Genomic DNA, 56100 nt, shown 5'->3' on the forward strand with positions numbered 1-56100 from the left:
CCCCCCCCCCCCCCCCCCCCCCCCCCCCCCCCCCCCCCCCCCCCCCCCCCCCCCCCCCCCCCCCCCCCCCCCCCCCCTCCCCCCCCCCCCCCCCCCCCCCCCCCCCGCGGGGGGGGGGGCGGGGGGGGGGCCCGGGGGGGCCCCCCCCCCCCCCCCGCGCCCAACTCGGGGGCGTGCCCGGGTCGGCCATCGTCGGTCCCCTTGCGGGAGGGAGGAACCGCATGTTCGCCGAAGGGCCGAATTCGGGCCGATCCCTCCTTTCGAACGTCGATACCTGGTAGTGGCCCGCCGGGGTGAGGACGGCGGTCCGCGGCCGTTGCCTTGACAGGTCAGTTGCGATGGTGCGAGCTTCTAGTCCTGGATCACAGAATTTCAGTCCTGATTATTGGATGGTTCATGTGGGTGGGAACAGGAAGCTTACGGTGGCCATCGGCCCCTATGACCACGTTGCGGACCTGACCGCGGACCGGGTCCGCGCCGAGGGACTTGACCTGACCTTCGTCCAGTTGCCGGTGGAACAGATCCTGCAGCGGTTCGCCCGGTACCGGGAATGGGAGGTATCGGAGTTCTCGCTGGCCCAGTACGTTGCCCTGCGCTCGCGGGGCGACGAGTCGCTGATCGCGATCCCGGTGTTCCCGTCGAGGGTCTTCCGGCACGGTTCGGTCTACGTCCGCGCGGGAGGCATCGACGACATGTCCGCGTTGGCTGGACGACGTGTGGGAATCCCGGAATGGGCGCAGACCGCCGGGGTGTGGGCGCGCGGCATCCTGGCGAGCGAGTACGACGTCGCGCTCGACTCGGTCGAATGGGTGCAGGCAGGACTCGACGAACCCGGACGCGCGGAGAGCGTGGAGACGACCCTGCCCGACGGGGTCCGACTGGAGCGGCGACCGGACACCAGCCTGGGCGCGTTGCTTCGGGCCGGCGAGATCGATGCCGTGATCAGCGCGCGGCCTCCCCGGAATGCCGACGGTCGGATCGTCCGATTGCTCGCCGACCACGTCGCGGCCGAGAAGGACTGGTGGCGACGCACCCACATTCATCCGATCATGCACGTGGTGGTGCTGCGGGCGGACGTCTACGCCGAGATTCCGTGGTGCGCGGCGAACCTGCTGGCGGCGTTCGACGAGGCGCGCAGGAGCAGCCTTCGCAGGCTCCTCGACACCGCTATGAGCCACGTGGCGCTGCCGTGGGCTGCCGAGCTGCTCGCGGACGCAAGCGATGGCGACCCGCTCGATTGGTGGGCATACGGCACCGAAGCGAACCGGCGAACGCTGCAGGCGTTCGTGGACTTCGCGGTGGCGCAGGGCGTTGCGGCGGCACCGGTCGCGGCCGAAAGGCTCTTCGCGCGGGAGACACTCTTCAGCACCAGGATCTGACTTCGGCTGGCCAGTCCCGCACGTCCACGTCGTGGAACAGCTCTGTCCAATCACGACGGTTTACCTCCGCGGCACCTGGTCAACGTGTTGACCACGCGAACACGGACGAGTAATGTCCTGAGATACAGATTCAATGTCCCGCTTAATAGGACATCGAGACTCTTCAGTTCGCGCCAGTCGAGCATCGTGGCGATTTCCTCAGCGGACGCCAGAACTCCATGACTCGCACCATGGAAAGGAATCGAATGGACCGGACTGGCAGTCAGGTCGTGGTCGTCGGGGCCGGACCCGTTGGCATGACGGCGGCCGCTCTGCTCGCGGCGCGCGGTGTTCCGGTGACGGTGTTGGAGCGCAACACGGCGACGAGCGACGAACCGAAGGCCATCTCCCTCGATGACGAAGCGCTGCGCGTGTACCAGTCCGCGGGCTTGGCGAACAGGATCCTCCGCGTCATCGTGCCGGGCACCGGAACCCGTTACTACAACTCGTCCGGGACTCCGGTCTTCCAGGCGCGGTCTCCACGGCCGTTCCGGTTCGGCTACCCGTTCAAGAACCCCTTCGCGCAGCCGGACCTCGAATGCGAACTGTTCGCCCACCTGGCGGACCACCCGCTGGTGACGCTCCGGATGGGAACCGAGGTTCTCGATGTTCGGCCGGGTCCGGAAAACGTTGAGGTGTCGTACCGGTCCGCGTCAGAACCGGAGTCCACCGGTCAGATCATCCGGGCCCGGTACGTGCTGGGCTGCGACGGCGGCCGGTCGACAGTTCGCCGGGCGCTCGGCATCGACATGTCGGGACGCAGTTATCCGGAACCGTGGCTGGTGGTCGATGTCCTCGGCGACCACCACGACGAGCGCTACGGCATGCACCATGCCGATCCGGCCCGCCCGCACGTACTCATCCCGGGCCTTCGCGGACGGTGTCGTTACGAGTTCCTGCTGCATCCCGGCGAGGGAGACCCGGAGACGGGACCAGACTTCGCACTGATCCGGCGCCTGCTCGAACCCTTCCGCGACATCACCCCGGACCAGGTCGAACGCGCCGTGATCTACCGGTTCCACGCGCTCGTCGCCGACCGGTGGCAGCACGGCCGGGTCTTCCTGATGGGCGACGCCGCACACATGATGCCCCCATTCGCCGGGCAGGGCCTCAACTCCGGCATTCGGGACGCGGCGAACCTGTGCTGGAAGCTGGCGGAGGTGCTCGACGGCCGCCTCGCGCCGGCAGCGCTGGACACCTACGAGGCCGAACGGCGAGCACACGCGGAAGCGACTGTTCGTCTCTCCGAGCGGCTGCGCCGCATCGTCATGTCGACCGACGAGCGCTTCGCCCGCCGCCGAGACGCGTATCTCGTTGACACGCTCCGCAATCCCGAAATCCGCGCGTTCTACGAGGAGATGCGGTACCGGCCACCGCACGTCTACCGGGCCGGACTCCTCGTGCCGGCCGAGGACCAAGCCTGCGGACCGGTCGGCGCGATGATCGGGCAACCACGGGCGTTCGACACCTCCACCGGTCGCACGGTCCTCCTGGACGAGTTCACCGGAACCGGCTGGGCCCTGTTCGGGGTCGGTGTCGCACCGCAGGACCTCACCGCAGCGGCCGGCCTCCTCGGGGCTCTGTCTCCAAGAGCGGCACTGATCGCCATCGACGACCGGATGCCTCGCAATGGTGCGCAATGCCTCGTCGACGTCGACGGACAGCTCGATGCCGAGTTCGCGCCGTACCGCGGTCAACTGCTCCTCGTCCGCCCCGACCACTCCGTCGCGGCCGTCTGGATGCCGGGCCGGGCACCCGCGCTCGACGCATTGCGGTTGGCCGCCTCCGACGATCGGCAACCCACATCGACCACCGGGGATCACCCGAGCCACACCGTCCCGCTGGCGCTGACCGGCGCCGGCCACCGGAAGGAGATTTCCCCTATGTCACGCCCCGATCGCACCGCACTGCCCCAGCCGGAAGGCGCGGGGGCACTGCGCCGCACCGGGACATCCCACATCGGGCTCCGCGTACCGGACGTGGGCCTGGCAGCCGAGTTCTACGGCAGGATCCTGGGCCTGCACGTCCACTCCGAACTCGACGGCGGTGGCCTGCGGCTCGGCTGGGGGTCTGGGCACCACGTGCTCGACCTGACGGCGGGCCACGCCAGCCTGGACCACATCGGTTTCGAGGTCCGCGACCCAGGCGGCATGGCGGATCTGGAGAAACGGTTCCGCGACGCCGGCCACGATCTTGCCGAGCTCGCCCCTTCCTACCTCGACTGCCCCTTCGGCGGGAAGCCAGCCAAAGGCATGGTCGTCACCGATCCGGACGGGAACACCGTGCACTTCCACGGTCCCGTCCACCGCGAAGGCGAGCACGCCGCGGACACGGCCCGGCGCCCGGTCCGGTACCAGCACGTCACGCTGTCCACCGCGGATGTGCCGGCCATGGTCGCGTTCTACACCGGTGTCGCGGGATTCCGGCTTTCCGACCAGCTCGCCGACGGCAGTTTCGCGTGGATGCGCAGCGACCGCGACCACCACTCCCTGGCGGTCGTGGAGACCGGCCAGCGCGGTGGGATCGACCACTACTCCTTCGACCTCGCACGGTGGGACGACTTCAAGTCCTGGTGCGACCGGTTGACCGACGAAGGTGTGAATGTCACGTGGGGTCCGGGAAGGCACGGCCCTGGGAACAACCTGTTCGTCTTCTTCGACGATCCAGCCGGCAACCACGTCGAACTCTCGGCCGAGATGGAGAAGTTCCACGACGACCGGGTGACCTACGTGCCACGAAGCTGGGAACCGGTTCCGGTGAGCGTCAACCTCTGGGGCGGACAGCTCGCCACCTGGCGCAAGACGTCCGAGGGGAACGACTGAGCCATGGCCTACGCGACTTTCGAGCTGAACGGGCAACGCAGGGTCGGCCGGGTCGACGGTGATCGGCTGATCCCGCTGGCGGGGATCAGCGAACTCGGACGGCTCACCGACATCGACGCCCTCATGACGGCGGTCGAGTTGCCGTCCGAAGCCGTCTCCGCCGGCGACGTGCACCTGTGCCCCGTCGTCCCCGCGCCGGACAAGATCATCTGCGTCGGACTCAACTACCTGACCCACGTCGGCGAGACGGGCCGTGACCTTCCCACCTATCCCGTTCTCTTCACCAAATTCGCGTCCAGTCTGGCCGGTCCGCGCGACGACATCGTCCTGCCGCGCGAGTCGTCGCAAGTGGACTACGAGGCCGAGCTGGCCGTGGTCATCGGACGCGCGGGGCGGCGCATCCCATCTCGGGAAGCCGGGGACCACGTGCTCGGCTACACCGTCGCCAACGACGTCACCATGCGCGACTACCAGTACAAGACCCATCAGTGGCTACAGGGAAAGACCTGGGACCAGTCGACGCCGCTCGGCCCCTACCTGATCACCCCGGAGGAGGCCGACATTTCGGCCGCCGGGATCCGCACCGTGATCGGCGGCGAGACACTGCAGGAGTCCGACACCTCGAAGCTGATCTTCGACGTGCCTACCCTGATTTCGACGGTCTCGGAGTTCACGACCGTCCTGCCCGGTGACCTCATCCTCACCGGAACGCCCGGCGGGGTGGGATACCGGCGCGATCCCCAGCGGTTCCTCACCGACGGCGACGTGATCACCGTCGAGGTCGACGGTATCGGGTCGTTGACGAACCGGGTCCGGCGCGACGACGGCCGCGCCCGTGACGAGCGGCAAGGGTAGATCCCCGGTGCAGGCACTCACCGCCTGGGCCCGGTTCGACGACCTGCGGGCCGGGGTCGCCTGTCGGTTCCAGGACGTGGCCTACGACCTGGTCGCCACGAGGCCAGAACACGTGCCGGAGGTACTGGCGGAAGTCGGGTACGCGACCCGGAGTGGCTGGTGGGCGTTCGGATTCGTCTGCTACGAGGCGGCTGCGGGGCTCGATCCCTCGCTGGCCGTCCACCAGCCGGTGGAAGGTCTCCCGCTCGCCTGGTTCGGGATCTCCGCCGGACCGGACCGCGTCCCCGTGGTGCAGCCATCCGAACGACGGGAATACCGCGTCGGCGAGTGGCAGTACGAATGGGGACCAGGTGAGCACCGTCGTGCCGTTGACGCCGTTCGCCGACACATCGCCGCCGGCGATACCTACCAGTGCAACCTCACGACGCGGATGAGCGCCGAGGTCAGCGGTGATCTGCTCCAGCTGTACGCAGACCTCGCGCACGCGCAGGGCGGCGCCTACAACGCCTACCTCGACACCGGCCAGTTCGTCATCGCCAGTGCCAGCCCCGAACTGTTCTTCGAGACGCGGGGCGACAGCTTGCTCATGCGGCCCATGAAGGGCACGTCGCGGCGTGGACGGTCCGCAGCCGAGGATCGCGAGATCGTCGCGCGCCTGCGGTCCAGCGAGAAGGAACGGGCCGAGAACATCATGATCGTCGATCTCGTGCGCAACGACCTCGCACGGCTCGCGACCACCGGTGGCGTGTCCGTCAGGGCACTGTGCCGCGCCGAACGGTACAAGACGGTTCACCAACTCACCTCCGAAGTCACGGCGCGCCTGCGACCGGACGTCGATCTCGTCGACGTCTTCCGGGCGCTGTTTCCCTGTGGCTCGGTGACCGGTGCGCCCAAACCGAGCGCCATGGAGATCATCCGCGCGCTCGAGCCGACCCCGCGGGGTGTCTACTGCGGCTCCGCCGGTGTGGTCTCCCCGGTGGGGACTGGTGTTCGTGCCCGGTTCAACGTCGGAATCCGGACCCTGCTCGTCGACCGCGACCGGGGTACGGCCGGTTACGGAACGGGTGGCGGCATCACCTGGGACTCCACCGCGGAGGCGGAATACGCCGAATTGCGGGCGAAAGCCGCCGTACTCGCCGCTGCGCGAGGGGCCGCTGGCCCGTCCCAGTCCTCCGTCGAAGTCGAGTCCTTCGCGGCACCCGAGGTGATCGGCGCGACGGGACGCGCGGCACCTCTGGCAAGTCGTGATCCGTCCGTACTCACATCCGGGATCGAGGAATCATGATCAATCTCAGCGGGGATGCGGCCGGTGGCCGCGCCCGACGATCCACTGTGGCCGATCTCGTGCGCAGCATGAGCTACGAGGTGGTGCCGTTCAACAACGCCGAGCGGGATGTGGTCGAGCACGTGCCGACCACGGTTCCGCTCACGGTGACGGTGACCGAGGCGAAGGGGATCGACCACACCCTGGACCTGACCGAGAAGCTGTTGGGGCACGGGTACCGGGTCGCACCGCACCTGCCGGCTCGCCAGTTCACCGACGACCAGCACGTCGCCGACGTCGTGGTTCGGCTCAGCGACTCCGGCGTGAAGTCGGTGTTCGTCATCGGCGGCGACGCCCCACAACCGGCTGGGAAGTTCGCCGACGCGTTCTCGCTGCTGCGGTCGATGGAGGCCGCGGGCCACCCGTTCCAGGACGTGGGTATCGGCGGCTATCCGGAGGGGCACGGATCGATCCCACGGGAGGCGATCGATCTGGCGCTGAAGCAGAAGGCGTCGATGGCGACCCGGATCCTCACCCAGATCTGTTTCGACGCCGACACCACGAGCCGGTGGGCGGCCGGGGTGGCGGCCTCGGGGATCGACCTGCCGATCTTCGTCGGCATGCCCGGCCCGGTTAACCGGCAGAAGCTCGTGCGGATCTCCGCGGGCATCGGCCTCGGGCAGTCAGCGCGCTTCCTGCAGAAGCAGCAAAACCTGTTCTGGCGGTTCCTGCTTCCCGGCGGCTACAACCCGACCAAGCTCGTCAAGCGGCTCGGTACCGCGGTGCCCAAGACCTTGAACAACATCGCGGGCCTGCACATCTTCACCTTCAACGAACTCCGCGGAACCGAACAGTGGCGCCAGCGGCTACTGGCCTCGCTGGAGACCGAGGACGGACGGTCATGATCGGAAACATCGTCGCCGAGGACTACGGCCGCCTCATCGTGCAGGGCGCCGACCAACCCGGAATCGTCTCACGCGTCTCGACGGTGCTGGCCGAACACGGCGCCAACGTCGTCGCACTCGACCAGTCCACCAGCGATCCCGCTGGCGGCCGGTTCTTCCAGCGCACCGTCTTCCACCTGCCCGACCTCTCGGTCAAGCTCGACGAACTCAACCACGCCCTGGAACGGAAACTGATCAACGATCTGGGACTGTCCTACCGGCTCGTGGAGGCCAAACGCCGGAAACGCGTCGCCATCATGGTGTCCAAAACCGACCACTGCATGCTCGACCTGCTTTGGCGGCAACGACGCGGCGAGCTGCACATGAACATCCCGATGGTCATCTCCAACCACCCCGACCTCGGCGACGACGTCCGCCAGTTCGGCATCCCGTTCTTCCACGTGCCAGTGCAGAAGGACCGCAAAGCGGTCGCCGAGAAGGAACACCTCAATCTGCTCAAGGGCAACGTCGACCTGGTCGTGCTCGCCCGCTACATGCAGATCATCTCCGGCGACTTCCTGGACGAGATCGGCGTGCCGGTCATCAACATCCACCACTCGTTCCTCCCCGCGTTCATGGGTGCCGGCCCCTACCAGCGGGCCAAGGAACGCGGCGTCAAGCTCGTCGGCGCCACGGCGCACTACGTGACCGAGGATCTCGACGAGGGCCCGATCATCGAACAGGACGTCATCCGGGTCTCGCACCGGGAATCGACGCGAGACCTGCAACGCAAGGGCGCTGACGTGGAACGGCTCGTGCTCTCCCGCGCGGTCTCCTGGCACTGCGACGACCGCGTCATCCGCGACGGCAACACCACCGTCGTGTTCTAGGAGGCCGGGCCCGAGATCGAGTCACAGCCACAGCCGACACTCCAGAGGAGTCGAAATGAACAACGAGATCAAGAAGATCGGCACGGCGGACTTCGATGCCGCGATCGGTGAACCCGGGCGCACGCTCGTGCTGTTCACCGCGCCGTGGTGCGTCGTCTGCCGCGGCATCGAACCAGACGTCCGGCGGCTGGCCGAAGAGAATCCGTGGGACATGGCGGTTCGCCGCGTTGTGGTCGACGACGATCCCGACGTGGCCGCCCGGTTCGACGTTCGCTCGGTCCCGTCAGCGCTCGTCTTCGCCGACGGAGAGCTGGTCGCGCGGATACAACCACGGCAACCGGGTGAGCTGCGAGCGGCTGTGGAAACGGCCCTGGCCGAGTAGTGGAGGAGGAAGCTGTGGCCGGACATCCGCACCAGGTCGCGCAACGCTTCGACGAGCTCGACGACGACCAGCTCCGCCGACAACTCGTGCAGGCCAACCGGGTCCTCGCCGTGTACGGAGTCGTCGATGGCTGGGGGCACGTCAGCGTGCGATCCAACAGCCGCCCCGACCGGTTCTACCTCGCGCGTTCGATCGCCCCCGCCACCGTCGACCTCGCCGACCTCCGCGAACTCGACGTCGCGACGGGCGAGACCGTCGGCGTCGGCGGCAGTTATCTGGAACGCCACATCCACGCGGGGATCTATCGGGCACGGGCGGACGTGCGGGCGGTGGTGCACAATCACGCCGCCGCACTCATCCCGTTCGGTGTCACCGATGTCCGCCTGCGCCCGGTGTCCCACGTCGCCGGGTTCCTCGGCGGCGATGTCCCCGTCTTCGAGATCAGGGACGAAGTTGGGCCGGCCAGCGCGATGCTCGTGGACACCCCGGAACTGGGTGACGCTCTGGCGCGATCGCTCCGGGACAGGCCTGTCGTTCTGATGCGGGGCCACGGATCCTCCATCGCCGGGCCTTCCCTGCCGCACGCCGTCTACCGGTCGATCTACGCGGTTCAGAACGCTCGCCTGCAAGCTGAGGCGATCCGGTTGGGACCGGTGACGTACCTGAGTGACGAGGAGGCGCGGCTGGCCTCCGCGACGATCGACCGTTCCGTCGAGCGGACCTGGAACCTCTGGATCAGCTCGGTCCCCCCAGTGGCGAGCTAGTCGCGGGTTCGGCGCCTCCCGCGCGCTGTCCCGTCGCCGTCTCCTCCGCTACCCCTGCCCGTCCAAAGGAGGACGCAGTGGTATTCCACCTGGTAGCAGTCGCGATCCTGGTTGTCGTGCTCCTCGTGGGCACGCTGACGTCGATCAACATCGGTGTCCTCGCACTCGTCGCGGCCCTGCTCGTCGGTGGCCTGATGCGCGGCGAAAGCACGGCCGAAGTCCTCTCCGGCTTTCCCGGTGATCTCTTCCTCCTGATCTTCGGCGTGACGTACCTGTTCGGCATCGCGACGGTCAACGGCACCATGGAACAGATCATCCAGCGCCTTGTGCGGATGGTGGGAGGCCGGCGCCGGGCGGTTCCCCCGGTGCTGTTCGTCGTCACGTTCGCTGCCGTGTCGATGGGAGCAGCCCTGCCCGCGCTCGCAGCTGTCATCGGAGGCCTTTCGCTCGGGCTGGCGCACCGACTCGGCATCCCGCCTGTGCTGAACGCGCTGATGGTCCTGCTGGGCGGTATCGCGGGGAGCTTCTCGCCCATCACCCTCTTGGGCGTGATCGTCAACTCGACACTGGCCCGCAACGGGATCGCCGTCTCCGCCCTCGGCCTCTACCTCACGACTTGCGTGTTCTTCTGCGTCCTCGCCCTGGTTGTGTTTGTGCTCCACGACGTCCTGGGACCGCGGCACACGACGACCGTCCTGGCAAACGGCGGCCCGGGCGCGGCAGCACGACCGGGGCCGTCCGTTGGCAATGCAGCGCCGGACGACACGGTTTCCCCCACCTTCACCCCGGCCCAGCGGACGACGTTGCTTGGCATGGCTGCTCTCGCGGTCGGGTTGCTGGTGTTCGGGCTTGACGTGGGGATGCTGTCCACGATCATCGCGGTGGCTTTGCAACTCGCCTATCCGTCGGCCAACAAGGCCGCCTTCGGGCAGATCAGCTGGCCGGTCGTCGTGATGATCTGCGGTGTGGTGACCTACCTCGACCTGCTCGGCCGGGCAGGAACGATCAAGGCGACGGGCGAACTCCTCAGCTCGCTTGGTTCGCCGGTGCTCGTGGTATTCCTGCTGTGCCTGATCTGTGCCGCGTTCTCGGCCGTGGGTTCCAGCGCGGGCATCATCACCGCCGCGCTCTCCCTGGCCCTCCCGCTGCTCGCCAGCGGGTCGGTCGGCACGCTCGCGGTCGTGGCGGCGATCGCGATTTCGGCGACGGCGGTGGATGTTTGTCCTATCTCGTCGTCGAGTGCGCTGGTCGTGTCGAGTGCTCCGGTGGAGGTTCGAGGTTTGGTTTATCGCGGGCTGATGCGGTGGTCCTTGGCTTTGGTGGTGCTTTCCCCGGTGGTTTCAGTGGTAGTGCTTGTGGTACCGGGTTGGTTTTGAGGACGTTGTTCTTACGCCAGGCTCTCAAGCAATGCTTTGCTGATCGCCCGATCAGCCAACGTCATTTCTTGGTGCTGACCTGACTGGGCTGTCCTGAGGTAGACGAGGATCCCGCCTTCGTCGTGGAGGCGGGCCACGGCCGCGTCCAAATCCGCGCGGCAACGGCAGCAACTGCTACCGAAGATCGTGCCCGGGATGCATTCCAGATGAGCCGATACCGGGCCCGGCGAGGACCCGAATATCACGAGGTGCTGGACGCCGCTTGAGGTATCCAGGTAAGCATCAGCTCGTAGCGAACCAAGTCGGCCGGACAACTCGATGCTCGCCACTTTCCGCAGGGTCGGCACGAACCGCGACGCGGCGATCGACTCGCAGTCGACCAATCCAACGCCATATTCCGCGCCGAGAGAACGCAGTTGGTCCGGGCTGGCGACCGTTCCGCTGTCGTCCACGACGACCGCGAGCAGCGCGACCGCTGGCAGACCGGCCCGGCGGCACAGATCGGTCGCCGCCTCCGCGAAGCCGTATTCTGCGGGGGTGGGGTTGCTGGGCACGCGGATGGGGAGCACGTGGCCTGGGCGCCGCAGATCTTCAGGCCGGGTGGACGGATCGGCTAGAAGACGTGCGCAGTGGGCGCGGTCGGAAGCACTGATCCCGGTGGTGGCCCCGCTGGCAGCATCGACCGATACCGCGAAGGTGGGTTTGCCGCTGGTCCCATCCGATTCCATCGGTGGCAAGCGGAGCTCGTCGGCTCGTGCGCTGTCCAGCGCGACGCACAACAAGCCCGAGCTGTGCCTGACCACCCAAGCCGTCCACGTCGTCGATGCACGAGACGCGGCGAGTGCCACAACGCCCTGGTCCCGCCCGACGATGAGGACAGGTTTACCAGCCTTGATCGCGTTGACGTGATCAATCGCCGCATGCTGGCCAGCCATGCTTCCGGTCACCGTCGATCAGCCGGCGGAACGCCGAGCGATGTGGGAAGGGTGGGGCGTTGTCTGCGCCGGTCGGGGAACATGCCGCAAGACGGTCTCCCGCAGGCCGGGTTCGATCACTGGCCCTCACCGCCCACCCGGTTCAAGGCCTGGTGCTGAGCCTCCGCAGCCGTGACCGTGTTCGCGAGCAGCATGGCGATCGTCATCGGCCCGACACCGCCCGGAACCGGGGTGAGCCGCCTCGCGACCTGCCGCACGTCGTCAGCTCGCACGTCGCCCACCAACCCCGACTCGCCGCGGTGAATACCCACGTCCACGACCGTTGCGCCGGCCTTCACGTGCTCGGAGCCGATCAGCCCGGGCACGCCTGCCGCCGCGATCAGAACGTCCGCGCGCCGGGTGACCTCAGCCAGGTTCCGAGTGCGAGAATGCGCCATCGTCACCGTGGCGTCCTCCTGGAGCAGCAACTGCGCCATCGGGCGGCCAACCAACTCCGATCGGCCCACGACCACCGCCTCAGCACCCGCAAGCGGGACCTCGGCGTCCTGGAGCAGCCGGATCACCCCCGAGGGAGTGCAGGGCCTCAGCCCGGGCCGGTTTCGGGCCAGCAGGCCTTGGCTCGCCGTGGTCAGGCCGTCAACATCCTTCGCCACCGGGATCAGTTCGATGAGGTCGCTCGGGTCGATTCCACCGGGCAGCGGAAGTTGCAGCAGAATTCCTGACACGTCAGGATCGTCGGCCAGTTCCGCCAGCACAGCGGCAACCTCCACGCGGCTGGAGGCCTCATCGAGATGCCGGTGGAAGTCGGCGATCCCCACGGCGGCAGCGCTTCTCCGCTTGTTCGCCACGTACACCCGGCTGGCCGGGTCCTCGCCAACCAGCACGGTCGCCAGCCCGGGAGCTCGTCCAGTCCGCTCCCGGAAAGCGGCCGCCCGTCGCGCCGTCTCGTTGCGCACAGTGTCGGCGACGCGTCGTCCGTCTATCACATCGGCGGTCATCCGTAGAACACCACCGTCTGGTCGCCGTGCCGGATCACCCTGCCCGCGCAATGCCATTCGACGGCACGGGCAAGGCGCAGCTGACCAGGCTTGCGGGGATGATCCACTTGCGCTGTTGCACTCATCAGTCCTCCTCGACCTCAGCGCTGCGGTAGCGGTCGCGTGTGGACGGTGGCACGCAGCTCGGTCTGAACGTGGCTCTCGACGCTCCGCTTCGCGGTGCCGCCGTTCTCCTCACCCCAGACGATGGTCACCTCCGCACCGTCGATGGCCGCGTCCTCCTCGATGAACCCGACCGACAGCCAGCAGCCGACATTGACGGTGTAAGCACGCAGGGTGGACACGCCGACATGCCGGCCGCCAGCCAGGATCGAATCGAGCTCCACGCGTGCATAGCGGGCCAGCGGCGTTTCGAGGTATTTCGCGCGGTTGTCACCGTCGAACAAACTGCTCGCGTAGATCCTCTTCACGTCCTCGTCGTGCCACCGCAGCCACACCTTCTTGCGGCGTGGCTGCTGGGCCAGCTTCTTGAGCGCGTCCCGGCCGATGAAGTCGTGATCGAACTTGACCAGATGGTCGTAGCCGAACTGGAACGGTGACACGTAGAAGTCCTCGATGTCGTCCGACGTGTAGCTGCCGCCGATCGACAGCTTTCCCTCGTATCCGTTACCGGGAAGCCACTCCCGGTAGGACTTCAGCTGAGGCGCGGAGTAGATCGCCGGAGTGGGCTGGGCCGCGTAACCCGCCTCGACACCGGCGGTGTAGTAGGCGAGAGCGCCTCCCAGCACCAGGCCGAACTCTTCGCCTGCCTCCAGAAGCGCGTTCCAGCAGACTTCGCTGTCCTCGACCGGACCCCAGATCTCGTAGCCCGTCGATTGCGAGCCGGGCACTGCGGCCATCGTGTGCGCGAGGGCGCGGACGGGACGACCCGCGATCGAGAAGCGGGTCATCCCGAAGAACCGCACCGGCTCCAGGGGGCCGCTGTTGACCTTCTCAAGGATCTTCGGCGTGTGCGGACCCTCGATCTCGAAACGGAACATCCGGCGCCGCCCACCCGCCGGCTGGTCCGCGGTGCGTTCGTCGCGCACGACCTCGACGTCGTAATCGCCCGTCTCGACGTGGTATTGCAGCCAGTTGGCAGTCGCCGTCGGACCGACGATGTTCACCCTGTTCGACTCCAGTCCGAACAGGACGGCCGTGCCGATCATCTTGCCCTCGTCGGTGCAGGCGACGAAGTGTTTGGCTTTGTCCGGCGCCCAGGTCTTGAAGCTGTTGGTACCCGTCTCCGCAAGCAGCCGGTTGACGTCCGGCCCTTCGAAGTACACGTCGGTCATGTGGTGCGACTGGTCGAACAACGTCGCCGTCTGCGTCCAGCCCCGCTGTTCGTCCTGCCAGTTGGTGTACATCTCCGGGTAGTCGAACTTGAACCGGTTCGATGGGGAATCACGCAGCATTCGCACCGCGTCGCCGACCCTGGCGAGCTTGGCTTCGAGGCTCTCGGATGGCATCAATGGAGTCCTTGTTCTGTCTCGGTGGTTGATCGGCCGCTAGCGCAAGCGACCTCGACCAGCAGGGATGGGTCTCCTACTGGAATAGCTGCATGTCCGGGACGTAACGGGGCCAGAGAGCAGGATTGCGTCGAGTCCAGTCTTCGACAGGGCCGCGAGGGTATCGACCACCCGCTCCTTCAAGCCGATCATCAGAAAAGAGTACAGTACGTATCGTTCACTTGTCGACCTGCCGCGAGAGGCGGATGGGGACGGGGGAAGCTGAACGCTATGACGTCCGGAGAGAACAACATGCGGTCGCGAGTGCACGGCCCTCGCGACCGCGTTCGTCGCCAGGTCCTCGACGCGACCAGGGAGCTTTTGGAGACCGGCGGGTACTCGGCGTGCACGGTCGATGCCCTCGTTTCCGTGTCGGGTGTCAGCAAAACCACGATCTACCGCTGGTGGGACAACCGGGCCGAGGTGGTGCTCGACATGCTGGAAGACGCCTTCGGCCTGCCCGACGCACCGGACGATCGGGGATCGGCGCTGAACCGGGTTGAGCAATACCTCGCGGCGGAGATGAGGTTTCACGATGGACCAGCGGGACCGGTCCTGCGGGGACTGTTGGCGGATGCCCAACATCGGCCATCGCTGGCGGCGACAATCGAGAGCCGCTTCCTCGGGCCCAGGCGTGCGGCACTCGTAGATCTGCTCCGACTCGGGATCGCGGAGGGTGCCCTTCGCTCGGAAACGAACCTATCCCTCACGGCGTCGCTTCTTCTGGCGCCGCTCCTCCAGTCGTTGCTGACGGGCGAGCCGCCACACGGGCCGGATCTCCCCTCGCAGCTCGTCGAAGCGGTAGTTCAAGGTGCCGGTGCACGTGACGTCCCGCAGCGGGGGAACCGCGGTCGAGGTCGGCGGACCACAAAGGACGGAGCGTAGATGAACCTCCGACAACGCAAGTCCGAGTCCAAAGCCAAGTTGCTTTTGGCTTGAGCGAGATATGGAAACCCCTCCCCGAACCTGGCTAGTCCGCGCCAGCAGGCACCTACGACACGGAGAGGGGCCTGGACCCGTGCGCTCATAACATGAGCTTGTCCTGGGTGAACGGAACTTCTCGCAGGCGGCGGCCGGTGGCGTGGAAGATGGCGTTGCCGATTGCGGCGGGCACTCCGGTCATCGGGGTCTCGCCGAAGCCCCGCGCGCCAAGCGCTGTGCTGGCCGGGTCCGGCCGGTCCACGAAGAACGTCTCCACCGAGGGCACGTCCGGGCACACCGGCATCAGGTAGGTGGACAGGTTCGGGTTGACCACCCGTGCCGAGGTCGGGTCCACCATCGTGTGCTCCATCAGCGCGAAGCCGATTCCCCAGGTCACACCGCCGAGCACCTGTGAACGTGCGGTCCGGCGGTTGAGCACCCGTCCAGGGTCGTGGGCGGTCACCACCCGGCTCACGCGCACGGTGCCGAGCCTCGGCTGGACCCGGACCTCCACGAACACGGCACCGAACGAGTGGCCGGGCGTGTTCAGCAGGTTTCCCGTCGCTTCGACCGGACGGCCACCGCGGGCCACGACATCGCGATAGCTGTCCCTGCGCTGGCGATCCGCGCGGGCGATGAGGTAGCCGCCCTCGGTCACGATGTCCTCGGCGCGCAGGCCGTGCAGCGGGGAGCGCGGATCGGCGATGGCGAGCTTGACCACGGCGTCTCGTGCGCTCTGCGCCGCGCGGGACACCGGTCCAACCACGCTGGCCATCGTGGCCGACGCCGCCGACAGAGACCCGGGAGGGAACGCCGTGTCGCCGAGCAGCGACGTGACCTGATCCAGCGGCATACCGAGTCCGTCGGCGACGACCTGGGTGAGCACCGTGTAGGTGCCGGTGCCGATCTCCTGGGTGGCGATCCGCAGCGTCGCCCGCCCGTCGAGGCCGATGGTGATGGCCGCGGTCGACGGTATCGCGCCGTGGCTGTGGGCCTCGGTGGCCATACCCCAGCCGATGTACTCGTCGCCGTCCTTTGTCGACCCCGGTTTGGCGTTGCGCCGCTGCCAGCCGAACGCCTTTGCCGCCGTCTGGTAGCACTCCAGCAGGTGCTTGCTGGAGTAGAGCTGGCCGTTGCGCGGGTCGACGTTGCTGTGGTTGCGTACCCGCAGCTCCAGCGGATCGATGCCGATGGCGTAGCTCAGCTCGTCCATGGCCGTCTCAAGGCCGAAGTGCGCGGTCGTCTCCGGCGATCGCATGTAGCTCGAAGTCGGCAGGTCCAGCCGCACGCCCTGCTGTCGCACGTGGACGTTCGGGCAGGCGTACAGCGCGAGCACGGACTCGCTGGGGTTCCAGATTCCCTCGTCGGTGCGGGTCATCTGCGCCGTGCTGGTGTCGACGATGGCGGTCAGCGCGCCCTGCCGCGTGGCACCGAGCTGCACGCGGTGGCGGAACTCGGAACGGTGGCCTGCGGAGGTATACATCTGCGCGCGGGCCAGCACGAGCTTCACCGGCCGGCGAGCGAGCCTGGCTGCGGCCGCCGTGAGGAGCGTGTGCGACCACACGGGGCCCTTCGCTCCGAAACCACCGCCCAGGTAGGGCGAGACAACACGGACGTTCTCCGGCGACAAGTCGAATGCGGTCGACACGACTGTGCGGCTGAATATGACGCCCTGTGCGCTCTCGTACAGCGTCAGCGCGTCGCCGTCCCAGACAGCGGTGGAGGTGTGCGGTTCGATCGGGTTGTGGTGGTGCATCGGGCTGGCGTAGTCCTGCTCGATCCGCACCTCGGCTCGTTCGAGCGCCCCGGCGGCATCGCCGCGGGTGATCTCGTTCGGCTCCTCGCGGAACGGGGGCGGCAGGTACACCTCGTCGAGCGCGTCAGCGATCCGCACGGTCGGACGCTCGGCGCGATAGCTGACGCGCACCAGGTTCGCGGCCTCCTGCGCCTGTTCGAGGGTCTCCGCCACGACGTAAGCGACCGGCTGCCCGTTGTGGTGCACCCGCGCGTCCTGCATCGGGACGAAACCCTTGGGGTAGGGGAAGGGCGGCACCGTCAGCCGCGGCATGTCCCGGTGGGTGTACACCGCGACGACGCCGGGATGCGCCAACGCCGCGCTCGTGTCGATAGCCGTGATCTCACCGCGGGCGATCGTGCTCATCACCAGAAAACCGTGCAGCACGCCGGGAATCTGGTTGTCCGCGGCGTAGCGGGCCGCACCGGTTACCTTCGCAGGGCCGTCCACCCGCTCGACGCCCCGCCCAACCAGCTCGATCAACGAATGCCTCCCAGATCGCTGAGGATGCTCACCAGCGCACGCTGGACGAGCTCGATCTTGAACCTGTTTCCCTCGTGCGCAACGGCGTCGCTGACCAAGACGCGACCCGCGTCGGCCATCGTCGCCGCTGTCAGCTCTCGGCCACGCAGCGCGGCTTCGACGCGGGGGTCGCGCCACGGGCGCGTGCCCACGCCGCCGAATGCCAGCCGCACGTCCCGCACGGTGCGGCCGTTCATCTGGAGCGCGGCCGCCACCGACACGACCGCGAACTCGAAGCTGGCCCGGTCGCGCAGCTTCAGGTATTGCGAGTGCGCGGCCACAGGTGCATGCGGAACGCTCACTCCCGTGATGAGTTCTCCTGGACGCAGCGCGTTCTCCCGCTCCGGTGTGGCCTCGGGAAGGAGGTAGAAGTCTGCGACGGGGACGGCTCTGTCGCCCCCCGGGCCGAGCACGTGCACGGTCGCGTCCAGCGCAACCAGCGCCACTGCCAGGTCCGAGGGATGTGTGGCGATGCAGTGGTCGCTGCCGCCCAGGATCGAGTGTCCCCGGTTGTGCCCGTTGATCGCCGGGCAACCAGTGCCGGGGACGCGCTTGTTGCACGCCGAGCCGGAGTCGCGGAAGTAACCGCATCTGGTGCGCTGCAACAGGTTTCCGCCGATCGCAGCCATGTTGCGGACCTGTGGGGACGCCGAGGCGAGCAAAGCCTGCGAAAGCACCGGGAACTCCCGCCGCACCACTGGGTGGTCGGCGACCTGCCGCATCCTGGCCAGCCCGCCGATGCGCACCGCCTCGCCGTCCACGGTGACTCCGGCGATGTCCAGGTGGTTGACGTCCACCAGGTGGTCGTGGGCCTGCACCCCGTCCTTCATCAGGTTCAGCAGGTCCGTCCCGCCCGCGACGAACGTCGAGTTCGGGGTTTCGGCGGCGATGCGCACGGCATCGGCCGGGTTTTCCGCGACGGTGTAGCCGAAGGACCTCATCCTCGCAGCTCCTTCGCGGCGTCGGCGACGGCTGCCGTGATGTTCTGGTAGCAGGCGCAGCGGCACAGGTTGCCGCTCATCCACTCGCGGATCTCCGCCTCGGAACCGGTGTGCCCCTCGTCGATGCAGGCCACGGCGGACATGATCTGACCAGGAGTGCAGCCACCGCACTGGAAGGCGTCGTGCCGGATGAACGCGGCCTGCACCGGGTGCAGGTGCTCGTCGCGCGCCAAACCTTCCACGGTGGTGACCTCAGCGCCCTGGCGCATGACGGCCAGGGTCAGACAGGACTTGATCCGTTCACCGTCGACCAGCACCGTGCACGCGCCGCACTCGCCCCGGTCGCAGCCCTTCTTGGTACCGGTCAAGCCGAGGCGCTCGCGGAGCGCGTCGAGCAGGGTCACCCTCGGCTCGACGACCACGCTGCGCCGCTGCCCGTTGACCGTTAAGTCAATCCCCACCGATGCCCCGGCAGCAATGGCCTGCGCCGGACCCTCGGCGGCCGGGGCGGCTGAGGCGATGTTGGGGACCGCGACCACCCCAGCTGCGGTGACAGCGGTGGACTTCAGGACGGTACGTCGCGTGTGCACGCGTTTCTCGGGTACGGGGTCGTCCGACACCAGCCCAGTAGAATCCTTTAAAGAATCTGGCATAGCGCCGTTATATCCGTATAACCCTGTTCAAGTCAAGCTCGCCTAATCGTATATCCTTGCTATATGGTTGACGGTCACCGCAACACGCGGACGAAGATCCTCGAAAGCACTGCGACGCTGCTGGAGCGCCTGGGCGCGGAGGCGATATCGATCCGCGACGTGTGCCAGGCAGCCGGAGTTACCGCGCCGACCGTCTACCACCACTTCGGCGACAAACAGGGACTGCTCGAAGCGGTAGCCGTGGAAGGCTTCGAACGCTATCTCAGCGCCAAGCGCGGCCGGAAACCCTCTGCCGCCCCCCTTGACGACATGCGCCGCAGCTGGGACATCCACATCGGCTTCGGCCTCGCCCACCCGGCCTTCTACCGGCTGATGTACGGCACCCCCCGCGCCGAAGACAAACCACCAGCGCGCGAGGGCCGCCGAATACTGCTGGGCCTGCTGGAAAATCTGGCTGAGGCGGGGCGGCTGCGGCTGCCGTTGGAGGAGGCAGCCGCGATGATCCACACGGCAGCCGTGGGCACTACTCTCACCCTGCTCTCATCCCGGGATGAGCCCGGGGCGACGGGATTGGCCGAACGGATGCGCGAAGCCGTCTTCGCCGCCGTGTTTCACCTGGATGAACCGCCACGCGAAAAGTCGGCCATGCGGGAGTTGGCGCGCACGCTCCTGGCGTCCCTGTCCGCGCGCCCCGCGCCAGAACTGACTCCGGGAGAACGCGGCATCCTGCTGGAACTGCTGCGGAAACTCTCCACCTGAAAGCCCGAGAGCCTCCTGCGGATCCCTCCTCGGAACCATCTACGGCACGCGGCGGAGGCGACCGTGGAGACAGGCCATCATCGTGCAGGAGCCGTGTGTGGTTCAGAGACTTCGGAGGCCCTTGCGGAGTGTCTCGTGTGTGGCGCGGATGTGTTCGGCCAGGCGCGCCACGGCGGTGTCGGTATCGCGGGCCAATACGGCGTCGAGCAGCACTTGGTGTTCGTGTTCGAGATCCCGGCCGTCGTGCGGGTGGACCTCGACCGACCAGCGGCGGTAGAGCTCCCCGCGGTCGCGTAGCCGGAGTGCGGTGGCAAGGATGTAGCCGTTCCGGCAGCCCTCCAGGAGCGCGGTGTGGAACGCCCCGTGGGCCTTGCCCCACTCCGCGGTGAACCGTGCGGCACGCTCGTCCGACTCGTGGCGTGGCGTGGCGGTCAGCAAGTAATGAGCCCCGACGAGGCGCGATTCCCAGGCCGTGTCGCCCTGCTGAATCGAGTAACGCAACGCCAGGGTTTCGATGTCGATCCGTGCTTCGGTGAGGTCGTCGAGATCCTCGTTCGACAGTGTGCTCACCCGGAAGCCCTGCATCGGCCGCACATCGACCAGGCCGCGGTCGGCCAGCCGCAGGAGGCTTTCTCGAACCACGCCGACGCTGCTGTCGAACTGCTCGCACAGCTCCGCGATCCGCAGGGGCTGACCTGGCTTCCAGCGGCCGCCCAGGATATCGGCGCGCATGCCCGTGTACACCCGCTCGTTGCGGGTCTCCTTCTCGGCCATGTCGCCATCCTACAAATCTTCGATTGTCCGTTCTGCCAGGTCAGATGCAACGAATTGAGTTATCTTCGAATATCCTTGAATACTCGAAAATCCGCCGCTACGCTGCGGACAGCGCCTCGCGAATCCGGGCCTGCCCCGGCCTGGACGTTGCGGGCGGGGACAGGAGCCCGCCGCCGACCGCCCCGCGAGAACTACCGAGCACAGAGGAGAGCAGCGCATGAGTTCCCCAGCCGACCTCGATCTCACCGGTCCCGCCTTCGACTTCGACCAGAGCGTGGCCATACCGGTCCTCGGTATTTCCTCCTTGAGCGTGCCGACGTTCGACCCGCCTGAGCTGACCGCGCTGACCAAGCCGCTCGCGCAGGCCACGGTGGGCCTTCTCGTCACGTGCGGCGCGTACTACCCGGACCAGCCACGGCTGGGCCAGCGCGGCGACCTGTCCTACCGGCTGCTGCCTCGCGAACGCGACCTGTCCGAGGTCCTCATCGCGCACATGACGCCGATCCGCGCGTTCGCCCTGGCGGACCCGAACGTGGCCTACCCGCGCGACACCCTGCTGGACCTCGAATCCGACGGCGTGATCGGGCGCTATGCCGACAACGCGATCTCGATGGTCGGCTCGATCAGCCAGTACGAGGCGCTGGCCACCGAGACCGCGCCCAGGATCGTCGAAGAGTTCCACGCCATGAACGTCGACCTCGTGCTGGTGGTGCCGTTCTGCCCGCAGTGCCATGTGTCCGCGGGTGTGCTCGCGCGGGCGATCGAGCGGCGCGGGCTGCCCACGACCAGCCTGACCACGCTGCGGCACCAAGCGCGGTCGGTGAAGCCACCGCGCGCGACTTTCCTGGATTTTCCACTCGGCTGTCCCGGTGGGAAGCCGCGCGAACATGGCTTGCAGCGGCAGGTGGTGCGCGCAGCGCTGGAGACTGGCGCCGCGGTCGAACCTGGCGACGAGTGGACCCTGCACCGGTTGCCCTTCCAGTGGGACGCCGACGGTAAGCGCGACTGGGAGTCGCTGGTCGTCGATCTCTACCGGATCGACAACGAGATTCGGGGCACGGTGAAGGCCAACGCCGCCGCCCACGAGGAGTCGATCGAAGGCCGCGAGAGGGAGTTCACGAACCGGTGCGCCTGCTGACCGACGTTTCCCGGCAGTCCGGGAAGGCGCGATGAGTGCCGAGGACGTGCACGAGTTGATCGTCATCGGCTCCGGTCCGCTGGCTACACCGCAGCGATCTATGCCGCACGGGCCCAGCTCGCGCAGTTCGTCTTCGAGGGCAGCCAATTCGGCCGCGCTCTCATGACCAACACCGGGGTCGCTGGCGCGGCTATCGAGGCCGAACGCTGGCTCGCCGAATCGGCGCCCGCACCGAAGAGGAGGACGGCCAGCCGTGCCTGAAGAATCCCTCGAAGCCAAGATCCGGCGAATCGGCGACCCGGTCACGATGCTGCGCAACGCGCCCGCCGGGGCCTACCCATTCCCCATGCGCCCGGAGTTCAGCAACTGGCGTGACGAGCAGGCGGCCTGGAAGCAGACCGCGGCCCTGTTCGACCAGTCGTTCCACATGACCGACTACACCTTCGAAGGTCCGGACGTGGTACGCCTGCTGTCGGACACCGGCGTCAACAGCTTCCGCACCTTCGGTGCGAACAAGGCGAAACAGTTCGTCGCCTGCAACGCCGACGGAAAGCTGGTCGGCGACGTGATCCTGCTCGGTCTGGAGGACGACAAAGCGAGCCTGCTGGGTTCGGCCATCGTCGCGCAGTGGGTTGCCTTCCACGCCGAGAAGTGCGGCTACGACGTCCAGCTCACTCGCGACGAGCGCACGGGCGTGAACAAGGGATCCCGCTTGCAGTACCGCTATCAGCTGCAAGGACCGGAAGCGCTCGCCATTGTGGAGAAGGCGCACGGCGGTCGAGTCGAGCGGCTCAAGTTCTTCGCCATGGGCGAGTTCACGATCGCGGAGCGTCCGGTCCGGGTCCTGAACCACACCATGACCGGCATTCCCGGCGAGGAGATGACCGGGCTCGAATTGTTCGGCCCGGCCGCGGACGGGCCTGCTGTTTGGGAGGCGCTCCGCACAGCCGGCGAGGAGTTTGGCATGCGAGAAGCCGGCGCGATCGCCTACTCGACCACCGCGCTGGAGTCGGGCTGGCTCGGGCTTCCAGTGCCCGCCATCTACTCCGGAGAGTCCACGAAGGACTTCCGAGAGTGGGTCGGCGGGCATACCTTCCCAGGCGTCGCGTCGCTGGGCGGGAGCCTCGTGCTGCCCGAGATCGACGACTACTACGTCACGCCGTACGACCTGAACTACGACCGGATCGTGAAGTTCGATCATGACTTCATCGGCCGTGACGCGCTGAACGCCGCCGCCGACAACGGGCCGCGGCGCAGGAAGGTGTGGCTGCGGTGGAACGACGAGGACGTCAAGCGGATCTTCGCCGACAGCCTTTTCACCGGGCAGCGCCAGCCCAAGTTCCTCCAGGTGCCGTACGCGGTCTACTCGACCTACCAGTACGACACGATCCTGAAGGGGGACCGGATCGTCGGCTTCTCCAACCGGACCGGCTACACCGTCAACGCCGGCTGCTGGTTCTCGCTGTGCGTGGTCGAGGAAGCCGAGGCGGTGGACGGGAACGAACTGACCGTCATGTGGGGTGAGCCAGACGGCGGCTCGGCCAAGCCCAACGTCGAACGGCACGTGCAGACCGAGGTCCGCGCGACCGTGCACACCCAACCGCTTGTGTGAACGTGCCCGGAGAAAAGGGGCGAATCTCGGTCGTCGGTCACGTCTCGGGCAGCTCTTTGTCCGGGTGGCGCGGGAGGACCGCGTGCACGCGGTAGTCGCCGTCGTCAGTTCGGCCGGTGTGGAGCTTTCCGCCGGTCAGGGCAACGCGTTCCCGCATGCGCGATGAGCGCGCCGAAGACCCAGACGACCGAGAGCGTCTTGTCGAACGTGATGTCCCCCGTTGTCCGGCGGGTTGTGCGCCACCACCGTGAGCAGGATCTGGACCACCAGCGCCGACCACATCAGCACCCAGTTGGAAAGCAGGGTCCGGAAGGAGGTCCACTCGTAGCCGAGGGCGCGCCGGAAACCGGGCGCGCGGTCCGCGGGCGGCAGCGCCACCCGGCTCGTACCGATCGTTTCCGTGCTCATGCTGCTTCTCCTCGGTAGGTCGTGGCGTTGGCGGTGGCGTGCAGGAACGCGTCTTCGAGGCTGCTGCGGCGGGTGTGCAGCTCCCGGATCGGCACGTTCGCGTGCCGGGCGGCCGCGCTGACCGCGTCCGGGTCGGCGCTGTCGACGACGAGCACGTCGGCCTCCTCGTGCTGCACCCGGAAACCCTCCTGGCGCAGCCACTCCCGGAATCGCTCGGCCTGCGCGGTGCGAACGACCACGTGCGTGCGGGTGTGCGCCTCAACGAAGTTCCGCACCGGTTCGGCCGCGATCAACCTGACTTCGCCGATGACCACCAGATCGTCGGCCAGCTGCGCCATCTCGGACAGCAGGTGCGAGGAGACGAACACCGTCTGTCCCTCGTCCGCCAGGTCGCGCAGCAGCGAGCGGATCCAGCGCACGCCCTCGGGGTCGAGCCCATTGGTCGGCTCGTCGAGGATCACGTACGGAGTCGTGGGGGGTTAACCTGCGCCGCGGCCTCGCCGCCGTGCCGGTGCCGGACGCGCCGATGGTGACGACGGTGATCGCGTGGCCGCCCCACAGCCGCGCGCGGGGCGTCGCTGGGCTGGTCCGGGCCGCGACCCACCTCTAGCCGTGTCTGGAAAGTGCTGGGCTGCTGACATCCGAGACGTGCTGGATCTCTGCCGAGTGGGAAGAGAAATACCCGGCGATGATCCGGCTCTGGTGAAATAGCACGGAGCAGTTCATCCCGTTCCTGGACCGTCGGGAAGGGCGGCTGCCCGACGTCAGCGGCGGGTCAGTCCTTCCACGATCAGGTTTGTGACGGCCTGGAACACGGCGTCGATGCCGGGTTCGCTCCACTCCCAACGGAACAGGGGATTGTGGAAGGTTGTCGTGGCCGTGAAGACGGCGATCGCTGCCGGTGCGGAGTCGGTCTCGGCGAACTCACCGCGTTCAACGCCTGCGGCGATGATGGTCTGGAGTTGGTCGACGAGGTCGCGCGTGTGCTCGACGGCGGCGTCACCGTGCTCGGCGACCAGCGTGGTGAAGGTGTCGAAGAGCTCCGGATCGTCGCGGGAGTGCTGCTTCTTGGCCTCGAACAGGCGGGTTAGCCAGTGACGTAGGCGTTCGGGTGCTGGTGTCGGGCTCGTGGCGATCTCGTCGAGACCGGCGTGCACTCGGTGGAGCCACTCGTGGATGACCGCTTCGCGCAAAGCAACTTTGGTGGGGAAATGACGGTAGATGCTGCCGGGGCTGACCCCGAGTGCGCGAGCGACGTCGGCGACCGTCGCTTTGGCGGGGCCATACCGCCGCAGCACGTCCTCCGTTGTGTCGAGGATCTGCTGCCGCGTGAGAGTGGTGTCGGCCACGTGGTCTCCTCAAGCATGGGTTCGTGCGGCCGGTCGACGAGCGCCCAAGGGGCGAGACCGGCTCGTGGCTGGTCCCGCCCCTTCTTCCCGGAGGGATGTTTGCCGCACCGGATGGAGCTTAGGTAACGTCGGTGCGATCGATCCCGCGCCCGTCGATGACGGCGGGCCCGGTAGGCAGTAGGTCGCCGAAGCCCAACCGCGCGATGAACTGATGGCGGCTGCGAGCCGCGGCCTCGTTGACAGGGATGTCCCCGACGCCGGTGAAGTCGACCGTGGTCCGGAACGGGCGGGTGCCGGCGGGCAGGTCGACGACGCGGACGATCTCGTCGGCGACGCTCTGCACGTCCGGGGTCAGACCGGGCAGGGTCATTCCCCGCGAGGCCACTTCGTTGCGATCGAGGTAGGGCTGGTAGATCTCCAGGTACTGCTGCTGAACCTCGGTGTCGGACGCTGACTCAGCCTTGGGGAAGTGGGCGGTGCCGTCAACGAAGATGCCGGGCATGACGATGGTGGTGTCGATGCCGAACTTGATCGTCTCGTAGCTGACCGACTCGGCGAAGGAGTCGAACGCGGCTTTCGCTGCCGTGTACGGCCCCAGGAATGGCGGAACCACCCTCGTCGACCCACTGCCGACCCAGAGCAACAGGCCGGACCGCTGCTTGCGCATTATCGGCAGGAAGGCACGGTTGACCCGCAGCGCCCCGACCACATTGGTGTCCAGCCCGCGCAGGAGCTGCTCGGGGGTGAACGCCTCAGTGATCCCGAAATAGAGGTGTGCGGCGTTGTGCACCAGCACGTCAACGCGGCCCTGTTCGGCTAGGACAGAGTCCGCGGCGGCCTGCGCCGACTCGGCCGACAGGATGTCGAGCTCCAGAACCTTCAGGTTGACCTTGTGCTCTTCGGCGAAGGCGCGGGCCGACGCGGCCTTGTCGGCGTTGCGGGACTCGATGCCCCGCATGCTCGCGTAGACGGTGTGACCTGCCAGGGCGAGCGAACGGGCGGCGAGCCTGCCCATCCCGGTACCCGCCCCCGTGACCACGATGACCTTGGACATAGCGATCCTCCCGTCTTGACTTGGTCAGCGCTCGCTGTCCAAGGCGGCCATGTGTTGGGTGGGGTAGCGGTCACCGGCGGCGGCGCCTGCCGGCACGGCTGCTTCGATCGCGTCGAGGTGGTCCTCGGTCATGACTAGTTCGGCGGCCGCAAGGGACTCCTGCAGGCGATCCCGCCGCCGCGCGCCCACCAGCGGCACGACGTCCGACCCGCGCGAGGCGACCCAGGCGATCGCGACCTGCGCGACGGTGGCACCGATCGACCGGGCGACCTTGTCGAGCGCGTCGACGAGGGCGAGGTTCGCCCGGAGGTTCTCGCCCTGGAAGCGCGGCGAGTGCCCGCGGAAGTCGTTGCCCGCCAGTTCGCGATCCGGCGTCCAGTGGCCGGACAGCAGACCACGGGAGAGCACGCCGTAGGCGGTGATGCCGGTGCCCAGCTCGCGGGCCGTGGGCAGGATGGAGGTCTCGATGCCGCGGGAGAGCAGCGAGTACTCGATCTGCAGGTCGCTGATGGGGTGCACCGCGGCGGCCCGCCGCAGCGTCGCCGCGCTGACCTCGGACAGTCCGATGTGGCGCACGTAGCCGGCCTGGACCAGCTCGGCGATGGCGCCGACGGTGTCCTCGATCGGCACGTTCGGGTTCAGCCGCGTCGGCCGGTAGATGTCCACGTGGTCGGTACCGAGCCGGCGCAGCGTGTACGAAAGCCGGTCCTTGACCGCCACCGGGTCGGTGTCCGCTGGCGCCGGCTGGAACCCGCCGTCCGGGCTGCGCCGGCTGCCGAACTTGACACTGATGACCACGTCGTCGCGGTTGCGCTGCCGGAGCGCGTCCCGGATCAGCAGTTCGTTGTGGCCGGAGCCGTAGAAGTCCCCGGTGTCGATCAGCGTGATCCCCGCGTCGAGCGCCGCGTGGATCGTGGCGATGCTCTCCGCATCGTCTGCGGGGCCGTACAGATCCGACATGCCCATCGCCCCGAGCCCCAGCTTCGAAACCCGCGGCCCGTGCGTGCCGAGCGTGCGCTTGTCCATCGTCGTGCTTCCTCTCCTCATTGATCCCCGGTCAACGTTCGACCAAGGACCACCCTACGCTGACGACTGACGAATTTGAAGAACCGTCATTCATTCTGCGTCAGACGTCACAGCGCGGACTACCGCTGTGCCTCGCGTACGGCTGCGTGGTCGTGGCCGAGCGTGACGCCGAGCGGGGCGAAGGGCGTGCGAAAGGTGACGACATGCATGGGGCGGTTGCGGGTGTCGGTGGCGCTTTTCTGGGTGATGACTCCCTTCGTCCGATGGGTGGTCAACCCGCACAGCCGGATTTCCCCGGCCGTGCGGGTACGGCGATCAGCCGACCTGCTGGCCGATCAGCTGGGCGGAACGATCCCACAGTTTGCGAGCGAGGCCGGCGTCGAGCGCTTGTGGGTTGTTCCGCTTGGCGGGTTTGCGCTTTTCGTAGTAGGTCCCGGATTCGGTCGGCTCCCTTTTCGGGGGTGACCATGAAGGCGCGGCCGATGCGGCTGTTGTAGATGCGCTTCATGAAGCTGTCGGACTCGGTGGCGAAGCTGGTGGCCACGGCGCCGGGGTGGAACGCCGCGGCGGACACGCCCTTGGCGTGGTAGCGGCGGTGGAGTTCCTTGGTGAACAGGACGTTCTCGAGCTTCACGGTGCCGTAGGCCAGGTGCGGAGTGAAGTCCTTGTCGTGGTCGAGGTCATCGAGGTTCAGCTTGCCGAACAGGCGCGCCCCGGAGCTCGAGGTTTGGATCACCGACGCGTGGCTGGCGATCAGGTTGTCCATGAGCACGGTGGTGAGCAGGAACGGCGCGAGGTGGTTGATCTGGAAGGTCTTCTCGAAGCCGTCGACGGTCTTGGCGCGGTCACCGAAGATGCCGCCGGCATTGTTGACCAGCACGTCGATGCGCGGGTATGCGTCGTTCAGCTTCGCGGCGAGTTCGCGGACCTCGTCGAGTTTCGTGAAGTCCGCGAGGAAATGGTCGGTTCCCAATTCTCGCGCCACGGCGAGAGTCTTCTCGCGGGATCGCCCCACGACGACGACCTCGTGGCCGTTCTTGCGGAGCTGGCGGGCGCCAGCGGCGCCGATCCCGTCACTGGCACAGGTGATGACAATGGTCTTCGCCATGATGCTGTCCTTTCGTGTGAGTGCCCTCGAAGCGAGGGGTTACTTGTCCTGGGCGTTGCGCCAGGTCTGCAAACGACTGGCGTAGAGCGGCTCGACGATCTATGGCTACGAGGCGACCACCATCGACGACATCGCCGAAGCCGTCGGCATGTCCAAGCGCATCGTGTTCGCCACCCCGGGACTGCTGGCCAGCTACCTGGAAAAACTGCAGCGGATGCAGGGGGCGGCCGAGGCCGCGCTGCGCGAACGCGCGGCGGCGTCGGGCTCGCCGTACGCGGCCGACGACCCTGCGCCGGGCGCGATCGCCGGAGCGGCCTTCGCCTGCCTGCTGGCTGCACAGCATTCCTGGCTCGCCGGACGCGCGAACGGCACCTTCACCGAAGCGATCGATCGTGCGATGGCTACTATCGTGCCCCGTGCCTGAAACCCACACCAGGATCAATCGATCCGAAGGGATCAACAGCGCTTGCAGTGAGCTTGGCCCCGTTGTCCGGACACAATGGCGTTGCCCCGGTTTGCCGGACTCGGCTGGTGGAGTCGACCGGAGCACTTGCGGACTTCGAGGCGGGTGACAGGTTCAAACTCGGCAAGCCTCGGCAGCGGACAGTCCTCAACGACGCCACTGAGGACTGTCGGTACGTCGTGGTGGTGGCTCGACGGCTGACAGCCTGAACGGCGCCCTTGTTGTGACGCGGTAAAGAGTCGTCCACAATAGATCTTCCTGATCGGATAATGAGCTCCGTTGCCGCGACGCTCACCGAGGTCGCGGTTGCCACGGAAGCAAGGCCCCGGATGAGGTAACCGGGTGGCCAGAATGGCCGAGTTGGCGGGTACAGGCATGGACACGCTCGCCGGGCAGGCCGCAGTGCCACGCAGCCTGAGCTGGTGTCGTTCTCCTCGACAGCGCGATCGATCCTGGCGAGCGAGTTCTCCGCCGCCTACCGCCACAGTCCGCAGTATGTCGTGATCATCAGCGTCGCGTGGTCGTCGTGCTGCGGGAGGTTCTCGTGAACGTGCTCGTGCCGTTCGGGCCAGCCGGCGCGGTGGCTGCGAGAACGGTGAACACCGCCGCGTGTCGAATATGTACCGGAGACCGATATTGCTGGCTCCAGGTGGTGGACGGTCAGCCGCGGACCAGCCCGGCGATGACGAGGTCCGTCACGGCCTGGAAGACCGCGTCGGTTCCGGGTTTTGTCCACTCTGCGGCGTGCAGGGGGTTGTGGAACGTTGTCGTCGCTGCGAAGACCGCGTCTGCCGCCGCGTCGACGTCGGTGTCGGCGAACTCCCGGCGTTCGACACCGGCTAGGACGATCTTCCTGATCTGTTGGGTGAGGTCCCGTACGTGTTCGGTGACGACGTCGCCGTGTTCGGCGGTCAGTGCGCTGAAGGTGGCGAACAATTCCGGGTCGTCATGGGAGTGCTTCTTCTTGGCGTCGAACAACGTGGTCAGCCACTGCCGCAACCGATCGGGGGCGGGTGTGTCACTTGTGGCGATCTCGTCCAGACCGGCGTGGATGCGATCGAGCCAGTCGCGGGTGACCGCCTCGCGCAGCGCCGCCTTGGTCGGAAAGTGGCGGTAGATGCTCCCGGGACTGACCCGGAGGACGCGGGCGACGTCGGCGACGGTGGCCTTGGCCGGGCCATACCGCCGCAGCACGTCCTCGGTGGTGTCGAGGATCTGCTGCCGGGTAAGGACTGTGTCGGCCATGGGGGCTCCTGTTGTCTGGATCGTGCGCGGCGGTCGGTAGGCGGTGCGGGGAGCAACGGTGCTGGTCCCCGCACCTGCAGACGGGTCGCCTGGCCTCGCCGCGTCCCAGCTTACGAACACGTGGCGCGCTCCAGATTGTTGGTGGGGGGATTCGCCCGGTCAGTGCTTGCTGTCGAAATTCGCCATGTGCTGCGCGGGATAGCGGTCGCCGACTGCCGCTTGTAGAACACTTCGATGTAGTCGGCGACGGCGAAGCGGGCGCGGGCCCGGGTGGGGAACGGTTCTCGGTGATACATCTCGTTTTTCAGTGAAGCGAAGAACGATTCGGCGGCGGCGTTGTCCCAACACACACCGGTGCGCCCAACGCTGGTGCGAACGTGATTGTCCTTGCAGAAACGGGAAACTCGGCGGAGGTGTATTGCGTTCCGCGGTCGGAGTGAAACACCGCGTCCAGGTCGAGGTGTCCGTGGATGATCGCCATGTCCAGGGCATCGACGACCAGGCTGGTGCGCATATGGTCGGCCAGTTGCCATCCAACGACCATGCGGGTGGCCAGGTCGATCACGGTCGCGAGATACAGCCACTCTTCACCGATCTTGAGGTAGGTGATGTCGCCGACGAACCGCTGTCCCGGCGCTTCCGCGGTGAACTCGCCCGGCGAGATCCGGCCGTCCTCGGTGGCCAGCACGGCCCCGTCAGCGATCTCCCGGACGGTGCCGATCACTCGCTCCCGGTCGGCTCCCCCGAGGCGGTCGATCTTGTTGACCACGACGAGATCCGCGAAGCGGACGTGGTCGTCCAGCTCGGGGTGGCGGGCCCGGGTGTCGTCGAACTCGGCGGCGTCGACGACCTCCACCATGCCGCCGAACTCGATGTGCGGGTTCTCCGAGGAAAGCACGAGCCGGACCAGCTGTCGCGGTTCGGCGATACCGCTGGCCTCGATCACGATGGCGTCGACGGGAGCACCTGGGTAGGCCAACCGGTCCAGCATCGGGTCCACGCCGTCGGAGTCCACGGCGCAGCACAGACACCCATTCTCCAGCGATATCGCCACGTCGACCTGACCGGCGACGGTCATCGCGTCGATGTTGATGCTGCCGAAGTCATTGACCAGCACGCCGATCCGGCGCCCCTCGTTGTTGCGCAGCGGGTGGTTCAGCAGAGTCGTCTTGCCGGAGCCCAGATAGCCCGCCAACACAACTACCGGAATCCGTGCCGTCACACCCGCGCCCCCGCAGATCGAAGAAACACACTCCCCGGCGGCCATTTTCGCACGCGCCACCCCGGGACCGTGCAGCCGTCCCTACCGCGCCGGGCCACCTCCCCGGCAAGCATTTGGTTCCGTTTGATGACCGGACCTGCCGCCGCAACCTCGATGCCCGCGGTCAGCGCGCCGCCCATGACAGCGATGCCACGCGGCCCGAGGCGTGCGCCGAGCCTGCGGGACCGTGCCATGCTGGGTTGATGCGGAGGGGGAATGACTCGTCCAACTCGCCCAACGAGTCCGCGCCGTGTACCGACCCGCAACCAAGCCAGGTTCCACGCCCACGCCTGCAAAACGTAAAAGCACGGGGTCCGGTGTGGACGTTCAGGAGGCGTCGGTGTCGCCGTCGGGAAGAGGGCGGTTGGTCAGTCGGAGGCAGCCGGTGGTGGTTGGTTGGGGTCGTCGGATTCCGCGTGGCAGTGCGGTTCCTGATCAGCGTGACGATCCCGCACAGCAGCACGGCCAAACCTGCGCCGCTCGGCCAGCGGCACCGCCTCACCACGCTCCGCACCCTGCTCATGACGAGACGATTCCGCTGCTGACTCGCGTCGTCGCGCTGCTTATGCTGCTTTACGCCGAGGCCCTCGCGCGCATCCTGAAACTCACCCTTGATGACGTGATCGACGACCCCGCCGAGATCAGCCTCCAACTCGGCGACCCGCCCATCCCGGTTCCGCAACACCTCCGGTCGGTTGAGGCCGAAGGTCACCGAACATTCCACCTGCGGGCGGAACCGGACCCCGCCGGTGACTGAGAGCGCGAAGAGCTCTCCTGGGGCTGGGGCGGTGACACCGCGAGCCAGGCTGCCGTGCCTCGGGTCGAGCCGGTTCTGCTTCGGCGTCCTCGTGATGCCCATGCCGACCTCCAGGTACTCGGGTGGGGCGAGCGTCGCAGCGCCGGATGGGACCCTCTCAAGCAGGTACTACCTCACCCTGCGGGCAAGCGGGCGGCGGCCGCCTCGGCGAACCGGGTCGCCAAGGCGCATCGCTGCTCCAGAGGGTCGTCGTTGAAGACCAGCACGCGCACGAGCTCGGCCCGCGCGTCCTCGCCGCCGGTGGGCACTGGCAAGCGGTTGACCACGCTCACCAGGCACGAATCCGGATCCCACGCATCGCGCTGGACGACGGCGTCATGTCCGGCGAGCTTGAGCCACTGCCCGTCCTGGGTGGGTTCGCTGCGCTGGAACAGGACCCTCAGCCGGTCGTCACTGGTGGTGCTGAACCAGTTGCACTCCCATTCGCCGTAGCTGACCGCGGGGTGCTGAGCGTCCACCCCGGGGAGCAACTCAAGTGTCTGGGCGTCGAACAGGTCGCAAGCGCTCAGCCCGATAAGGGAACCGAGGTCGGGCTGCCCGGAGCGCCGAGGGATCTGTCCTGCGTTGAGCACGCGTGCGGCATGCTGCGCGGTGGCGTCCGCCAAGGCGCACAGGTCTGCCTGACCGTCGCGCTCGCGGGCCGCCTCCACGGAAATGATGTGCACGTCATCGGGCAGGAACAGTTCCCGCCCGCAGCTTTCAGGCAGGTCCTCGTCGTCGTGCACGACGCCAATCGATCCGATCATGTCCACCTCGCCGTCGGGCTCGGCGTCCGAACGGTAGATCTCGACGTCGACCTCGATCTCGGCACCATCGGGCTCGGTGACGAGCAGGTGGCAGCTGTTGAAGATGTCGCTGCCGGGATCGAGCCGGGTCTTGCCGAACTCGGCCACCGCGTCGGTGTCGAGCAGCGCGCACGGGTCGGCTGTGGCCTCGTCGCCTATCATGCTGGTGAAACTCGTGGTTCCAGAAGGCATTTCCGCATCGGCCGCACTACCGCCACCGTCAGTCGGGAGTTCTGGCGGCGCCCCTGGGGCAAGGCCCAAGGCGAGCCAGGTGCCGACACCGGCCAAGACCACGAGTGCGAAGCCGACGACGGCCGCGCGCTGTGACCGGGTCCAGCGTGCTGCTTCGGTGCCCAAGGCGCGGTCGCCGGACAGGGTCGCGAGCTTCTCGCGGACGGTACTGAGGGTGGGCCGACGGGCGGGGTCGTGGTCGAGCATCTGCACCAGGATCGGCGCGAGCGGGCCCGCGTTTTGTGGTGACGTGATCGCGGCTCCATCGCGGGCCTTGGCGATCAGAGCGTCGCCGGAGCCGACGCCGAAGGGGGTGGTTCCCTCAAGCAGGTGGTAGAGCGTGGCCCCGACGGAGAAGACATCGGATTTGGCGGTGTAGGCCCCGCCCCGTACGTATTCGGGCGCGATATAACCGGGCGTGCCGGCGAACTTCCCCTCAGGGATCAGAGTCTCATCGGAGTGCCGGACCCGGGATATGCCGAAGTCCGCGAGCATCACGAACCCCTCGTCGGTGATCAGCACGTTGGCTGGCTTGACGTCCCGGTGCAGGATGCCTGCGGCGTGCGCGGCGGCCAGACCACCGGCGAGCTGCGCGCCATAGCGGGCGGCCTCGAGCGGAGTCACCCGGCCGAGGCTGGCCAGGGTCCGGCCACCGCGCACGAATTCCATGACCACCCACGCGTCCCCGATATCACCGTCCCCAAGCAGCTGGTCGTCCGCGCGGTCCTGGACCACGTCGAGCACGCTGATCACGTTCGGGTGATGCACATGCGCCAGCGCTTCGGCCTCCTTCTTGATGCGGTTGGCTTCCGCCTGGGTGCCGTCGTGCAGCGCCCGCTTGAGCGCGACCGGCCGGTCTTCGAGCCGCTCGTCAGCGCCGAGCCACACCTCGCCCTGGCCGCCTTGTTCCAGTCGTTTGAGCAGCCGGTACCGTTCGGCGACTACCTGTCCGGGGCGTGCCACTTTCCCCTCCCCCAAGCCGCCTTGTGCCATACGCTTGTCAAGTACCGCTCTCCTGGCGAGATGCCAACATCAACATATCGGACTCACCCCGCCGGCGACAGGGACCCTTCGCCGGACTACTTCACCAGCACATCGACCCAGCGGATCAACCTCACCACTGCCACCAACCGCGATGTCCGCTGGCTGTTCCCTGGACGCCGCGGTGGCCAGTCCATGACCGCTGACACGATCGAAAAACGCCTACGCCAGCACGGAAATCCCACTCGTCGCGGCAGAACAGCGGCGCTTCAGCGCTCGTTCTCCAAGCATGAGCCCCCATCGTCGCTACGATGCTCGGATAGACCCACCAACAGGCCGTCCGCACCGCGACCGCGACAGGAAGCACCTGGCGCCGCTACGCCCCCGGCGACCACACACGCTTACAAGACCAGAGAACGCGTGAACTGTTGATTATGCGAGCTGGCCAAGTGTCTCACCCTAAAGCCCGTCCCGTGTTGATCAACTTGTGGTGCTGGGCAAGGGAAAGCGCGGTCTTTAACCGTGTGGCGGGTTGTGTAGTGGGTCATGGTGAGGTTGCGCATGAGGGCTACACCCCTGGCGGCGTGCCAGACGCCGTCGCGTTTGCGTCGGCAGTTGCGGAGGATGGTCCAGGACTTCATATGCGCCAGGGCATGCTCAACGCGGGCTCGGACGCGCTTGTGGACCGTGTTGAGTTCCTGCTTCCAGTTGGGAAGTTCGCTGCCGTCACCGGGTTTGCGATACGGCATGATCACGCTGGGGTTGCCTTGGTAGCCGTCGGCCATCACGTGCGCACCCGTGCAGTGCTGGTCGACACAGCCGGTCTCACCGACTCTGATGCGGCACCTGCAGGACCACGCTGACCAACGCGACGCCGCCGCACCCGGTGGACAGCTGCTGCGGTACCGCGACGGGCGCCCGATCACCACCCGCCAGTACGACCACCTCTGGGCACGGATCGGCCACCACCTCCCGTGGGTGGCCACCCAGCAGATCAGCACCGACTGGCTGCGCCACACCATCCTGAAATGGGTCGAGCGCCGCTTCGGCTACCCCGTCACACGCGCCTTCGCCGGTCACACCGACAGCACCAGCGGCGACGCCGGCACAACCACCACCTACATCCGCGCCGACCTCAACGAAGCGCCACCGCACTCGCCAGCCGAGACGGCCGCCACGTCGACCTAACTGGAGCGAAGCACACCTGGCTCGAACGCACACCACATCATGTGCATTCAACCACGCCAGACACAGTTCACTACCAGGACATGCAGTACGCGCTAACCGCGACGACACTAAACAGCATGCCGCACAGGGGTATTAACAACATCCCAGTTCCGAGCGGTACAACGCCGACAGAACGGTAACTTGCGCTGCTGATACCTCTTGCCGGGGGCAGGATCATGCGATTGTCACAACGCTTTCCGCGTTCCACCCGGAGCAGGGCGCGTCTGCCCGTGGCGGTGTTGAGCGCGGTTTCCCTGGCCCTCGTGTCGGCCTGCGGTCCGAGCGCCCCCGCTGCCCCGCCGGAACCACCCGCCATTACGCAGCCCCCCGCACTGCCCGGCGCCCAGCCGGTCTCGCCGAACGACCGGGTCTACACCGCCGACCAGGACTCCAACACGGTCAGCGTGATCGATCCGAAGGCGGGCACCGTGCTGGGGACGATCGCGCTGGGGCAACCCCGGATGGCCCCCGACGCGGACGTGCTGGGGGCCATGTACCACGGGCAGATCGACGTGCACGGTCTCGGGTTCTCCCGCGACGGCCAGCACCTCTGCGTCATCGACGTGACCAGCAACGCCGTGCACGTCGTCGACACCGCCACGAACCAGGTGCTGCGCACGATCTACGTCGGTCGCGCCCCGCACGAGGGGTTCTTCTCCCCGGACGGCAACCAACTGTGGATCGCCGAGCGCGGCCAGGACACGGTCGCGGTCATCGACTGGCGCAACAACCAAGTCCTCGACCGCATCCGCACCGAGGACGGCCCGTCGAAGGTCGTGTTCAGCCCGGACGGTCGGCTGGCCTACGTCAACCACCTGCGGGCGTCCGCGCTCGACGTCATCGACGTGGCAAGCCGCCGCATCGTGCAACGCGTCGCGCTCCCGGCCGAAGCGGGTGGCTCGTCCGACGAAGCGATCTCCCCGGACGGCAAGGAGATCTGGCTGGGCATGCCCAACAACGGCCGGACCACCACGGTCGTCAACACCGACACCTACCGGGTCCAGGCCGTACTGGACACCGGGCCGCGGACCAACCACCCCAACTTCGTCACCGTCGACGGCGTCGACTACGCCTACGTCACGATCGGTGACCTGAACCAGACCCTCGTCTACCGCCGCGCACCGCAGGGCGGACAACCCGAGCTGGTCAAGCGGATCCAGAACCACGGCGCCGGTTCGCACGGCATCTGGCCCAGTCCGGACAACACCCGCGTCTACGTGGGGTTGCAGAACTCGGATTCTGTCGACGTGATCGACACCAGGAGGATGGAGGTGATCGACACGCTCCGCATCGGGCAGTCCCCGATGGCCTTGGTCTACGTCGCGCGCAGCGGCCCCGCCAGCACCGCCAACCTGGGTCGGCAGGGCTTGGACATGCGGATCGAGGGCTTGCCGGTGGAGGTGCAGGCGACTCCTGGGACGGGCACGGCGTTCATCCGCGCCCTGCCCGGAATCGACGAGATCACCCTCAACGTGCGGGGGCTGCCGCCGAACCGCCGGTTCACCCTGTACGGCGTGCGGGGCCAGGACAGCACGACCCTGCTGTCGGCGACCAGCAACAGCACCGGCGGCATCCCGGAGGCGCTGGCCTTCGTCGCCTTCTTCGCCAACAACTACGAAAAGGTCGTACTGCGTCCCGACTGATCCGGCTCAGTTGCCGACCGCGCTGCGGAAGGTTTCTTCGGTTTGTGCGAACACGCAGGCCAACTCGGCACTGCCGAGAATTGCTGGGGGACGTAATTTGCGCACCACTTCGTCGGGCTTCTCCTGCAAAGCCAGCACGCTGGACGTCGTCGTGCTGTGGACAAGTTCGGGATACCCAACTCGACGAAGGTCGGCGCGTCGAGGTAGTTCAACCGCTGCGGAGTACCCACCGCCAGCGGTCGCAGCAGACCGGACTCGCTGGCGGACAGGACGTCCTGCGAGGCATGGACGAAGCCGACCGTGACGTTGCCGCCGGGCAGCGCCGCCTGCACCTCGGAGTTCCCGTTGAACGGAACGACTTCCAGCGGCACGCCGTAGAGCCTGGTGATCCGCCTGGTCTCCGCAGCACGGGTGTTGGTGGCGCCCGGTGTTCCGCCCTTGACCTTGGTCGGGTTCGCCTTGACGTCGTAAGGTCTCGGCGATGGCACCAATTTGGCGGATCGAGCTCCCTCCCCACACCGAGCCGAGCCCGACTCGGGACTGGGTCGCTAGGTCGATCCCAGCCCGCCGGTACATCGCGTCATGCCGCTGGTGGTCCTCAATGGACCAGCCTTGAACGGGCAGCAGAGACGGTCCGACCCGTCGGTTGTCGTGACCAGACGGTCCGAGCATTTTGGCGAATTTGTTCGGGTGCGTCCGCCCGGATGACCACGTCGACGGCCAGCTGCTGTTCTCCGACGACCTCAAAATCGCTTCGCCGACTTGGGTGGCCGCGCGGATCCGTTTGCTCGTCCGGGGATTGCAGATGGCTGTGGCGCCAATTGGCGGAGCGCCCGCTCATGGCTCGTCGTCCACGAAGGTGACTTGGCGGAAGCCGAGTGCTTGCAGCATGCCGGTCAGCATTACCTTGGTGTTGTCCCTGGCCCGGTCGACCAAGCCGGACTCCTTTGCCGCATCAGCGATCCGCTGTTCCGCTGCGACGTAGAACTCTTGCTGTGTCGGGGTCTCCACGATCGCGTTGAGGCGGTCAATCAAGCCGCGCTGCTGGCTGAACACATAGCTTCGCCGGTTGTCGATGTTCGGCTTGTCCAACACCGGTGTTGGTAGCTTTACCTGTACGGACGTCCCGTCCGGCGACACGTTCAGACCGTCATCGGCCAGACGGCCGAAGTCGACGTACGCGTTGACCGTACCGGCGGCAACGAACAGCGTGCGCTCGCCTGCGAGCGCCGATGGCACGCCCTTCACGTCCTTCTCGACGTCGATCACCACCTGGTAGTCGCCGACCGCAGCGTGGTACTGGCTCAAGTCTCTCATCGATCGCAGCACGGCAGGCTGGCTGCGATCTATGGTCTCCCGGCCAAATGGGTTCAGCTCCGGCAAGAGACCGACCAATTGCAGGACCGTTGCGACGACGAGGAGCAGTGCGGCCCCGAGCAGGCCAGCCTGCAGCCAGCGAACCTTCATAGCACTGGAGTATCGCGAAGATCGCCTTCGAGACGCCAGGGCTGTGACGCCTACGTGAAGCTACTGTGCGGTTCCTGTTTCCTGGCCACCACGGTCCGGACGAACCGTTCGGAGACCAATGAGAACCGGACCGGCATGCGGCCCAAGAGCGGGATGCGCCTGGCCAAAGAGAACCCGACCGACGCCTTGCTGGCGGCGGATCCTGATACTTGGCGCCACCGCACACCCGACCACCTCCCACGCACATCGACTCCCACCAGGACGGACGAGGTCTCGCCAGGGCCAGAAACCGCCCCTTGTGCAGGGCCAAACGCGCTCGCCCAACCGGTTCCGCTGGGGCCCGTTGATGAAAACAGCAGGTCTGGCCTGCCTGCCCGTCTTCGCCCTCTACCTCGTTCCGCAGCGTCGCATCGTCAACGCCTTCGTCCGCTCGGGCCTGAAGTAGCTCCGCGCCGGCTTGAAGGTCGGTGATTCCAGCACTACGCGCTCGCTGCCGCGCGACAGGCATCCGCCGAGCGTCGCACCGGCAGAACTCCGAAGCCGCGGCTCGACTGGGCGGACCGGGCTGTGTTTTCGGCGTTCATCCGGCTCCTGCCCAAGGGGCTGCGTGGGCATCGGCTGGTCACGCCGGGCACGGTGATGCGGTGGCATCGTCGTTTGGTGGCGAAGAAGTGGACCTTCCCGCATCGGTGCGGACGCCCACCGATCGATGACGACATTGCCGCGCTGATCGTTCGGATGGCGCGGGAAAACACCACGTGGGGTTATCAGCGTATCCAGGGCGAACTTCTCAAGCTGGGCCACCGTGTTGGCGCGTCAACGATCCGCAGGAACCTCAAACGAAGGAAGATCTCGCCAGCACCGTCGCGCCAGACCGAGACATCGTGGCGTCAGTTCCTGCGCACGCAAGCGTCGACGATGCTTGCCGTCGATTTCTTCCAGGTGGACTGTGCCGTGACGCTCAAACGCATCTATGTGCTGTTCACCTTGGAGGTGAGCAGCCGCTTCGTGCACATCCTCGGTGTGACCTCACACCCGGACGGAGCGTGGACCACGCAGCAAGCTCGCAATTTTCTGATGGATCTCGGCGACCGGGCCGCGGAGTTCAAGTTCCTTGTCCGGGACCGGGCCGGGCAGTTCACGGCATCGTTCGACGCCGTCCTGGCTGCTGCCGGCATCGAGGTTGTGAAGATTCCTCCGGCCTGTCCTCGAGCGAATTGCTTCGCCGAGCGATTCGTGCTCACCGTGCGAAGCGAGCTCACCGACTGCATGCTGATCTTCGGTGAACGACACTTGCGGGCCGTGCTGAACCAGTACGTGCGGCACTACAACGGTCGGCGGCCGCACCGGGGTCACCAGCTTCGGCTTCCGCGGGCAGACCACCCCGTCCACAACCCCAATCATGAACGGATCAGGCGCCGACCGGTTCTGGGAGGTCTGATCAACGAATACGAACCGGCGGCGTGAAACCGCAGATCAGCCCTGATGGCCCGAGTTTTAGAATCCCGCACGGCCGGAAGACATCGCGGATCGTTGAAACGAAGGCTCGGGAGCACTGTCAGAGGGGCGGCTGGCTCACGCCGAGGACACTGTGACTGTGAGCAGTAGTTGGCACTTGTGAGCGCTAACTGTCACCAAGACACATGACTGACCGACGACCGAACTGCGACTTCCAGCTATAGACCCGATGCTGTGCGGCTGCTCAGTGAAGGACGGTGAGCAGGCCCTCGACACCGCGGCGGAACGCGGCGCCGACGCTGTCGACGCCGTCGAGGTGGGCACCGCTCATGGCGCCGTCGCGCATCATGACGAAGTGCCGTGCGGCGTGCTCTGGTTTGCCGCGCCGCGATGAGTCCCCGAAGACCTGCGCGAAGAGTTCGGTGAGCGTGGTCGTGTACCAGGCTCGGTGCTCGAGGATCACCCGGCGCACCCGGTCGTCGGGGTCGGGGTACTCGGCGGCGGCCTTGAGGAACGCGCAGCCGCGGAACTCCGGCGAGGCCAGGCTGTCGGCGACGGCAGTCCCGATCGCGCGCAGTGCGTCGGCCGGTGACGGCGCGGCCTCGATGGTGGCCTGCACGCTGGCCCGCATGTCGGTGTCGACGCCGCGCAGGTAGGCGACCACGAGGTCTTCTTTCGAGGGGAAGTGCCGGTAGAACGTCGCCCGCGTGGCAGGAGCCTCGGCCAGGATCCGCTCGACCCCGACCGCCCGGATGCCTTCGCGGTAGAACAGCCCGCTGGCCGTGGACAGCAGCCGCTCCCGCGCCTCGGACCGGACCGGCTCTCCCGACGGGTTGCCGTTCGGGCTGTCGGGCGCGGGGTGTGTCCGTGTGGCCATGACCTCACCGTAACAGAAAGAACGATCGGTCTTGCAATCGCCGACGAGTCATGCCAGGCTACGCACTGCGAGAGAGAGAACGGTCTTTCTGCTAGGTGGCACCGTCAGTTTGGACTCGTCGAACGCTGCGGCCGCCACGCTGCGGTTGACCGACCAGCAGGTCACCGCACACACCAGATTCAACGGCTTTCCTTGGAAGGAATCTGTCATGACCACGACCACTGCCCCTGCTACCGTCGCGCTGGCGCTTCGTCGGCTCTACTTCATTCGTTTCGGGTTCGCTCTGATCTGGGCTGTCGTGCTTTTCTTGACCGCGTCGAGCATCGGGCCGGTGAGCGCGACCCTGCTCGTGATCTACCCGCTGTTCGACGTGGCCGCCGCCGTCGTCGATGCCCGCTCCTCCCGAGCGAACCGGTCCGCCCTGGGCCTCTACGTCAACATCGCGATCAGTGTGATCGCCGCCGGCGGGCTGGTCTTCGCGGTCACCTCCGGCATTCCGGCGGTCCTGCGGGTGTGGGGGGTCTGGGCCGTCGTAGCGGGCCTCGTCCAGCTCATCGTCGCCCTGCTACGGCGACGCGACCTCGGAGGCCAGTGGGCGATGATCGCCAGCGGCGCCATCTCCACGCTCGCCGGGATCTCGTTCCTCCTGCAGGCCGCCGCCCCGCAGGCCTCGCTGCGCAACCTGGCCGGCTACGCCCTGCTCGGCGGCATCTTCTTCCTCATCTCCGCGCTGCGCCTCGGACGCAACGCCAGCCGGAACACCGGCGGGAGCAACTGACATGACCGACCACACCACCAGAGTCGACACCACCAGCGTCGGCAGCGTGTTCGACGTCATCGTCATCGGCGCCGGTCCGGCCGGGGAGAACGTCGCCGACCGAGGGACCCGCGCCGGGCTCAGCGCGGCCATCATCGAGCAGGACCTCGGCGGCTGCAAGCCCTGTGCGACGCTGCGACGAGGCGAACAACGGCGACTGTCGCCGGAGACCCGGCTGGCGCGTTTGCTCGCTGCAGGCCGAGTCCCGATAGCGCCCGATCCGGGCTTGACCGGCGTTGTTTGGCCCTCCCGCTGCCTGATCGGCGGGCACCCCGGCGCCCCAACGGTCAGGAACACGGGCAGGCGCGTGAGCAGCTGCGGTCGTTGTGCGCACGAAGCTACGAGCCGCCTCAGCTCGCTGTCCAACGGCCTCGCCCATGCGCGGGCCCGCGCTCGATTGACCGAACCCCTGACTGAGTACCGCACGAGAGGCGACTGGCCGCGACGTTGTGGCCGGTGGTGTCCAAGCGGCTTTGGTTCTCGGGTAATCGCCCCTTCTCCGGCGGTTGTGACTACTGCTTGGCTGCGATCGGCGCGAGTCACCATAGGGAGCTCCCAGTAAATGTCGCCCTCGCCCGCGCGCACCGTCGCCGCAAGGGCGAAGAGTTCTCTGACTGGAAAGAGGAACACAACCGGTCCCACAAGCAGGTTCGCGCGCGCGTCGAGCACGTGTTCGCCCGGATGAAAGCCTGGAAGATCCTTCGTGACTGCCGTCTGAGAGGCGACGGCGTTCACACCGCCATGCTCGGCATCGCCCGGCTGCACAACCTTGCTCTCACGGGGTAATTCCCGCCCCATACGAGTCCGGAGAGACCCAAGGGAGGCGGCTCCCCGCCGCCCCGGCTCAGAGAATGCTCAGTCGATACAGAACTCGTTGCCCTCGATGTCCAGCATCGGGATGCACGCATCGTTGCCGTCGTACAGCGTTTGCACGTGTACCGCACCGAGAGGGACCAGTCGCGCGCATTCGGCCTCAAGTGCGGCGAGGCGCTCCTTACCCACGAGTCCGGTGCCGACCCGAATATCAAGATGCACCCGGTTCTTGACGGCCTTCCCCTCGGGAACGCGCTGGAAGTACAGTCGCGGGCCCACGCCTGATGGATCTATGCAGGCGAACCATGAATCCCGCTGCTCAGGTGGCTGCGAACGCTTGAAATCGTCCCAAGTGGCAAACCCCTCTGGTGGTGGCGGTATGACGTACCCCAACACCTGGCACCAGAAACGAGCGAGACGCTCAGGTTCTGCGCAGTCAAAGGTGACTTGGAACTTCTTGATCGCTGACATCGGCGCACCGTAGCAGGGGGACTCTGCCGCTCATCTCCCCAAGTAGATCCGCCGCCACCCCGAGATCAGTCTCAGATTCGTGGCATTTCTTCTGCCACGCGCCGGACTGGCCGCGTGCTGTGGCCGTCTGTTTGTAAGTGCCGGCGCCAGGTTACGGCGAGCGCGGAGACTGCGGTTGTCAACTCGTTCGGCGATCGGTAAAAGGGAATTCGGATCATCTCCCCGGCCATATCTGCGGTAAGGGCGAAGGTGCTGCCGGCTGCGACAGGGACGGCGTATCGGGCCGCCCGATCGGCGTAGGTGCCGGCCGTGGCGCGGGGTAGTTGAATCCACAGGTTCGGACCTCCGGCGGGCTGCTGGTATCGCCAGTCGAGATCCGCAGCCGAGATCGCTGTGGTGAGTGCGGCCAACGAGTCCTGGAGTTGGCGGATTCGCCACCGGTGAGTGTCGCCGGAGCAGTGTTCAAGCAGCCAGGCGGCGAGGAACTGCATCGGGGCTGGACTGCCCAGGTCGAGTGCACGTCGACGGGTGCGCAGGTGGGCGGCGAGTGTGCGGTTGGTGTGGATCCAACCGATCCGTAGCCCGCCCCAGAACACTTTGGACAGACTTCCGATCGTCACCACAGCCGTGCTGGGATTCAGCGCGGCGAGTGGTGTCGGCGGGTCCTGTCGGTCGAGCGGAAGATCGGCGAGAACGCGGTCTTCCACGATCGTCGTTCGGCTTGCCTCAGCCGCCGACAGGACGACGTCGGCCTCCGCTTGGCTGAGCGCGTTGCCAGTTGGATTTTGGAAAGTTGTCAGGTAGACCGCGGCCGGGGTCGTCGCCTGGATCACGCGGGCTGCCACGTCAACCCGCAGACCCGTGGCGTCGACTGGCAGGGCCACGAGTTGGCTACGGCCTCGCCGGCGGACCGCGTCAATGACTCCCGGGTATGTCACCGCCTCCAGCGCGACCGGTCGGCGTGGCCGGTGCAACGCCTCGGCGACCAGGGCCAACGCCTGTTGGGCGCCGTTGGTGACGACGATCTCTTCGGGGTCGGCGTCGATGCCGTCCCGGCGGAGCTTGCCTGCGATGGCGTCGAGCAGGATGGGGTGCCCGGCAGGGTAGTAGCCGGCGTCGTGCGTGGCGAACTCGGGCAGCAGCACGTGTGGGCGGGCAAGGGCGTCGAGAACGGCGGGCGCGGCGCTGGGGCTGGCGATCGTCAGGTCGAGATCAGGACGTGCTCCGGTGGTGAACAAGTTCGCGAGAGGATCGGCCGGCGCGCTTTGACCGTCCGGTGTCCGCGTGTTGGCCCCGACGCGTGCCGCGGCACCCCGGCGTCCGACCAGCCAGCCGTCGTCGCGGAGTTGGCCGTAGGCGGCGGTCACGGTGTTGCGCGAGACGTTCAGCGTGGCGGCCAGGGCTCGCTCGGACGGCAGCCGGGTACCGGTGTTGACCGCGCCGGTCTCGGCCAGGGCGCGAAGTGCTTCCGCGAGGCGCAGGTACAGCGGGCCCGGCCGGTCCTGCCATCCGTACAGCCTCGCCTTCAGATGTTCCGGCGTTACGTGCTGCGGCGCCACGGGCATGGTGCCAGTCTGCCATCAAGTGGCTCTTGTTTTCGAGAGCCAGTTACCGAGACTGATGGCATGTCATCGAGATCAAGCGTTGCCGACCAGCACACTCTCCAGTCCCGGCTCGTGCTCGACGCCGCGCAGCGGGCCGCGACCTACGTCTCGGCGAGCCGGGAACGCGAGGTGTTCCCCACTGAGCAGGCTCTGCGCGACCTCGCTGGGTTTCCGCGGGAGCTCGCCGACGAACCGGTTCCCCCGAGCGACGTGTTGGCGATGCTCGACGAGCTCGGTTCCCCGGCCACGGTGGCTTCCACCGGAGGCCGATACTTCGGGTTCGTCAACGGCGGGACCGATCCCGCCGCGTCGGCGGCGGCTGTGCTGGTGGCCGCCTGGGACCAGAATGTCGCGCTGCCGGTCATGTCACCGGTCGCGGCGCTGTTGGACGAACTGGCCGCGCGCTGGTCATGCCAACTGCTCGGGCTACCGGACACGGCCATCGCCGCGTTCTGTTCCGGCGCGTCGATCGCCAACCTGACCTGCATCCTGGCTGCCCGGGACGCGTTGCTGCACCGCGCCGGGTGGAGTGTCGAGCGGCGCGGCCTGACTGGGGCACCCCCGTTGCGGGTGATCGCCTCGGCGGAGATCCACGCCTCGGTCGCGAAGGCACTGCGCGCGGCCGGCTTCGGCACCGACGACGTCACGCCGGCGCCGACCGATGAATGCGGCCGGGTGCTCGTCGACGAATTCCCTTCCGTCGACGACCGCACCCTCGTGCTGCTCCAGGCCGGTAACGTCAACACCGGCCACAGTGACCCCTTCCGCGAGATCATCCCGCTCGTGCACGACCAGGATGGTTGGGTACACGTCGACGGGGCCTTCGGGCTGTGGGCCACCGCATCCGAGACGCAGCGACACCTTGTCGATGGCGTGGAACTGGCCGACTCGTGGGCCACCGACGCCCACAAATGGCTGAACGCGCCGTACGACTCCGGCATCGCGATCTGCCGCGTGCCGGCGGATCTACGGCGGGCCATGGCGTTCGACGCCGCGTACTTCGCCACCGATGCCGAACGCGCGGCGGCCCACCTCGGTCTGCAGATGTCCCAACGCGCCCGCGGGGCTGAGATCTGGGCGATCTTGGCCAGTCGCGGACGTCGAGGCATCGCCGAACTGGTCGACCGGCTGTGCGCGCACGCCAAGCGGATGGCGGGATTGCTCGACGCCGCGGGAGCGCGGATTCTCGTCCCGACAGCGCTCAATCAAGTCCTGGTGCAATTCGACGACGACCAGACCACCGACGCGGTTATCGCCGCCGTGCAAGCGGACCGCACTTGCTGGGCGGGAGGTACCCGCTGGCACGGCCACCGCGCCATGCGCATCAGCATCTGCGACGCCGCCACCACCCGCACCGACATCGAGACCGCCGTCCACGCCATCCTGCGCTGCTGGCGCGCTTGCAAGGGCGCCTGACGAACCAGCCGTCTCGTTCCGCAGCCCAGGTCAAGGAAGGAGCACTCACGTGAGAACCATCGGGGTCGTCGGAGGCATCGCGTGGCCTGGTTCGATCGTCTACTACCGCATCATCAACGAATTGATCGCGCAACGCATGACCAACACTGCTCCGCACAGCGCGAAGCTGGTGCTGGCCCAGACCGACTTCGCGACGATTGAACACAACCAGCGCGAGGCACGGTGGGATATCGTCGCCGATCTGGTGGCCACCCAAGGACGAAAGCTGAAGGCTGCCGGAGCTGACTTCTTTCTCGTAGCGTGCAACACCGTCCACGCCGTCGCTCATCACATTGAGAGGGCTGTCGGACTGCCCTTTCTCCACATCGTCGATCCAACGGCCCGGAGAATCCTGGACGGTGGGTTCAATACCGTTGGGTTGCTCGGTAGCCGCTACACGATGACCGGTGGCTACTTCGTGGGCCGACTGAGGCAGCATAGCGATGTCACGGTGCTGATCGCGGAAGCCGCACATCAGGACAACGTCCACAATGCCCTGTTCGAGGAACTGGCCAAGGGTATCTATCTCGACGGCACACTGGAGAAGTTCAAGGTGGCGATCGCCGACTTGGTCGAGCGCGGCGCCGAGGCCATCGTCCTTGGTTGCACGGAGTTCGGGCTCCTCGTCAAGGCCGAGGACAGCCCGGTCCCCATCATCGACACGACTGTCGCCCACGCCGAAGCCGCTGTCGACATGGCGCTGACCAATGACACCACACCGAGAACGAAACAATGAACCCTTCCCGGCGGCCAGGCCCCGGCCACAGTTACACCGCCTGCAGCAGCGATGCGGCGAGGCTTGACGCATCACTCGAACGACGACCGTCCCGCCAGCCGTCACCGCGCGCTCCGCAGCAGAAGAGAGTGTTTCAGCGTTCAAACCCGCGTTCGTCAACTGGCGCACCACGGAAAACGAAGTCGATCTGCTCCTGCCGACCTTGCGTGAGTTGGCCGCAGGGCTCGGAGGGCGCACCCGCAACGAAGCCTCCACTGCAGACTCCGGCACCTTCCAGTGAATCGCCGAAGACGAAGCCTGCGGCCACGACCGAACCCTGACCACAGAACCCGCGTGACACCGACGACTAGGCGCGTCTCACCACAGGACGGAGCCGCGACGGGATTTCTCGCGTCTCGCGCCCTGATTCATTTGCGATTGGAGGAAACGATCACATGGCCGACATGCATGTGCTGCGAGTATTCACCAACGATAACGGTGGCGGCGGCAATCCTCTTGGTGTCTTCCTGCACGGAGACGCGATCCCGGCCGACCGCAGGCAGGAGATCGCCACCGAAGTCGGCTTCAGCGAAACAGTCTTCGTCGATGACCTCCGGCAGGGCAAGGTTCAGATCTTCGACCCCGCCTCCGAGGTGCCCTTCGCCGGCCATCCCCGGGTGGGCACCGCGTGGCTGCTGTCCAACCAGGGAATATCGATCAACCGGATGCACGTCAGCGCGGGAGTGGTCGACTGCTGGGCGGAGGGAGACGAGACGTGGGTCCGTGGCAAGCCGGATTGGGGACCGCGATGGGATCTGGTCGGACTCAACTCGCCCAACGACGTAGACCAACTGCGTAACTCACCCGGCGGTCTCATCCGGGCAATGGCGTGGGCATGGGAAAATACCGAAGCCGGTGACGTCCGAGCCCGGGTCTTTGCCATGTACTGCGGCGTGTTCGAAGATGCCGCCACCGGATCGGCTGCCCTGCGGCTGGCCGGATACCTCGGCCGCGACATCGTCGTGCGCCAGGGCGCCGACAACTCCCTGGTACGGGCACGAGTCTCCGAACGGGCCGGGTACTGCGAAGTGGGCGGGCGGACCACAATCGACGAGATCCGCGACATCAAAGTCTAAACAAGTAAGCGCTGGGTTACGGGACCCGGCAAAGGGGAAGCGACGCATCAGTCAAGGAGACGTCGGCATCCTGCGGCGCAGGCGGAACGATTGCTCCGACCGGAACCCAGACCACTGCCGATCTTCTGGCGAGTCATAAGCAACAGAGTCCTACAGGGCAACGGTTTCGAGAGCTGGAAGCCCTAATGTGCACCTATGCCGAGATCGTGCGCAGCCGTTCCACGCAGCGGTTTGCTTCCTGCTGGCTTTCCAGGCGCCGATCATGATCGCGAACGGGATCTTCCGGCCTCCAGTTCGGCGTTGCGCTCACGGACGGCGTGGAGCTCGAGTTCGAGCTCGGCGACGCGGAATGCGGTGGTCAGCACCGTGTGCCCCTGATCGAGGAGTTCGCGGACGCGGGTGGCGAGTGCGAGCTGCGCCCGGCTGTAACGGCGGTGCCCGCCGCTCGAACGCTCCGGTTCGACCAGGCCGGCGCGGTCAAGGCTGCGCAGGAAATCAGGCGTGACACCAAGCATTTCGGCCGCCCGGCCCATGGTGTAGGCCGGGTAATCGGCGTCGTCGAACGCACTGGGCGTGGAGCGGCTGGCCATCAGCGGCCTCCTCTGCAACCTGACCTCTGGCAAGGGTTCGGTCCCGGCGGGGCCGAAACCCGCCGGGACCGAAATGGGACCGTACTTCGGGCGATCAGCTCCCGCTTTGCGTGGAGCCTTCGATCACCTTGCGTTCGCTGGAACGGCCCACCGAGATGCGCCGCGGCTTGGACTCCTCGGCGACCGGGATGGTCACCGTCAGCACACCGTCCTTGTAGTCGGCGGCGATGTTGTTCATGTCCAAACCATCGCCCAACAACAGCTGGCGGCTGAACGTCCCGCGCGGACGTTCGGCGGTCAGGTAGCTCGCCTCACCCTGCTCGCTACCGTGGGCAGGCGTCCTGCGCTCAGCCCGCACCGTCAGCGTGTTCTTCTCAGTGGTCAGCTCCAACGAGTCCGAGTCCACACCCGGCAGGTCGAACTCGATCACGTAGTGGTCACCGAGCCGGTAGACGTCCATCGGCATCGATTGGGGCGTCCGGCTCGCACGCAGCATCTCGTTGGCCAGACGGTTGAAATCACGGAACGGGTCGAACTGCAACAACATCACTCACCCCTTCTTGATGCAACTCACAGACCCGAACAGATCTCATCGGTGCTGCTGACGCTGATCCTGCACCTCCAATGGAGGAAACCTGGAGCGCCAACGCACTTATTCTGGCAATGGCATGGACTAGGTTTCAAGAGGAGCGCGGAAGATTTTTTGCGAAGCCCCACTCGACCCACCTGCAGCACGCTGTCCGGAAACATCCTTCGAAGGCAATTCACCGTCAAGCCCGCGCGAACGGAATTCCGCCAACGCGGAAGTCCGACGAGCGCATCCTCAGCTCCCGGACCGCAGGGCGGTGGAGACGACCTGCACCGCTTCGTCCTGGATGCGCGCGAGGTGCTCCGGACCCTGGAAGCTCTCCGCGTAGATCTTGTACACGTCCTCAGTTCCGGATGGCCTCGCGGCGAACCAGCCGGAGTCGGTTTCGACCTTCAACCCACCGATGGGCGCGTTGTTGCCCGGCGCGGTGGTGAGCAGTGCCGTGATGGGATCGCCTGCCAGCTCCGTTGCGCACACGGCATCCGGGGACAGTTTCGACAGGCGTGCCTTCTCTTCCGGGGTTGCCGGTGCGTCGATGCGGGCGTAGCTGGAATCGCCGAACCGCTCGACGAGCTTCCGGTACAGCTCGTCGGGGTAGGACCCGGTCCTGGCTGGGATTTCCGCCGCCAGCAAGCCCAGCAGGATGCCGTCCTTGTCAGTGGTCCACGCGCCGCCGTCGTGCCGGAGGAACGAGGCGCCCGCGCTTTCCTCCCCGCCGAACGCGATCGATCCGTCCAGCAGGCCGGGGACAAACCACTTGAATCCCACCGGGACTTCGACCAGTCCACGGCCGAGGGCCTCGGCGACCCGGTCGATCATCCGGGAGCTGACCAGGGTCTTACCGACCGCGGCACCAGGTGGCCAGTCGGGGCGGTGGTCGAACAGGTAGTGGATCGAGACCGCGAGGTAGTGGTTCGGGTCGAGCAGTCCGGCTCCTCGGGTGACCACCCCGTGCCTGTCGGCGTCCGCGTCGTTGCCGGTCGCGATCTGGAAGTCGGCCCGCCGGTCGATCAGCGAAGCCATTGCGTACCGTGATGAGCAGTCCATGCGGATCTTGCCGTCCCAGTCCAGCGTCATGAACCGGAACGTCGGATCGACGTGCTGCTGGACGACCGTCAGGTCGAGCCCGTACCGGTCGGCGATCTCGGTCCAGTAGGCGAGGCTGGCGCCGCCGAGCGGGTCGACGCCGATACCGATGCCGGCGGCGCGGATCGCGTCGAGGTCGACAGCCGAAGGAAGCTCGCCCACGTAGGCATCGACGAAGTCGTAGGCGCTCGTGGCCGCCTTGGCACGGGCGTACGCGATTCTGCGCACTCCCTTCAGGTCCTCGGCGAGCAATTCGTTGGCGCGCCTGGCGATCCAACTCGTCACAGCGGTATCGGCGGGCCCGCCGTGCGGCGGGTTGTACTTGAAGCCGCCGTCCGTCGGGGGATTGTGGGACGGGGTGACGACGACCCCGTCGGAGAGGCCGCTCGTGCGCCCGGCGTTGCGCGCCAGGACAGCCCGGGACAACGCAGGCGTCGGCGTGTAGCCGTCCCGGGCATCCACGAGCACATCCACGTCATTGGCCGCGAGAACCTCCAGCGCGCTGACGAACGCCGGTTCCGACAGCGCGTGGGTGTCTCGAGCGAGGAACAGCGGGCCGTCGATGCCCTGGGCGGACCGCCAGTCGCAGATCGCCTGGCTGGTGGCCAGGATGTGGTCCTCGTTGAAGCTCCGGGTGAAGGACGAACCGCGGTGTCCGGAGGTCCCGAAGGACACGCGTTGTTCCGGCGCAGTGGGGTCGGGGTGCTCGGCGTAGTAGGTGGTCACCAAACGTGCGACATCGACCAGATCGGACGGGTCCGCAGGCTGCCCCGCCCTCGGATGCACGGCCATCGAACACCCCTTCCGTTGGCTTCCACTGCGAGGACGCCACAATTCACCATCGAAAAGCGCCCGCGCTCAGTCGATTCTCCCCCACCAATCGGTCACCCGTCCACGAGGCGTTCGAGCGGCTCAGCGCGCTGCACGATCATCCACTGTAGATCGTTTTCGTCCATGGGCGTGCTGCTTCCACAACTCGCAGGGCGGCGCCGCTTGCGCGACCTGCGGCGCGGCGGTGATGCTGGCATCAGCTCGGTCGACACCTCCCACCCAGGATTTCGAACCCCGCGCCGATGAGGACGAGGTGGTGCGCGATGAAGGCCGTTCGCCTGCATGAATACGGCAAGCCTCCGGTTGCCGAGGAGGTTCCGGAGCCAGCGGTGGCGTCCCCATTGGACGTCCTGGTCGAGGTCGGCGGCGCCGGGCTGTGCCGCACGGACCTCGACCTCATCGAGGATCGATGGGTGGGCATGATCGGTACCCGACTGCCGTACACGTTGGGTCATGAGAACGCCGGCTGGGTGTACGACATCGGCTCCGGTGTGACCAATGTGTCGCCTGGAGACGCGGTCATCCTCCAGCCGTTGGTCAACTGCGGGCTGTGCCGCGCGTGCAGATCGGGAAACGACCGGCACTGCGAGCGTTCTCGCACGCCCGGCATCGATTCGGACGGCGGCATGGCTGAACTGGTGCTCACCAACGCCATGTCGGTGGTCAAGATTCCGTCCACGCTGGACCCGACGAACATCGCGGTGCTCGCGGATGCCGGGCTTGCCGCGTACCACGCGGTGAAGAGCGCGTTGTCGTTCGTGCCGCCTGGCAGCTGCGTGGTCGTGCTCGGCGGAGATGCGCTGGCGCAGATAGGTTTGCAGTGCGTGACAGCGCTCTCGCCTTACGACACCGTGGTCGTCGACCTCTCCGACTGGGGAAAGCGCGGTGGTTCCGGGGCGCCGGAGACCGCCGAAGCGGAACGGCAGCGGATCGACGCGGTGCTCGACTTGACCGCGGGCCGGGGTGCTCACCTCGTTCTCGACTTCCTAGGTACCAATGAGAGCGGAGCGGCCGCACTGGCCCTGCTGCGCAGGGCGGGTGCCTACTTCGTGACCGGCTACGGTGCCGGAATCGAGTTGCCGACCAACGAAATCCTGCAGGCGCATCTCGTGGGGAGGTTGGTCGGCAGCCACCAGGACCTCGGCGAACTGATGGGGCTCGTCGCGGCGGGCAAGGTTCACACCTCGACCTCGGTGTACCGGCTAGACGGCATCGGCGATGCCGTCGCGAACCTGAGCGCTGGTCGCGTGGCCGACTGGGTGGTGCTCTCCCCGAACGTGGAATAAGCAGCAATTGCTCGTGCCCCGGGATGCAGAACCGCGGCGAGATTCGCCCCGTGGGGCCCGTGCGGGATGGCGGGAGTCTTGCCAGGGTGACGGGTGCGGCGCAACAGCACCACATCATGGGTGGGGAACGCGGCGGGCAGGTTGACGCGGACGACGACCGAGACCGCGTGGAAGGGGACCGACATGGCCGTCATGGGAGTGACCAAATTCGAGCGGTTCTTCCGCGCTGTGGCCGGACTGCGCGTCGACAAGAACGACCTCAAGCGCTACAACGACTTCGTCAACCAAAAGCTCTACGACTTGTGCCTCATGGGGCGGAACTCCGCGACCGCCAACTCGCGCGACGTGATGCAGGTTTCCGACCTTCCCATCACCAAAGGGCTGCAGGAAAGCATCCAGGCCTTCGACGAGTTGGACGAGGAGATCGAGGTGGAGCCGATCCTCGAACACCTCACCGCGCAGCCGCCGCTGGAGGTGGAGTTCAGCGAGGAGGCGCGCCAGCGGCTTCCCCATGTGGCGGGAGGCATCAGCGTGGCGCTTGCACGGACGTTCAAGGCGATCGACCCCGACGTGAAGAACCCGGGCACCGCTGAGTGGGAACGGGTGTTCCTCGTCTTCGATCTGCTTCTGTGAGCGGACGCGCTTGTCGTCAAGCCGCTTGCGCCCGCTGTTCTCCCTCCTCGTAGGAAATGTGCAGGTCGTCGTTGACGACGGACACCCGCAAAACGCCGCCCTCGCGGGCTTCTCCGCGCAGGAGCGCGCGACCGATCCTGGTTTCGACCTCGTGCGCGATGAAGCGGCGCAGGGGCCGGGCACCGTAGACCGGATCGAACCCCTGCTCGGCGATGAGCTGGCGGGCCTCCTCGGTCACCTCGAGCGTGATCCGCCGCTCCGCCAGGCGTCCGCGCAGATCGTCGAACTGCAGGTCCACGATCTGCTCGATCTCGGGCAGCGACAGCGGCCGGAACAGCACGATGTCGTCGATGCGGTTGAGGAATTCCGGGCGGAAGTGCTGCCGCAACTCCGCCATCACGCGATCCCGCGCGTCCGGTTTGATCTCGCCGCCGACGACGCCTTCGAGCAGGTACTCCGACCCGATGTTGGACGTCATGATGATGACCGTGTTGCGGAAGTCCACGGTGCGTCCCTGCGCGTCGGTGATCCGCCCGTCGTCGAGGACCTGGAGGAGGGTGTTGAAGACCTCGGTGTGGGCCTTCTCGATCTCGTCGAACAGAACCACCGAATAGGGTTTGCGCCGCACCGCCTCGGTGAGCTGCCCGCCTTCCTCGTACCCGACGTAGCCGGGCGGCGCGCCGACCAGCCGGCTGACGGTGTGCCGCTCCTGGTACTCGCTCATGTCGAGCCGGACCATGTTCTCCTCGGAGTCGAACAGGGTCGCGGCCAGCGTCTTCGCCAGCTGCGTCTTGCCGACACCGGTCGGGCCGAGGAACACGAACGACCCGATGGGGCGTCGCGGATCCCGGATGCCGGACCGGGCGCGGATGATCGCGTCGGTGACGAGCGACACCGCCTCGTCCTGGCCGATCACCTTCTCGCGCAGGATCTCGTCGAGGCGCAACAACTTCTCGCGCTCGCCCTCCTGCAGGCGCGCGACGGGAATACCCGTCCAAACCGCCACGATCTCGGCGATCTCCTCGCCGGTGACGACCTCCCGGAGCAGCTGGTGGTCGCCCTGCTTGCTCGCGAGCTGCTCCTCCTCCGCGGCCAGCCTCCGCTCCAGTCCGGTGATCTTGCCGTACCGCAGCTCGGCCGCGCGATTGAGGTCGTACTTGCGCTCCGCTTCCTCGGCCTCGCGCCGCAGCTGCTCCAGCTCCTGGCGCAGTTCCTGGACTCGCCTGATGGCCTGCCGCTCAGCTTCCCACTGCGCGTGCTTGGCGTCAGCCTCGGCGCGCAGATCCGCCAGTTCTCGACGGAGTTCCTCCAGCCTGGACTGGCTGGCCGGGTCGGATTCCTTTGACAGCGCGGCTTCCTCGATCTCCAACCGGGTCACCCGGCGGGTGAGCTCGTCGAGTTCGGCGGGCATCGAGTCGATCTCGGTGCGCAACCGGGCGCAGGCCTCGTCGACCAGGTCGATTGCCTTGTCCGGCAGGAAGCGGTCACTGATGTAGCGGTGGCTCAGCGTCGCCGCCGTGACGAGCGCGCCGTCCTGGATCTTCACCCCGTGGAACACCTCCAGGCGTTCGCGCAGACCACGCAGGATCGAGATGGTGTCCTCGACGCTCGGTTCGTCGACGATGACGATCTGGAAGCGGCGTTCCAGCGCGGCATCGGTCTCGACGTGCTTGCGGTACTCGTCCAGCGTCGTCGCGCCGATCATGTGGAGCTCGCCTCGCGCGAGCATCGGTTTGAGCATGTTGCCGGCGTCCATCGCGCCTTCGGCCGCACCCGCACCCACGACGGTGTGCAGTTCGTCGACGAAGAGCAGGATGCGCCCCTCGGCGGCCTTGACCTCGTTCAGCACCGCCTTGAGGCGTTCCTCGAACTCGCCCCGGTATTTCGCTCCCGCGACCAGCGACCCCATGTCGAGGGCGAAAACGGTCTTGTCCCGCAACCCCTCGGGAACGTCGCCGTGCACGATCCGCTGGGCCAGCCCCTCCACGATCGCCGTCTTGCCGACGCCCGGATCGCCGATGAGCACCGGGTTGTTCTTCGACTTGCGGCTCAGGATTTGGATCACGCGGCGAATCTCGGCGTCCCGGCCGATCACCGGGTCCAGAATCCCGCGCCGGGCCTCGTCGACCAGGTCCCGGCCGTACTTCTCCAGGGCTTCGTACGCGCTCTCCGGGTTCGCCGAGCTGACCCGCTGGCTCCCCCGGATGCGGGTCAGCGCGGAGAGGAACTCCTCCCGGGTGACGCCGTGCTGGGCCAGCTGTCGCCCCGCTTCGGTCGCCGACCCCTCGTCGATCAGCGCGAGCGCGAGATGTTCGACCGAGACGTATTCGTCCTTGAGCCGCTTGGCTTCGCGCTCGGCGGCGTCCAGCAGCCGGGAGAGGCGCTGCGTAACGTAAACCTGCCCCAGCGTGGCGCCCGGCCCGGTGACCTTGGCGCGTCGCGACAGCGCCTCCCGCACGCCCTTGCGCAATCCGGCGAGGTCGCCGCCGGCTTGTTCGATCATCCGCGGCACGACGCCGTCAGCCTGGTCGAGCAGTGCGAGCAGCAGGTGCTCACCGTCGACCTCGGTGTGCCCCATTTCGGTCGCCACGCTCTGCGCGTTCCGCAGCGCCTCCTGGGACTTCTGGGTCAAGCGGTTCATGTCCATCGTGGATCACCTCCAGTACCGGTTCGACCGGCGGCGTGCAAGGCGGCTTCGAGCCGGCTGATCCGTTCGAGCAGGTCCAGCACAAGGCCAATCGCGGCGTAGTTCAACGACAAGCCGCACCGAAGGCGCTGGATCCGGGCGAGGGCAGCGGGGGCATCGGCGTCGAACCACAATCGCCCGTGCACGTCGCGAGAGGCGTCCAGCAGGCTCAACGCCACGAAGCGGCGGACCAGATCCGGATGCAGACCCGCGCGCGCAGCAGTCGTCTCCAGGCTCAACCGATGCGGTCGGGCCAGCGGGTACCGAACCACCACTCCCGGCAAGCTGGCGCGGCTGCTCGGTGTGGAAGCTGCGCTCATCATGGCCTCCGCGGGTCGAAGGTGGATTCCGCCGCCAGCTGTTCGAACAGCTCGCGCTCGCGGTCGGTCGGCTTCGGCGGCACCGCGATCCGGACCTCGGCGTAGAGGTCGCCTGGAGATCCGCGCGGGTTCGGCATGCCTTCCCCGCGCAGCCGCAGTCGCCTGCCGCTCGACGAACCGGGCGGCACGCGGACCTTCGCCTCGCCACCCGGCGTGGTGAGCGGGACCATAGCGCCCAGCGCCGCCTCCCACGGCGCGACCGGCAGGTCGACGGAGATGTCCCGCCCGGACACGCGGTATCGGCTGTGCGGCGCGAGGCGCACCACGAGGTACAGGTCGCCGGCCCGGACGTTGCCGCCGCCGCGACCCCCCTGCCCGGGCAGTCGGATGCGCTGGCCATCCACCACGCCCCGGGGAA

At 67.1% G+C, this 56100-nt stretch carries 53 protein-coding genes and 5 pseudogenes (1 of these 58 only partly in view); 28 read left to right on the forward strand and 30 right to left on the reverse strand.

Features of this window, described 5'->3' with window-relative positions:
• Positions 1 to 422: 422 nt before the first annotated feature.
• From MOQ72_RS17530 to MOQ72_RS17570, 10 genes and pseudogenes are all read left to right on the forward strand, one after another.
• The gene (locus MOQ72_RS17530) at positions 423 to 1379 is read left to right on the forward strand and encodes a type 2 periplasmic-binding domain-containing protein (protein ID WP_242184800.1); all 957 of its coding nucleotides are present in this window, start codon (positions 423 to 425) and stop codon (positions 1377 to 1379) included.
• A gap of 245 nt (positions 1380 to 1624) precedes the next feature.
• Positions 1625 to 3169, forward strand: a pseudogene (locus MOQ72_RS45590) (bifunctional 3-(3-hydroxy-phenyl)propionate/3-hydroxycinnamic acid hydroxylase); the annotation flags it as partial.
• A gap of 132 nt (positions 3170 to 3301) precedes the next feature.
• Positions 3302 to 4240, forward strand: a complete 939-nt coding sequence (locus tag MOQ72_RS45595; protein ID WP_372495448.1) for a VOC family protein — start codon at positions 3302 to 3304, stop codon at positions 4238 to 4240.
• Positions 4241 to 4243: 3 nt separating this feature from the next.
• The gene (locus MOQ72_RS17540) at positions 4244 to 5095 is read left to right on the forward strand and encodes a fumarylacetoacetate hydrolase family protein (protein ID WP_242184803.1); all 852 of its coding nucleotides are present in this window, start codon (positions 4244 to 4246) and stop codon (positions 5093 to 5095) included.
• A 7-nt stretch (positions 5096 to 5102) separates the two neighbouring features.
• Positions 5103 to 6380, forward strand: a complete 1278-nt coding sequence (gene pabB / locus MOQ72_RS17545; protein WP_242184804.1) for an aminodeoxychorismate synthase component I — start codon at positions 5103 to 5105, stop codon at positions 6378 to 6380.
• Positions 6377 to 7264, forward strand: coding sequence for a methylenetetrahydrofolate reductase (locus MOQ72_RS17550; RefSeq protein WP_242184805.1), 888 nt, complete (start codon positions 6377 to 6379; stop codon positions 7262 to 7264). Before pabB ends, MOQ72_RS17550 begins: the two co-directional genes overlap by 4 nt.
• A complete protein-coding gene (purU, locus tag MOQ72_RS17555) occupies positions 7261 to 8133 on the forward strand; it encodes a formyltetrahydrofolate deformylase (RefSeq protein ID WP_242184806.1) in 873 nt (290 codons plus the stop codon). The genes MOQ72_RS17550 and purU overlap by 4 nt, the downstream gene beginning before the upstream one ends.
• 55 nt (positions 8134 to 8188) lie before the next feature.
• A complete protein-coding gene (locus tag MOQ72_RS17560) occupies positions 8189 to 8515 on the forward strand; it encodes a thioredoxin family protein (protein WP_242184807.1) in 327 nt (108 codons plus the stop codon).
• A gap of 14 nt (positions 8516 to 8529) precedes the next feature.
• On the forward strand, positions 8530 to 9279 hold the full coding sequence (locus MOQ72_RS17565; protein ID WP_242184808.1) for a class II aldolase/adducin family protein: 750 nt from the start codon (positions 8530 to 8532) through the stop codon (positions 9277 to 9279).
• Positions 9280 to 9356: 77 nt separating this feature from the next.
• Entirely contained in the window at positions 9357 to 10655 is a 1299-nt protein-coding gene (locus tag MOQ72_RS17570; RefSeq protein WP_242184809.1) for an SLC13 family permease, read from the forward strand.
• A gap of 11 nt (positions 10656 to 10666) precedes the next feature.
• Here MOQ72_RS17570 and MOQ72_RS17575 read toward each other — a convergent pair whose 3' ends face one another.
• The 4 genes from MOQ72_RS17575 to MOQ72_RS17585 all read right to left on the reverse strand — a co-directional run bounded on the left by MOQ72_RS17575 (position 10667) and on the right by MOQ72_RS17585 (position 14096).
• Positions 10667 to 11590, reverse strand: a complete 924-nt coding sequence (locus tag MOQ72_RS17575) for a 3,4-dihydroxy-2-butanone-4-phosphate synthase (RefSeq protein ID WP_242184810.1) — start codon at positions 11588 to 11590, stop codon at positions 10667 to 10669.
• 116 nt (positions 11591 to 11706) lie between these two features.
• Positions 11707 to 12645 (reverse strand): bifunctional methylenetetrahydrofolate dehydrogenase/methenyltetrahydrofolate cyclohydrolase FolD, encoded by a 939-nt coding sequence (gene folD / locus MOQ72_RS17580; protein ID WP_308197898.1) that lies wholly within the window; start codon positions 12643 to 12645, stop codon positions 11707 to 11709.
• Positions 12585 to 12713 (reverse strand): hypothetical protein, encoded by a 129-nt coding sequence (locus tag MOQ72_RS44530; protein ID WP_277954261.1) that lies wholly within the window; start codon positions 12711 to 12713, stop codon positions 12585 to 12587. Before MOQ72_RS44530 ends, folD begins: the two co-directional genes overlap by 61 nt.
• Before the next feature lie 15 nt (positions 12714 to 12728).
• Positions 12729 to 14096, reverse strand: a complete 1368-nt coding sequence (locus MOQ72_RS17585; protein WP_242184812.1) for an aminomethyl transferase family protein — start codon at positions 14094 to 14096, stop codon at positions 12729 to 12731.
• Between the two features lie 291 nt (positions 14097 to 14387).
• Here MOQ72_RS17585 and MOQ72_RS45600 point away from each other — a divergent pair, with 291 nt between their 5' ends.
• Entirely contained in the window at positions 14388 to 15020 is a 633-nt protein-coding gene (locus MOQ72_RS45600) for a TetR/AcrR family transcriptional regulator (RefSeq protein ID WP_372495449.1), read from the forward strand.
• 139 nt (positions 15021 to 15159) lie between these two features.
• Here MOQ72_RS45600 and MOQ72_RS17590 read toward each other — a convergent pair whose 3' ends face one another.
• From MOQ72_RS17590 to MOQ72_RS17600, 3 genes are read right to left on the reverse strand one after another with little or no spacing between them, the layout of a single operon-like run.
• Positions 15160 to 17334 (reverse strand): xanthine dehydrogenase family protein molybdopterin-binding subunit, encoded by a 2175-nt coding sequence (locus MOQ72_RS17590; RefSeq protein WP_242184813.1) that lies wholly within the window; start codon positions 17332 to 17334, stop codon positions 15160 to 15162.
• Positions 17331 to 18314: an FAD binding domain-containing protein gene (locus MOQ72_RS17595; protein ID WP_242184814.1), complete on the reverse strand. Its 984-nt coding sequence runs from the start codon at positions 18312 to 18314 to the stop codon at positions 17331 to 17333. The genes MOQ72_RS17590 and MOQ72_RS17595 overlap by 4 nt, the downstream gene beginning before the upstream one ends.
• Positions 18311 to 18934: a (2Fe-2S)-binding protein gene (locus tag MOQ72_RS17600; RefSeq protein ID WP_308197899.1), complete on the reverse strand. Its 624-nt coding sequence runs from the start codon at positions 18932 to 18934 to the stop codon at positions 18311 to 18313. The genes MOQ72_RS17595 and MOQ72_RS17600 overlap by 4 nt, the downstream gene beginning before the upstream one ends.
• A gap of 96 nt (positions 18935 to 19030) precedes the next feature.
• Here MOQ72_RS17600 and MOQ72_RS17605 point away from each other — a divergent pair, with 96 nt between their 5' ends.
• Entirely contained in the window at positions 19031 to 19726 is a 696-nt protein-coding gene (locus tag MOQ72_RS17605; protein WP_242184815.1) for a TetR/AcrR family transcriptional regulator, read from the forward strand.
• A gap of 102 nt (positions 19727 to 19828) precedes the next feature.
• Here the strand turns inward: MOQ72_RS17605 and MOQ72_RS17610 are convergent, their stop codons facing one another.
• Positions 19829 to 20500, reverse strand: a complete 672-nt coding sequence (locus tag MOQ72_RS17610) for a GntR family transcriptional regulator (RefSeq protein ID WP_242184816.1) — start codon at positions 20498 to 20500, stop codon at positions 19829 to 19831.
• 217 nt (positions 20501 to 20717) lie between these two features.
• On the opposite strand from MOQ72_RS17610, the gene MOQ72_RS17615 reads away from it, so the two are divergent.
• The 3 genes and pseudogenes from MOQ72_RS17615 (at position 20718) to MOQ72_RS17625 (ending at position 23250) form a co-directional block, all read left to right on the forward strand.
• Positions 20718 to 21638 (forward strand): glycine/sarcosine/betaine reductase selenoprotein B family protein, encoded by a 921-nt coding sequence (locus MOQ72_RS17615; protein ID WP_242184817.1) that lies wholly within the window; start codon positions 20718 to 20720, stop codon positions 21636 to 21638.
• Positions 21639 to 21669: 31 nt separating this feature from the next.
• Positions 21670 to 21818: pseudogene (locus tag MOQ72_RS17620) on the forward strand (thioredoxin-disulfide reductase); the annotation flags it as partial.
• Between the two features lie 73 nt (positions 21819 to 21891).
• A complete protein-coding gene (locus MOQ72_RS17625; protein WP_242184818.1) occupies positions 21892 to 23250 on the forward strand; it encodes an aminomethyl transferase family protein in 1359 nt (452 codons plus the stop codon).
• Between the two features lie 135 nt (positions 23251 to 23385).
• Here the strand turns inward: MOQ72_RS17625 and MOQ72_RS17630 are convergent, their stop codons facing one another.
• The 6 genes from MOQ72_RS17630 to MOQ72_RS17660 form a co-directional block, all read right to left on the reverse strand.
• Complete coding sequence (locus tag MOQ72_RS17630) at positions 23386 to 23658, reverse strand: hypothetical protein (RefSeq protein ID WP_242184819.1); 273 nt, start codon at positions 23656 to 23658, stop codon at positions 23386 to 23388.
• Positions 23655 to 24119, reverse strand: coding sequence for a DUF8746 domain-containing protein (locus tag MOQ72_RS17635; protein ID WP_242184820.1), 465 nt, complete (start codon positions 24117 to 24119; stop codon positions 23655 to 23657). The genes MOQ72_RS17630 and MOQ72_RS17635 overlap by 4 nt, the downstream gene beginning before the upstream one ends.
• A gap of 303 nt (positions 24120 to 24422) precedes the next feature.
• Positions 24423 to 25007, reverse strand: coding sequence for a TetR/AcrR family transcriptional regulator (locus MOQ72_RS17645; protein ID WP_242184821.1), 585 nt, complete (start codon positions 25005 to 25007; stop codon positions 24423 to 24425).
• Positions 25008 to 25125: 118 nt separating this feature from the next.
• A complete protein-coding gene (locus MOQ72_RS17650) occupies positions 25126 to 26061 on the reverse strand; it encodes an SDR family NAD(P)-dependent oxidoreductase (protein ID WP_242184822.1) in 936 nt (311 codons plus the stop codon).
• A 24-nt stretch (positions 26062 to 26085) separates the two neighbouring features.
• Positions 26086 to 27087 carry an aldo/keto reductase gene (locus MOQ72_RS17655; protein ID WP_242184823.1) on the reverse strand — a complete coding sequence of 334 codons (1002 nt, stop codon included), beginning with the start codon at positions 27085 to 27087 and terminating at the stop codon, positions 26086 to 26088.
• 271 nt (positions 27088 to 27358) lie between these two features.
• Positions 27359 to 28195: an SDR family NAD(P)-dependent oxidoreductase gene (locus tag MOQ72_RS17660; protein ID WP_242184824.1), complete on the reverse strand. Its 837-nt coding sequence runs from the start codon at positions 28193 to 28195 to the stop codon at positions 27359 to 27361.
• 148 nt (positions 28196 to 28343) lie between these two features.
• Between MOQ72_RS17660 and MOQ72_RS17665 the strand changes: the two genes are divergently transcribed.
• Complete coding sequence (locus MOQ72_RS17665) at positions 28344 to 28619, forward strand: acyl-CoA-like ligand-binding transcription factor (protein WP_242184825.1); 276 nt, start codon at positions 28344 to 28346, stop codon at positions 28617 to 28619.
• A 699-nt stretch (positions 28620 to 29318) separates the two neighbouring features.
• Here MOQ72_RS17665 and MOQ72_RS17670 read toward each other — a convergent pair.
• The 3 genes and pseudogenes from MOQ72_RS17670 to MOQ72_RS45610 form a co-directional block, all read right to left on the reverse strand.
• Entirely contained in the window at positions 29319 to 29903 is a 585-nt protein-coding gene (locus MOQ72_RS17670) for a TetR/AcrR family transcriptional regulator (protein ID WP_242184827.1), read from the reverse strand.
• Positions 29904 to 30118: 215 nt separating this feature from the next.
• A pseudogene (locus MOQ72_RS45605) lies at positions 30119 to 30555 on the reverse strand (IS3 family transposase); the annotation flags it as partial.
• A gap of 54 nt (positions 30556 to 30609) precedes the next feature.
• Positions 30610 to 31170 (reverse strand): annotated as a pseudogene (locus tag MOQ72_RS45610) (CobW family GTP-binding protein); the annotation flags it as partial.
• Positions 31171 to 31580: 410 nt separating this feature from the next.
• Here MOQ72_RS45610 and MOQ72_RS44540 point away from each other — a divergent pair.
• Positions 31581 to 31709, forward strand: a complete 129-nt coding sequence (locus tag MOQ72_RS44540; RefSeq protein ID WP_277954262.1) for a hypothetical protein — start codon at positions 31581 to 31583, stop codon at positions 31707 to 31709.
• Positions 31710 to 31783: 74 nt separating this feature from the next.
• Positions 31784 to 31921 (forward strand): hypothetical protein, encoded by a 138-nt coding sequence (locus tag MOQ72_RS17680; RefSeq protein ID WP_242184829.1) that lies wholly within the window; start codon positions 31784 to 31786, stop codon positions 31919 to 31921.
• Between the two features lie 173 nt (positions 31922 to 32094).
• Here MOQ72_RS17680 and MOQ72_RS17685 read toward each other — a convergent pair whose 3' ends face one another.
• Positions 32095 to 33990, reverse strand: a complete 1896-nt coding sequence (locus tag MOQ72_RS17685) for a serine/threonine-protein kinase (protein WP_277954263.1) — start codon at positions 33988 to 33990, stop codon at positions 32095 to 32097.
• Positions 33991 to 34520: 530 nt separating this feature from the next.
• Positions 34521 to 34763: pseudogene (locus tag MOQ72_RS45615) on the reverse strand (transposase); the annotation flags it as partial.
• 52 nt (positions 34764 to 34815) lie between these two features.
• On the opposite strand from MOQ72_RS45615, the gene MOQ72_RS17695 reads away from it, so the two are divergent.
• The gene (locus MOQ72_RS17695) at positions 34816 to 35166 is read left to right on the forward strand and encodes a hypothetical protein (RefSeq protein ID WP_242184832.1); all 351 of its coding nucleotides are present in this window, start codon (positions 34816 to 34818) and stop codon (positions 35164 to 35166) included.
• Between the two features lie 269 nt (positions 35167 to 35435).
• Complete coding sequence (locus MOQ72_RS17700) at positions 35436 to 36848, forward strand: YVTN family beta-propeller repeat protein (protein ID WP_242184833.1); 1413 nt, start codon at positions 35436 to 35438, stop codon at positions 36846 to 36848.
• Here the strand turns inward: MOQ72_RS17700 and MOQ72_RS17705 are convergent.
• Positions 36818 to 37336, reverse strand: coding sequence for a tripartite tricarboxylate transporter substrate-binding protein (locus MOQ72_RS17705; protein ID WP_242184834.1), 519 nt, complete (start codon positions 37334 to 37336; stop codon positions 36818 to 36820). The two genes, MOQ72_RS17700 and MOQ72_RS17705, sit on opposite strands and share 31 nt — an antisense overlap.
• Positions 37337 to 37685: 349 nt before the next feature.
• The gene (locus MOQ72_RS17710; protein WP_242184835.1) at positions 37686 to 38315 is read right to left on the reverse strand and encodes a DUF4230 domain-containing protein; all 630 of its coding nucleotides are present in this window, start codon (positions 38313 to 38315) and stop codon (positions 37686 to 37688) included.
• A gap of 567 nt (positions 38316 to 38882) precedes the next feature.
• On the opposite strand from MOQ72_RS17710, the gene MOQ72_RS17715 reads away from it, so the two are divergent.
• Complete coding sequence (locus tag MOQ72_RS17715) at positions 38883 to 39782, forward strand: integrase core domain-containing protein (protein ID WP_242184836.1); 900 nt, start codon at positions 38883 to 38885, stop codon at positions 39780 to 39782.
• Positions 39783 to 40017: 235 nt separating this feature from the next.
• Here the strand turns inward: MOQ72_RS17715 and MOQ72_RS17720 are convergent, their stop codons facing one another.
• A complete protein-coding gene (locus tag MOQ72_RS17720; protein WP_242184837.1) occupies positions 40018 to 40650 on the reverse strand; it encodes a TetR/AcrR family transcriptional regulator in 633 nt (210 codons plus the stop codon).
• 208 nt (positions 40651 to 40858) lie between these two features.
• Between MOQ72_RS17720 and MOQ72_RS17725 the strand changes: the two genes are divergently transcribed.
• Together MOQ72_RS17725 and MOQ72_RS17730 are read left to right on the forward strand one after the other, a co-directional pair.
• The gene (locus MOQ72_RS17725; protein ID WP_242184838.1) at positions 40859 to 41428 is read left to right on the forward strand and encodes a hypothetical protein; all 570 of its coding nucleotides are present in this window, start codon (positions 40859 to 40861) and stop codon (positions 41426 to 41428) included.
• A gap of 567 nt (positions 41429 to 41995) precedes the next feature.
• Positions 41996 to 42253, forward strand: coding sequence for a transposase (locus tag MOQ72_RS17730; RefSeq protein ID WP_372495450.1), 258 nt, complete (start codon positions 41996 to 41998; stop codon positions 42251 to 42253).
• Positions 42254 to 42322: 69 nt separating this feature from the next.
• Here the strand turns inward: MOQ72_RS17730 and MOQ72_RS17735 are convergent, their stop codons facing one another.
• Positions 42323 to 42751 carry a VOC family protein gene (locus MOQ72_RS17735; protein WP_242184839.1) on the reverse strand — a complete coding sequence of 143 codons (429 nt, stop codon included), beginning with the start codon at positions 42749 to 42751 and terminating at the stop codon, positions 42323 to 42325.
• A 71-nt stretch (positions 42752 to 42822) separates the two neighbouring features.
• Positions 42823 to 44316: an aminotransferase-like domain-containing protein gene (locus MOQ72_RS17740; RefSeq protein ID WP_242184840.1), complete on the reverse strand. Its 1494-nt coding sequence runs from the start codon at positions 44314 to 44316 to the stop codon at positions 42823 to 42825.
• A 60-nt stretch (positions 44317 to 44376) separates the two neighbouring features.
• Here MOQ72_RS17740 and MOQ72_RS17745 point away from each other — a divergent pair, with 60 nt between their 5' ends.
• From MOQ72_RS17745 to MOQ72_RS17755, 3 genes are all read left to right on the forward strand, one after another.
• Positions 44377 to 45771, forward strand: a complete 1395-nt coding sequence (locus tag MOQ72_RS17745) for a pyridoxal phosphate-dependent decarboxylase family protein (protein ID WP_242184842.1) — start codon at positions 44377 to 44379, stop codon at positions 45769 to 45771.
• Between the two features lie 49 nt (positions 45772 to 45820).
• Positions 45821 to 46546, forward strand: a complete 726-nt coding sequence (locus tag MOQ72_RS17750; RefSeq protein WP_242184843.1) for an aspartate/glutamate racemase family protein — start codon at positions 45821 to 45823, stop codon at positions 46544 to 46546.
• A 434-nt stretch (positions 46547 to 46980) separates the two neighbouring features.
• Positions 46981 to 47661, forward strand: coding sequence for a PhzF family phenazine biosynthesis protein (locus MOQ72_RS17755; RefSeq protein ID WP_242184844.1), 681 nt, complete (start codon positions 46981 to 46983; stop codon positions 47659 to 47661).
• A 260-nt stretch (positions 47662 to 47921) separates the two neighbouring features.
• Here MOQ72_RS17755 and MOQ72_RS17760 read toward each other — a convergent pair whose 3' ends face one another.
• The 3 genes from MOQ72_RS17760 to pgm form a co-directional block, all read right to left on the reverse strand.
• Positions 47922 to 48251: a MerR family transcriptional regulator gene (locus MOQ72_RS17760; protein ID WP_242184845.1), complete on the reverse strand. Its 330-nt coding sequence runs from the start codon at positions 48249 to 48251 to the stop codon at positions 47922 to 47924.
• Between the two features lie 94 nt (positions 48252 to 48345).
• Positions 48346 to 48798 (reverse strand): Hsp20/alpha crystallin family protein, encoded by a 453-nt coding sequence (locus MOQ72_RS17765; RefSeq protein WP_242184846.1) that lies wholly within the window; start codon positions 48796 to 48798, stop codon positions 48346 to 48348.
• A gap of 276 nt (positions 48799 to 49074) precedes the next feature.
• The gene (gene pgm / locus MOQ72_RS17770) at positions 49075 to 50718 is read right to left on the reverse strand and encodes a phosphoglucomutase (alpha-D-glucose-1,6-bisphosphate-dependent) (protein ID WP_242184847.1); all 1644 of its coding nucleotides are present in this window, start codon (positions 50716 to 50718) and stop codon (positions 49075 to 49077) included.
• 302 nt (positions 50719 to 51020) lie between these two features.
• On the opposite strand from pgm, the gene MOQ72_RS17775 reads away from it, so the two are divergent.
• Together MOQ72_RS17775 and MOQ72_RS17780 are read left to right on the forward strand one after the other, a co-directional pair.
• Positions 51021 to 52043, forward strand: a complete 1023-nt coding sequence (locus MOQ72_RS17775; RefSeq protein ID WP_242184848.1) for an alcohol dehydrogenase catalytic domain-containing protein — start codon at positions 51021 to 51023, stop codon at positions 52041 to 52043.
• A gap of 93 nt (positions 52044 to 52136) precedes the next feature.
• On the forward strand, positions 52137 to 52676 hold the full coding sequence (locus tag MOQ72_RS17780; protein WP_242184850.1) for a DUF1931 family protein: 540 nt from the start codon (positions 52137 to 52139) through the stop codon (positions 52674 to 52676).
• Positions 52677 to 52692: 16 nt separating this feature from the next.
• On the opposite strand, the gene clpB is transcribed toward MOQ72_RS17780, so the two are convergent.
• The 3 genes in view from clpB to MOQ72_RS17795 are tightly spaced (each overlapping or abutting the next) and all read right to left on the reverse strand, a layout consistent with a single transcriptional unit that may run on beyond the window.
• The gene (gene clpB / locus MOQ72_RS17785; RefSeq protein ID WP_242184852.1) at positions 52693 to 55323 is read right to left on the reverse strand and encodes an ATP-dependent chaperone ClpB; all 2631 of its coding nucleotides are present in this window, start codon (positions 55321 to 55323) and stop codon (positions 52693 to 52695) included.
• Entirely contained in the window at positions 55314 to 55682 is a 369-nt protein-coding gene (locus MOQ72_RS17790; RefSeq protein WP_242184855.1) for a chaperone modulator CbpM, read from the reverse strand. Before MOQ72_RS17790 ends, clpB begins: the two co-directional genes overlap by 10 nt.
• A protein-coding gene (locus MOQ72_RS17795) for a DnaJ C-terminal domain-containing protein (RefSeq protein ID WP_242184857.1) crosses the window boundary here: on the reverse strand, positions 55682 to 56100 show its 3' portion. It continues 502 nt past the right edge of the window; only the last 419 of its 921 coding nucleotides appear in the window; its start codon lies beyond the right edge, outside the window; its stop codon occupies positions 55682 to 55684. The genes MOQ72_RS17790 and MOQ72_RS17795 overlap by 1 nt, the downstream gene beginning before the upstream one ends.

The sequence above is a fragment of the Saccharopolyspora soli genome, assembly GCF_022678645.1.
Lineage (GTDB): Bacteria > Actinomycetota > Actinomycetes > Mycobacteriales > Pseudonocardiaceae > Saccharopolyspora > Saccharopolyspora soli.

Coding starts and splice junctions, on each gene's coding strand:
- MOQ72_RS45595 (WP_372495448.1), top strand. CDS start 3,302: ATGTCACGCCCCGATCGCACCGCACTGCCCCAGCCGGAAGGCGCGGGG.
- MOQ72_RS17540 (WP_242184803.1), top strand. CDS start 4,244: ATGGCCTACGCGACTTTCGAGCTGAACGGGCAACGCAGGGTCGGCCGG.
- MOQ72_RS17550 (WP_242184805.1), top strand. CDS start 6,377: ATGATCAATCTCAGCGGGGATGCGGCCGGTGGCCGCGCCCGACGATCC.
- purU (WP_242184806.1), top strand. CDS start 7,261: ATGATCGGAAACATCGTCGCCGAGGACTACGGCCGCCTCATCGTGCAG.
- MOQ72_RS17560 (WP_242184807.1), top strand. CDS start 8,189: ATGAACAACGAGATCAAGAAGATCGGCACGGCGGACTTCGATGCCGCG.
- MOQ72_RS17575 (WP_242184810.1), bottom strand. CDS start 11,590: ATGGCTGGCCAGCATGCGGCGATTGATCACGTCAACGCGATCAAGGCT.
- folD (WP_308197898.1), bottom strand. CDS start 12,645: ATGGCATTGCGCGGGCAGGGTGATCCGGCACGGCGACCAGACGGTGGT.
- MOQ72_RS44530 (WP_277954261.1), bottom strand. CDS start 12,713: ATGAGTGCAACAGCGCAAGTGGATCATCCCCGCAAGCCTGGTCAGCTG.
- MOQ72_RS17585 (WP_242184812.1), bottom strand. CDS start 14,096: ATGCCATCCGAGAGCCTCGAAGCCAAGCTCGCCAGGGTCGGCGACGCG.
- MOQ72_RS45600 (WP_372495449.1), top strand. CDS start 14,388: ATGCGGTCGCGAGTGCACGGCCCTCGCGACCGCGTTCGTCGCCAGGTC.
- MOQ72_RS17595 (WP_242184814.1), bottom strand. CDS start 18,314: ATGAGGTCCTTCGGCTACACCGTCGCGGAAAACCCGGCCGATGCCGTG.
- MOQ72_RS17605 (WP_242184815.1), top strand. CDS start 19,031: ATGGTTGACGGTCACCGCAACACGCGGACGAAGATCCTCGAAAGCACT.
- MOQ72_RS17610 (WP_242184816.1), bottom strand. CDS start 20,500: ATGGCCGAGAAGGAGACCCGCAACGAGCGGGTGTACACGGGCATGCGC.
- MOQ72_RS17615 (WP_242184817.1), top strand. CDS start 20,718: ATGAGTTCCCCAGCCGACCTCGATCTCACCGGTCCCGCCTTCGACTTC.
- MOQ72_RS17630 (WP_242184819.1), bottom strand. CDS start 23,658: ATGAGCACGGAAACGATCGGTACGAGCCGGGTGGCGCTGCCGCCCGCG.
- MOQ72_RS17650 (WP_242184822.1), bottom strand. CDS start 26,061: ATGTCCAAGGTCATCGTGGTCACGGGGGCGGGTACCGGGATGGGCAGG.
- MOQ72_RS17655 (WP_242184823.1), bottom strand. CDS start 27,087: ATGGACAAGCGCACGCTCGGCACGCACGGGCCGCGGGTTTCGAAGCTG.
- MOQ72_RS17660 (WP_242184824.1), bottom strand. CDS start 28,195: ATGGCGAAGACCATTGTCATCACCTGTGCCAGTGACGGGATCGGCGCC.
- MOQ72_RS17665 (WP_242184825.1), top strand. CDS start 28,344: ATGTCCAAGCGCATCGTGTTCGCCACCCCGGGACTGCTGGCCAGCTAC.
- MOQ72_RS17670 (WP_242184827.1), bottom strand. CDS start 29,903: ATGGCCGACACAGTCCTTACCCGGCAGCAGATCCTCGACACCACCGAG.
- MOQ72_RS17685 (WP_277954263.1), bottom strand. CDS start 33,990: ATGGCACAAGGCGGCTTGGGGGAGGGGAAAGTGGCACGCCCCGGACAG.
- MOQ72_RS17695 (WP_242184832.1), top strand. CDS start 34,816: ATGCGGCACCTGCAGGACCACGCTGACCAACGCGACGCCGCCGCACCC.
- MOQ72_RS17710 (WP_242184835.1), bottom strand. CDS start 38,315: ATGAAGGTTCGCTGGCTGCAGGCTGGCCTGCTCGGGGCCGCACTGCTC.
- MOQ72_RS17720 (WP_242184837.1), bottom strand. CDS start 40,650: ATGGCCACACGGACACACCCCGCGCCCGACAGCCCGAACGGCAACCCG.
- MOQ72_RS17725 (WP_242184838.1), top strand. CDS start 40,859: ATGACCACGACCACTGCCCCTGCTACCGTCGCGCTGGCGCTTCGTCGG.
- MOQ72_RS17735 (WP_242184839.1), bottom strand. CDS start 42,751: ATGTCAGCGATCAAGAAGTTCCAAGTCACCTTTGACTGCGCAGAACCT.
- MOQ72_RS17740 (WP_242184840.1), bottom strand. CDS start 44,316: ATGCCCGTGGCGCCGCAGCACGTAACGCCGGAACATCTGAAGGCGAGG.
- MOQ72_RS17745 (WP_242184842.1), top strand. CDS start 44,377: ATGTCATCGAGATCAAGCGTTGCCGACCAGCACACTCTCCAGTCCCGG.
- MOQ72_RS17755 (WP_242184844.1), top strand. CDS start 46,981: ATGGCCGACATGCATGTGCTGCGAGTATTCACCAACGATAACGGTGGC.
- MOQ72_RS17760 (WP_242184845.1), bottom strand. CDS start 48,251: ATGGCCAGCCGCTCCACGCCCAGTGCGTTCGACGACGCCGATTACCCG.
- MOQ72_RS17765 (WP_242184846.1), bottom strand. CDS start 48,798: ATGTTGTTGCAGTTCGACCCGTTCCGTGATTTCAACCGTCTGGCCAAC.
- pgm (WP_242184847.1), bottom strand. CDS start 50,718: ATGGCCGTGCATCCGAGGGCGGGGCAGCCTGCGGACCCGTCCGATCTG.
- MOQ72_RS17775 (WP_242184848.1), top strand. CDS start 51,021: ATGAAGGCCGTTCGCCTGCATGAATACGGCAAGCCTCCGGTTGCCGAG.
- clpB (WP_242184852.1), bottom strand. CDS start 55,323: ATGGACATGAACCGCTTGACCCAGAAGTCCCAGGAGGCGCTGCGGAAC.
- MOQ72_RS17790 (WP_242184855.1), bottom strand. CDS start 55,682: ATGAGCGCAGCTTCCACACCGAGCAGCCGCGCCAGCTTGCCGGGAGTG.